The following is a 56,277-nucleotide window of genomic DNA, read 5'->3' as shown; positions in this document are numbered from 1 at the left end:
CGACATGCGCCCGCGCAGCCTGCGCGAACGCATGGATTCCTAGCAAAGGGCTTTGGCGATCATGACCCGTTCGAGGGCGTCGGTCACCCGGGGCTGGGTCAGCTCGCCGGTGCGCAGCGCCGTCTCCAGCCGGTCGAGTACCTCGGTCAGCCGGTCGGCGCCAGAGGACCAGAAGGGGATGTCGACACCCGCGCGCAGGGACTGCAGGACGGCCTCGGGCAGGTCGTAGCGGTCGGAGACGGCCTTCATCCCGCCCAGGTCGTCGGTGACGGTCAGGCCGTCGAAGGCAAGGCCCTCACGCAGCAGGCGGTAGGTGGCCGGGTGCAGCGTCGCGGGCACCCCGTCGGTGAGGCCCGGCACATCGAGGTGGCCGACCATCACCGCGACCGGGCCCGCCTTCGGCAGCTCGCGGTAGGGCAGCAGGTCGCCGTCGAGGTCGGCCAGCGTCGGGGTGCGGACGGTCGTCTTGTGCGAGTCGCCGGTCGCGTGGCCGTGGCCGGGGAAGTGCTTGAGCACCGGCAGCATCCCGCCGTCGCGCAGGCCTGCGGCGAAGGCGCCCGCGTACCGGGTGGCGGTATCCGGATCGGCGCTGAAGGAGCGGTCGCCGATCACGTGACCGGCGCCCGCGTCGGTGAGGTCGACGACGGGGGCGAAGTCGAGGGTGACCCCGCGCGCCCGCATCTTGTCGGCCCTGGTCCTGGCCAGCTCGCGGACCTGGCTCTCCGACATCGTCGCGGTCATCTCGCGCGCGCTGGGCAGGTCGCCGTCGAGGGCGTCGACGCGCTGCACCCGGCCGCCCTCGTCATCCACGGCGACGGTCAGCGGCAGCGTCGCCGCCGCGGTGACCTCGGTGAGCCGCTGGTCGACCAGCAGGGTCGTGGCGTTGCCGCCGAGGAACACGCCACCGATCTGCTCGGCGCGCACCGCGGCCAGCGCCTGCGCCGGGTCGGCCGGGTCGACGCCGATGACCAGCAGCTGCGCCAACCGGGCCCGCGTGGGCATGACCGCGATCCGACCGAGGCAGCGCCGGGGCCGCAGGGCTGAGAGCATCGACCCCGGATAGGCGGAGACGGCGGCGGGCACCTGCTGCTGCGCGACCGGCGAGCCGGTCACCCGGTCGGGCGGCGCCATGGTCGCGGCGACGGCGCCGACGGCGAACGCCGCCAGGACCAGCCTGATCCGCCGAGTCGTGGGCACGTGGCATTCTCGCACCATCACCTCCGAAGGAGCAGCCCGTGGATGAGGACGACGAGGACCTCGAGGTCCCGACCGAGGTGCACACGGTGTGCCAGTACTGCGGCGGCGGCGGGATGGTCGCCGACCCGAAGCTGGCGATCATCGCCGGGAGCCCCCGGACCGTCGACAACGGCCGCCCGTGCCCGCACTGTGAGACCGTCGGCCACTTCGCGGGAATCATCCCGCCGGTCTAGTAGCGCTTTCCCCCCGCGACCCCGTTCCAGCCCAAACCATAAACACCGACCACTAACTCCCCGTTCCCCGCACCGATCCTCCACACTTCCCCGCGACCATCGCGGATATGCCGTTCACCCTCGCCCACCCGGCCGCCGTCCTGCCGTTCTTCCGCACCCGCCTGCCCACCTCCGCGCTGGTGGCGGGCGCCCTGGCCCCGGATCTCCTGCAGTTCGCCGGGCTCAGCAGGCTCGACACCGGATTCACGCACACGATTCCCGGATTCATCCTCACCATTCCGCTCGCGTTGATCTTGACCGCTGTCTGGCACCACTGCGCCCAAGAGGCCGCGCTGGCGTTATCGCCCCGTCGATTCGCCCGAGCACCGCTGCCCAAACCGATTCCCGCCATCGCCGCCGCGGCGCTCGGGATAAGCACGCATCTGGTGTGGGACGCCTTCACCCACAGCCACGGGTTCGTCGTCGAGCGCATCCCGATGTTCCGGCGGTTCGTGTGGCCCGACATGCCCCTGTTCTTCTTCCTCCAGGTCGCGTTCAGCTTCGTCGGCGTCGGGGTCCTGCTCGTCCATGTCGTTCGGCGGTGTCGCAGGCTGCCGCGCAAGCGGCCGACGCTGTCGGTGGCCGCCGTTGTCCTGATCGCCGCCGGGGTTTTCGCCGTGATCGCCGCTGTCGACGCGATGGCGGTCGCCCGGCCGGACTTGCGGGCCGAGGTCGGGTTCGTGCGCGGCGCGGTGGGCGCGACCAGCGGTTTCGCGACCGGAATGATCGTCTGCGGGCTGTTGCTGCGGCGCGGGAGCTTCCGCTCGGTCCCCTAGGCACCTTAGCGTTGGTTCATGGAGCTGGAACTGCGCCACTTCCGGATCATCTGCGCGATCGACGAAGCGGGCAGCATCACCAAGGCCGCCGCGGCGCTGGGACTCGCCCAGCCCGCGCTCACCGCGCAGCTGCACCGCATCGAACGGGCACTGGGCGGCCCGCTGTTCGACCGCGACCGCAAGGGCGCCCGCGCGACCCCGCTGGGCGAATTGGTCCTCGCGCGCGCCCGATTGCTGCTTCCGGCCGTGTCCGGACTACGTGAAGAGGCGGCGCGGTTCGCGAACAACGAACGAATTCCCGGCGACACGCCGACCCGGCTGCGGCTGGCCTCGGCCACCGGCCCGCTCCTCGGCGCGCTGGTCCACCAGCTCACCACGACCTACCCGGACCTGGTGGTCACCACCTACGCGTCCTGGTCGTCGGAGGAACTGGGCACGATGGTGGCCGACGGGAAGGTCGACTACGCCGTGGTCGGCGTCTGCGGGGACGCCGCCCCACCCGCACAGCCGGGGGTGCTGTGGCGGACGCTGGCCACCGACCCGGTGTTCGTCCTGCTCGCCGAGGACCACCCGATGGCGAATCAGGACGCGGTCGACCTGGCCGACCTCGCCGACGTGCACTGGGGCGCCACCCCTGGGGACGGCTGCTTCGGCGAGTGCTTCGCCGCGGCGTGCGCCCGCGCCGGATTCACCCCTCGTGCACTGTACGAAACCGATTTCGCCAGCTGCGTCGACCTGGTCGAGTCCGGCGACGCCGTGGTGCTGTGCCAGCCGATGTTCCGCCGGTTCCCCGGTGTGGTGCCGGTGCCGATCCAGGGCAACCCGCTGCGCTGGCGCAATCTGATCGGCTGGCACCCCGACGGCCCCGCCGCGTCGTTCGCCGACCAGGTCCGCAAGCTCGCCTGCGCCGCCTACCAGGACGTGATCGCCCGCAGCCCGCGCTACACGGCGTTCCTCCGTGACTACCCGGCCTTCGGTGTGGAACAGACCGCCACCTGAGTAGACCGTGACGGCGGCCGCGCTCCCAGCTCTAGAGTTCCGGGGCGGCGGGCGAGTGGGCTTGGGCGGGGTCGGCCACTCGAACCTGGTTGCGACCGCCGTGCTTGGCCTCGTAGACCGCCGCGTCGGCCGAGCGGAGCAGGTCGTCGAGGTCGGAGGTGGCCCCCGGGCCCGACGCGATGCCGATCGAGGCGGTGCGGTGCGAGATCAGCACCGGCTGACCGCGCTTGTCGGTGGCCGCGACGTGCATCTCGGCGACGCCCATTCGCACGCGCTCGGCCACCCTGGCCGCCTGGTCGGCGTCGGTGTCGGGCAGCAGCAGCACGAACTCCTCGCCGCCGAACCGGCCGACCACGTCGCCCTGGCGGGTCGTCTCCCGCAGCACGGTGCCCACCGCGCGCAGCACGGCGTCGCCCGCCGGGTGTCCCCAGGTGTCGTTGACCTGCTTGAAGTGGTCGAGGTCGATCACCGCGACGGCGATCAGGCCCTGTTGCCTGCGGGCGCGGGCCATCTCACGACCGGTCTGCTCGTGCCAGCCTCGGCTGTTGAGTAGCTGGGTCTTGTGGTCGGTGCGGGCGTCGCCCTTGAGGTTCTCGATCTGCAGCAGGCCCCAGTCGACCGCGCCGAGCAGCGGAACCAGGAACAGCGGCGCGAGCCAGGAATGGGCGATGGCCAGCGCGGCCAGGGCACCGAGACTGACCGTCAGCGCCGCCATGGCGTTGTCGCGGCTGGAACCGACCACCGCGGTCCACGTCGGCTGCGGGGTCGACAGGGCGATGACACCACCGATGGCGATGGCGTTGACGACGAAGTACGCGGCACCCGCCAAAGCGAGAAGCAACGATTCCCGCGCGCCGAAGGTCTCAGTGACGTGGATGCCGGAAAATCTGATCACGAAGAGCGACGCCAAGGCCGCGAGCAGGATGCCCGCCGTGCCGAAGGTGTATCGGTAGAGCGGGCGGCGGGCGACCGGGTAGAGCTGCACGCGCAGCAGCAGCATCGACACCACGGCCATCCACGCGGGCAGCAGGACCATCGCGGGCAGGATCCACACGACGCTGGTGTCCATGTGCGGACCGGTGCCGCCGTCGCGGCGCGTCTCCTCAGTTCGGCGGGAGATCCACAGATGCGCGGCACCCGCCGCGATGAGCACCGCGAGGCGCCGCCAGTCCATCTCAAGTGCCGGCGGGTCGGTGACGACAGCGAAAACGACGGCCAAGATCGTGACGAGTTCGAACGCCAGGATGTAACGCAGAGCCGGGTGCGGAAGAGTCCAAAGGCCCCACCGTCGCACCGAAAGCAACGAATGGCCCGGAGGGTGTTCAGCGTGCATCCGGTCCGTCACACTTAGCCGTGAACGGAACCGGCCCACGTTCCGTTCACGACCGTCGCGAACGCGCGCTTCGGCCTGCCCCACCTGTTGAGCGCCGTCGCGAGGAGGTGTTGCAAGTGCATCGCTGCCGCAGCCCTCGACGCTCGTTAAGCCCGGAGGTGAGTCCGATCCGGAGCCGCGACTGGTGATCCCAGCTTCCGCCCCTGTTTCCGTCCCCGTAACCGAAGGAATGTCCGATGAGCCGCGACTGGTGATCTCGAACCCGGTGCTCCCGTCCCCACTAGCCAAAGGAAGCCCAGATGAGCCGCGACTGGTGACCTGCCCCTCCACCCCGTCCCCCCTAAATGATGGAGCCCCTGATGCGTAGCCGTGACTGGTGAGATCCGCCCCCGAGTCCCCGTCCCCACGAACCGAAGGAAGCTCCGATGAGCCGCGACTGGTGATCACATTTCCATTTGATCCGTCCACACCGACTGAAGGAAGCCCCAATGAGCCGCGACTGGTGACCCCACCCCTATCGCCCCCGTCCGCACTCGCAGAAGGAGAAAGCTCAGATGAGCCGCGACTGGTGAAACCCGCCCCGTCCATTTCCCCACGAACCGAAGGAAGCTCCGATGAGCCGCGACTGGTGATCACATTCCCGATTGATCCGTCCACACCGACTGAAGGAAGTTCCGATGAGCCGCGACTGGTGATCACATTCCCGATCGATCCGTCCACACCGACTGAAGGAAGTTCCGATGAGCCGCGACTGGTGACCCCCACCCCGTCCATTCCCCCACGAACCGAAGGAAGCTCCGATGAGCCGCGACTGGTGACACTCCGCTCCGCCGCCTGGTCCACATCTACCGAAGGAAGCTCCCATGAGCCGCGACTGGTGACACCCGAGTCAACCGTCATGTCCCCATCGACCCCAGGAGAACCCCATGCGCAGTCGTGACTGGTGACCGACTCGGACGCCGCGCCATCGGCGTCGGCCCGAGTGCTCAGCCCCTCGTGCGGGGGAGGCGTCTTCCGCCCGTTCCCACGACTGGTGAACCCCAACGGTGCGACCTCCCCTTCCTCACTCGCGACAGCCCGCGGACTTCCGCCGGATTACCGTCGTACCTAGAAGCGTATGCCTCTGTCCCGACACAGTTCCCCGTCTAACGGCTTATCGTCCGTAACATCGCCGACCTGTTGTTCGGCGTATCACCTGCTCCCGGCCACGCCATGTCGCCCGACGACTCCACGTTACGGCCTGCGCCGACAGTAGTGACCCCACTACGCCAAGCAGCGCCCAAATGGAGCAAGTACCTGCGGCGTTGTGGCCGAAGGCCCTTGACTTCCCGACGCCTGACCCCTCGATTCATGACACGGTGGGGCGCAACCGAAGTCACCCCTCCGGGGTCGCGTTCCCGCCGGCCGGACTTAAACTCTCTGTGATGGAACTCACTCACGCTGTGAGCGCGGCCGTCGGCCACTTGCGCAGCCGCGGCGGCAATCGCTTCTCCAACCCGTTGGGCTCCAAATGGGCCTGGAAGACCTCCGTGAACGCTTCGTCGACGCTGTCGAGGTCCCAAGTGTCCGCCGCAGGATCGGCGAACGAGGGCTGGCCGACGATGTGCACCCTCCCGGGTGCAGCGCACCAACTGGCCGGTGATCCCGGCGGAACGCTCGTCGAGCAGGAAGTGCACCACACCACCGCCGCGCCCGCCCTGGCCAGGTGCGCCGCGAACGCCGCGCCGAGTCCCCGTCCCGCTCCGGTCACCACGACCGCTGTGCCGTCCATGCCGCTCTTCCCCATTCCCCATTTCCCGCCCCGCTGGGCCCATCGCCGGGTGTGGGCCAGTGTTGGCGAACAAACAGCCGGTGATGACCCGTCGGCGCCGAACGGTCGGTCGCAGCGCACGGCGTTTGTAGTCCATTCAGCGCGTTGGTAGTTGGAAACAGATTGCCGAGATTGCGCCGGACGGCCCCATCGGTGCGATATCCGGACTCGAATGCTCGGGCGCCGCTGATCACGCAGCGATATGCCGGTACTCTGAGCGACGCGGCGGTGACCGAGTGGCAGGATGCCGCGAAATCCACCAGGGCCACACACCGGCCCCTGGAGGATGCCGCTCAGCCCGAGTGGGAACCACCCGCCGGACCGGGAGTTGATGTGAGCCGACCAGCGCCGAGCATGTTCGCGGTGTTAGCGAACCGAGAGTTCCGCGCGCTCTGGTTCACCGAGGCCATGTCCGTCGCAGGCGACCAGCTGACCAGAGTCGCGCTGGCGATACTGGTGTTCACCCGCACCGGGTCGGCGCTCTGGTCGGCCGGAATCTACGCGTTGACCTTCCTGCCCGCGCTGGCGGGCGGGCTCGGCCTGTCCCATTTCGCCGACCGCTACCGCAGGCGAACTCTGATGGTGGTGTGCTCGGCCGCCCAGGCGGTGCTGGTTGGCCTGATGGCCATCCCGAACATGCCACTGTGGGTGCTGTTCATCCTGGTCATCGGCGTCCCGTTGATCCAGTCACCGGCCGTCGCCGCCCAGAACGCCACCACCCGCGAGATCTTCGACGAGGACGACCTCTACTTCCGCAGCCAGGAGCTGCGCGGCATCACGACCAACACGATGCTCCTGATCGGCCTCGGCGGCGGCGGCCTGCTGGTGGCCTGGATCGGCACCTCTTGGGCCCTGGCCATCGACGCCGCCACCTTCGCCCTGGCCGCCCTCATCGTGCGCCGCTGGGTCGGCAACCGCCCACCCGCGGGCAGCAAACAGGACCACTGGCTCGCAGGCGCCCGCTTCGTCTTCGGCGACCGACGACTCCGCATCCTGATCACACTGTCCTGGCTGGTCGGCCTGGCCGTGATCCCCGAAGGACTCGCCGCCCCCCTGGCCGCCGAGATCGGCGCCCCATCCAAGGCGGTCGGCCTGCTCCTGGCCGCCGACCCCCTCGGCTTCATCGTCGGCACCTTCCTGATCTCCAGGTACGTGCCGGTGTCAGCCCGCCCCCGGGTCATCGGTGTCCTGGCAGCGGCCTCCGTGGCGGTCCTGACCTTGTTCGTACTCCAGCCGAACCTGATCTTCGCCCTCCTCCTGCTCTTCCTCGCGGGAGCCGTCGGCGCCTACCAGATCACCGTCATGAGCCTCTTCAACACCATCGTCCCCAACGAAATCCGCGGCGGCGCCTTCGGCGCGGCCCGCACCGGCCTTCGAGTAGCCCAAGGCCTAGGCGTCGGCCTAGGCGGTGCCGTGGCCCAATTGATCGGGTCCTCGGCCAACACCATCGCCTTGGCAGGGGCACTGGGCGTCGTCATAGCCATCCCCGCCACCATCGCCTGGTCCCGAGCCCAACGCGCGGCCAATACAGAATTAACAGCCAGAACCCCCCGCACCGGCGTCCCCGCCCCCCAGACAACCTGACACTCAAGGACCGCCAGCCAGGCGCGCTTTTGCTCTTGTCTAGCCTTGTCTTGGCGTGCGACGGTCTAGTGCTCCAACTGCCTTGCGGCAGACAGCAGAGCCCGGACGTGTGCTGCCTCCGGGACATTCAGTTCGTCAAAGACACCCAAAGCCGCTCGCCAGTCCTCCTGCGCCCCCAAGACATTCCCCGCCCGGTGCCTTATCAGCGCCCTGACGTGATGTGCCCTCGCCTGGGCCAACCGCTGCCCCGCACGCGTGGTCACCGACATCCCCAGTTCGATGTACTCCTCCGCGGCGGCCGGGTCACCCGCGTCAAGGTAGGCGTGGGCGATCTCGGTCAGTGTCCGCCCCTCCAGCAGTCGCATGCCGGTGTCCCGGATCAGGCCAAGCGCACGCAGGCCGAAGTCGACGGCGCCCGCCGGGTCGCCGGTGCGGCGGTTCAGCGCGCACAGTCCAGTCAGGACAGATGCCTCGCCGAAGCTGTAGCGGATGCTGCCCGCCAAGGCGAGTGCGTCCGCGTAATGCATGGCCGCCGCTGACCATTCGCCTGTTCGCAACTGGATGGTGGCCAGGATGTCGAGGCCGCTGACCTCGTGCCGCCGCTCCCCCAACGCCCTGGTCTGGTCGAGGGCCTGACGGACCAAGGCGTGGGCGTCGGCGAAGGTGCCCATGTCGCTTCCGGTCTCGGCCAGGCAGACCAGCATGCTGACCTCGCCCAGTCGGTATCCGTACTTTCGGCACACCGCGAGCGCGTCGCGGTAGCACTGGTCGGCTCGGGCGAGGTCGCCGAGTGCCCAGTAGGTCAGGCCGAGGCCCTGGGCGGCGGCGGCTTCGATTTGGCGGTGGCCGATGCGGGCGCTCAGTTCCAGTGCCTCGGTGTGTCGCTGGACGGCGGTTTCCGGGCGGCCCAGGAGAAGTAGGTTGATCCCCAGGTAGTTGAGCGCGGTGGCCTCGCCGCGGCGGTTGCCGATGGCGCGGTAGATATGCAGCGACTCCTCGCACACCGTCAAGGCCTGGGCGGGTCTGCCGCACACCGAGTGGGCGCGGGCCATGTTGTAGAGCGCCGAGGCCTCGATGACGCGGTTTCCGGTGCTGCGGCTGAGTTCCAGGGCCCACTGGAGGTGTTCGCCCGCGTTGTCGTAGTCGCTGAGGATGGCGTGGATCTGCCCGAGCAGCTCGTGCACCGACGCCTCGGCGTCGGTGTCGCCCGCGCCTCGGGCCGCGGCGAGGGCGGCGGTGCACACGGCGATGCCGTCGCTGCCGTGGCCGCGGTTGATGAAGTAGCCGCGCAGGGCCTCGGCGAAACGCCAGGCGTAGCTGGGCAGGCCGACGGCGCCCGCCTTGAGGGTGGCGGCGACGAGGTTGCCGCGTTCGGCGTCTAGCCAGGCGATCGCGGCCTGTTCGCCGCCGCCCGGGGCGGCGGTGGGCTCGACCTGCCACAGCATCGCGCTCTGCGCGCGGACCGACCGCAGGTAGTGGCCGAACAGCCGGGTGAGCGCGGCGGACCGGTCGTCGCCGTCGTCGGCGTGGCCTGCCCGGTTGGCCGCGTAGTCGCGCAGCAGGTCGTGGAAGGTGTAGCGGCCGGGGGCGTGCTCGCGGATCAGGTTGCCGTGGTCGAGCACGCGCAGCAGCCGCGCGGCCTCCTCCGGCGACGCGTCCACCAGCGCCGCGGCGCCGCGTGGGTCGATGTCGTTGCCGGGGACCAGGCCGAGCAGCCGGAACAGCCTGCGCGCGGCCGGGGCGAGGCGGGCGTAGGACAGGTCGAAGGCGACCCGGACGGCGGCCGACTCGTCGCCCGCCACGGTCAGGCCCGCCATCCGGCCGCGGTCGCGCAGCTCACCGGTGTAGTCGGCGATGGTGGTCAGCGGGCGGATGGCCAGGTTGGCGCCCGCGATGCGCAGCGCGAGCGGCAGATGTGCGCAGGTGTCGGCCATCTCGGCCGCGGCGCGCGCCTCCCGCCGGGTGCGGGCGACGCCGACGAGCCTGCCAAGCAGCTCGACGGACTCCTGCGGGGCCAGCACGTCGAGCGGGAGCTGGTGGGCGCCGTCGCGCGCGGTCAGGCCGGTGAGCCGGTCGCGGCTGGTCACCAGGACGAGACAGCCCGCCGACCCGGGCAGCAGCGGGCGGATCTGCTCGGCGGTGGCGGCGTTGTCGAGCAGGATCAGCACGCGCTTGCCGGTGAGCATCGTCCGGTACAGCCCGGCGGCCTCGTCGGCGTCGGCCGGGACCCGCTCCGGGGCCACGCCGAGCGCGTGCAGGAACCGGACCAGCACCACCTGCGTGGTCGGCGGGTTGGCCGAGGCGAATCCGTGCAGGTTGACGCTGAGCTGGCCGTCGGGGAAGCGCGAGCGGACCCGGTGGGCCCAGCGCACGGCCAGCGCGGTCTTGCCCACTCCGGCGCTGCCGGACACCGCGATGATCACCGCGTGCCCGTCGATGTCCTGCAGGAACCCGTCGAGCCGCTCCAGGGCGACCGCCCGGCCGACGAACCCGGGGGTCTCGGCGGGCAGCTGCGCGGGTGGGCGCGGGCTGAGGTGTTCGGTCTGGCCGCTGCGCAGCACCTTCAGGTGGGCGGCGCGGATCTCCGCGCCGGGCTCGACACCGAGGTCCTCGTCGAGCCGGGCCCGGATGTCGGCGAACACGCCGAGCGCGGCGGCCTGCTCGCCGGTCCCGGCCAGGCCGAGGATCAGCCGGGCGTGCAGTCCCTCGTGCAGCGGTTCGTCGTGGGTCAGGCCGCGGGTGCTGCTCACCACCTCGTCATAGCGGCCGAGCTGCAGGCCAAGGTCGGCGTGGGCGATCGCGGCGTCGCGGCGGCGCGCGGCCATCGCGACGGCGGCCGGGTGCTGGCGCAGGCGGGCGGGCAGGTCGGCCAGCAGCGGACCGCGCCAGCAGGCCAGGGCGTCCTCGTACTGGTCGGCGGCGCGCTCGGGCTGGCTCACCCGCAGCCCCTGCCCCTGGGTGACCAGGTCGTCGAATCGGACCAGGTCGAGCTGGTTGGTGCCGAGGTCGAGCCGGTAGCCGCCAGGAACGGAGGTGATGAGCTCCTGGGCGTCCTTGTCCGGGCCCGCGAGGGTGCGGCGGAGCCTGGAGACATAGGTGTGCACAAGGCTCAGGCAGCTGTCGGGCGGGTCGTCGCCCCACAGGACGTCGATGATCTCCGCGTGCCGCACCGCCGTGGCCGCGCGCAGCGCCAACAGCCCCAGGAGTGACCGCAGCTTGAGCGCGCCGACCTCGATCGGGCGGTCACCGAATTCCACGGTCAGCGGCCCCAGGATGCCGACCCGCACCCGCCGCGCGACCGCCTGCCGCACGGCCGCCTCGTGGAACTCGGTGTCGTCGGGGGACACCCCGACCGCGGCGGCCAGCCTGCGCACCGACTCCGGCCGGGGCCGGTCGACACCGCCGCGCTCGATGTAGCGAAGTGCCCGGACACTCAGCCCGGACCGCTCGGCGAGTTCCTGCTGGGTGAGCCTGGCGCGCAGCCGGTGGAAGCGGAGTACCTCGCCGAACGTGCCCGGCGAGTCCCCACCCATCACGCCGCCTCCCCGGTACCGAGTTGCCGCCTGCGTCCACGCGAATTGCCGGTTGCCAATCCTAGTGCATCCTCGCGGGACATTCTCGCTGGTGGGAACCCTAGACGGGAGGGGCGTACCCGGCACCTCCGGGTATAGATCGGGTGCCAGGACCGGCCCGTAGTGTTTTTCGTGCGGGGGGTGGCCTGGCGCCCTGGGGGTGCGCCATACCGCCCCCGCGCTGGGGGACAGCACGCGCACAGCGCGCGGCGGGTCGGAGCACACCGGTAACCTGCCACAGTGGGGGCACAGCGCAGGCAGTCGCGTCGAGCATGATCAACAAGCCGTCGCGACCCGACCCCGGCCCGCTTGGCCGGGCCCATCCCAGGCTGCCCGGGCGCCTGGCCTGGTTCGTGCTGGTCGTCCTCGCCGCGGGCGGTTTCGGCGTGATCGCCTCCCGCTCCCCCTCGCCCCCCAAGACCCAGCCGACGGGCCCCGCCGCCGAGGCCGCCGCCGCCATCGACGCGCTGCTCGACCCAGCCGCGGGCGATCCCCTCGACCACCTGCCCGCGGACTTCACCGACGTCACCGGCGTCGTCGCGGGCCACGCCCCCGCCCCGGAAGGCGGGACCCGCGCGGTCCACGTCGGCGGCGGCTGCTCGACCCCGTGGGGCGACGACGACACCCGCTGGGACTACGCGGTCGGCTGCCAGGCCCACGACCTCGGCTACGACCTGCTCCGCTACGCCGAGGCCAAGGGCCAGCCCCTCGGCGCGGCCCCCCGCGAGCGCCTCGACGACCGCCTGTCCGCCGACATGCACGCCCAGTGCGACCGCGACCCGCGCGGCGCGGCGGGCCCGTGCGAGGTCGTGGCCACGCTGTTCTCCGCCGGTCTGGTCGTCAACTCGTGGCACCAGCGCTGGGGCCCGCCCCGCACCGAGCCGATCGGCGCTTGGACGGCGGGCCTGCTGGTGGTGATCGCCCTGCTGGTCGTGCGGGTGCCCATCCTGCGCCGGACCAGGCGCGCACCGCACTCCACCCCGCCCGCCGTTCCCGACCGTGCCCCCGGCGACCCGGCGCATCCTGACGAAGACCTACCGGACGACCTGGTTGGCAGGCCCCGGCACCGAGACCGCGGCGGGCCGCACGATCCTGGCCACAGCCCCTACCTGGCGTTCCTGCGGATGGCGAGCCTGGCGGGAGTCGTCGTGGCCGAGTCCGTCCTGGCTATCGCACCGATGCTCGGTACCCCGGCGGCCGACCTCTGGCCGGTGACCTGGCTGCTGCAGCTGGCTCCCCTCTTCTTCTTCGCGGGCGGCCACGCCAACCTCGTCGCCTGGCGCGCGGCGGTCGCGAACGGGACCGGGTACGGCGGCTATCTGGCGGGCCGAATGTGCTGGCTGATCCGCCCGGTCCTGGCCTTCCTCACCGCGTGGCTCGTGCTCCCGCTCTCGCTCGACCTGCTGCGGGTGCCCTCGGAAGCGGTCGGCACGGTCGGCAGGCTCGTCGTCGGCCCACTGTTGCTCTTGGCCCTCTACCTGCTCGTCGTCGCCGTCACCCCGGCGATGCTGTGGCTGCACGAACAGGCCCCGATCGCCACCCCGGTCACCCAGGCGGGCCTTGTGGCCGCGCTGGACGCGGTGGGCGCGGGCCCGGCGGCGACCGTGGTCCTCGCGGTGTTCTTCGGCCAGCTCGCCCTCCACTACACCGAGGGCGGGCGGATCCACCCGCGTTTCCTGATCGGCGGCGCGGTGGCCGCGGTGGCGACCTTGATCTCGCTGACCACCGCGGGCGGCCTGTCGCCGCTGCTCATGGCCGATCCCGGCCTCATGCCCTGGGCGACCGGCGTGCTGCTGATCGGGATCACGCACGTGTGTCTGATCGCCATGCCGGGTCCCGCGGGCATCCGGGCGGTGGCCACGAGCGCGCCTGCCCGGGCGGCGCGCTTCGTCAGGGCGGCGCCGATGACGGTCTATCTCGTCTTCCTGTGCGCGGTGCTGATGCTGGCCGGGATCATCGGCGCCGCCCGGCACGCGGGCCTGCCGACCACCGCGGTCGACTGGCTGGCCCAGCCGCGCAGCCTGCTGGCGCTTGCCCTGCTCGGCGTGCCCACCGCGCTGGTGTTCGTGCTGTTCGAGTGGCGTTCGACACTGGACCCGGACGTCGTCGCCGACCGGACCCGGGCCACCGCGCGCCGGGACGCGCTCGCCGCCGCGCTCGGCACCGGGTACGGCGCCGCGGGCATCCTCGGGTTCGCCGTGACCGGGCTCACCGGCACCCACCAGACCCCGGTGCTGCTGGGCTTCCCGCTGGAGCCGATGGCGAGCATCATCCATCTGCTGCTGGGCTGGTACCTGCTGCACTCGGTGCGGATCGGCACGACGTCCACACCGTGGCCGTGGCTGATGACCGCCGTGGCGTGCGTACCGCCGGTGATCACCACGCCGGGCACCACCGGGGTCGTGGTCCACGTCACCACCACCGCTGTGGCACTCGGAGTGGCCGCATGCCGGATGGTCGCGCTTCCTCGCAGGTCAGCGGCGCGCGGCGACCAGTTGGCCGCCGCCGAGGCCGTGCCATGACCGGGCCCACCCGGCCGGTATGACACGCTAGAAACAACCTGGGGAGGCTTTACGGCGTCCTATAAGTGTCATCAGTGCGCCTGCGCGACCGGAGGGAGCAAGCGTGGAGTACCGGCCGCCGCCGAGGTCAGCGAGTCGCGCGGGCCAGGGCAGGCCCACTCCGGCGCGCACGTCGACCACGGAACGCCCGGCCCAGCCGAGGATCACCGGCAGGCCCCACCACTCCGCGCCGACCGAGCGCATCGCCGACAAGGCCGCGGCCCCGGTCCGCCGCCCCCGGCCCCAGACCCGCAGGCCCGCGGCCAAGGCGAAGCCCAAGCAGAAGATGGTCGGCGGGAAGGTCTTCCTCGCCCTGCTCTCGGTCTTGGTCCTGTTCGCCACGGGCTACTACTCCCAGCTCGTCGACGACTTCGCCGACGGACTCAACACCGGTGACTTCACCGAGGACACCGGCGAGAAGCCCGCTGACGGCGCGGTCGACATCCTCATGGTCGGCATGGACAGCCGGACCGACGCCCAGGGCAACCCGCTGTCGAAGGAGCAGCTCGCGATGCTCAACGCGGGCAAGGCCGAGGGCGTGATCAACACCGACACGCTGATCATGATCCGCATCCCGAACGACGGCGGGAAGGCGGTCGGTGTCTCGATCCCCCGCGACTCGTACGTCGACATCCCCGGCTTCGGCAAACACAAGATCAACTCGGCCTACGCGCGGGAGAAGCTGGACTCCCTCGAACGGTTGCGGAAGAGCGGCGTGCAGGGCCGTGACCTGGAGGTCCAGTCCAACGTCGAGGGCGGCAAGAAGCTGATCGCCACCGTCGAGAAACTGACCGGCGCCAAGATCGACCACTACGCCGAGGTCAACCTGCTCGGCTTCTACGACATCACCAACGCCATCGGCGGCATCGACGTGTGCCTGAACAAGGCCGTCAAGGACCCGTACTCCGGCGCCAACTTCCCCGCCGGCCAGCAAAACCTCTCCGGCGCGCCCGCGTTGGCCTTCGTCCGGCAGCGGCACGGGCTGGCCAACGGCGATATCGACCGCATCACGCGTCAGCAGACCTTCATGAACGGCATGGCCAAGAAGATCCTTTCCAAGGACCTGCTGGTCCCCGGGTCGGAGTCGCTGGGGAAGCTGCAGGAGGCGATCAAGAAGTCGGTCGTGCTGGACAAGAACTGGGACGTCATGCGCTTCGCCCAGCAGATGATGGGCTTCACCGGCGGCAACCTCTCGTTCCAGACCATCCCGCACGGCCGCATCGATCTGGAAACCCCCTCCGACGGCTCGGCGATCCAGGTCGACCCCACCGACGTGCGCAAGTTCGTCGGGGGCATCCTCACCGGCGGCGCGCAGCCGTCTTCCGGCGCGAGCAGCAGCGGCCAAAGTGAGCCAACCCAGGCGGCGAAGCCGACGGTGACCGTGCTCAACGGCTCCGGCCGCACCGGCCTGGCCGCCGAGGTCGCCGACTCGCTGACCGGCCAGGGCTTCAAGACCGGGGAAACCGGCAACGCCGCCGCCAGGGCCAAAACCGTCATCCGCTACGCCCGCGGCGACAAACCCGCGGGCGAGGCCGTCGCGGGCGCCCTCGACGGGACGTTCCTGATCGAGGAGGACGCGAACCTCGGGAAGGGGAAGGTCACCGTGCTCATCGGCAAGGACTTCCCCCAGGCAGGCCAGCGGCTGACCGGCGACCCCATGGTCCGCCTGAACGGTCTGGCCCAGCCCTCGCAGGTCGCCTGCGTCAACTAGTTCACCCATTCGGCCCAACTTCGAGAACGTTGGCGTCTTTTCGCGTCAGACAACCGACGTTCGTCCCTTCCACCTATGCGGAACCACGACCAAGGGGCGAACTGTGCGGATCGACGCGGTGACCTATCAGCGGGTACTCGGCGACGAGATCCGACGGCTGCGCAAGCAACGGGGATGGACCCGCAAGGATCTCAACGGCAGGCTCCAGAGCGAAATCTCCCTGCAAACCCTCGCCACCTACGAACTCGGCACCCGCCAGTGCTCGGTGGTGCGCTTCGTGGAGATCTGTTTAGCCCTGGAGGAACACCCGCACGACCTGATGGCGCGGGTCCACGACCGCGTGTTCGCGGGGAAGGCGCTCGGCGGGATCAAGGTCGACCTGCGAACCATCGTGCGCCACCAGGCCCAAGACCTGATGCCACTGCGCCGGTGGGCGGCTGAACGTCTGGCCGAGCACACCGGGCCCGCGCCCGCGGAGGTCCATCTGGACATCTCGGCGATCGAGCGGATGGCCGAACTGTGCGGCCTGGACACGATGACCCTGGTCGGCCGCCTGACCGCCCTGCGCAGCCCGCCTGGCCCCTGACCCGCGACTCGCCCGTACGACGTGGTCACATCGGCCCGCCACCCGAGGGGGGGTGACGGGCCGATGTCAGTCCTAACGCTGGCGGTCGACCCGGCCGAGTCCGCCCACCAGGTGCTTGCAGGCGTTGTCTAGCGGCCTGCCGCGACCGGGGTGCGCTTGCCCGCGACCTTGCCGCGGGTGATCAGCTCGAAGTGCGCCGGGTCCACCTGCCGGGTCCGCAGCCAGTAGCGCCACGTGAACCCGGGCCAAATGGTCCGGTTGACACCCTTCGCGTCGAGGTACCAGCTCTGGCAGCCGCCCTGGGTCCAGACGCCGTCGGCGAGTTTGCGCTGGATCTCCTGGTTGAACTCCTCCTGCGCGGTCTCGCGGACGTCGATGGCGTCGGCGTTGTGCCGCTTGACCAGCTTCATCGCGTCGGCGACGTAGCGGATCTGGGACTCGATCATGAACACGACCGAGTTGTGGCCGAGGCCGGTGTTCGGGCCGAGCAGGAAGAACAGGTTCGGGAAGCCGGTGACGTTGATGCCGTTGTGCGTGGCGATGCCGTTCTCCGACCACTGCTTGGCCAGGTCACGGCCGTCGACGCCGGTGATGTCGAGGTAGTCGAACGCGTCGGTGACGTGGAAGCCGGTGCCGTAGATGATCGCGTCGACCTCGTGTTCGCGGCCGTCGCGGCCCACGACGCTGTTCGCGCGGACCTCGGCGACGCCCTCGGTGTCGAGGCCGACGTTGGGGCGGTTGAACGTCGGGTAGTAGTTGTTGGACACCAGCACGCGCTTGCAGCCCATGACGTAGTCCGGGGTCAGCTTGCGCGCCAGGGCCGGGTCCTTGACCGCGCGGCGGATGTTCCAGGCCGCCAGCTTCGAGGCGTACTTGAGGATGCCCTGGTGGCCGTTGAAGCCGACCGCGCGGACCTCGTTGAGCCAGTACAAGAAGTTGCGGTAGCCGCGCTGCGCGCCCGGGACGCGGGCGAACATGGTCTGGGCCCACGGCGCGATGGCGTGGTCGGGTTTGGGCATGACCCACGGCGGCGTCCGCTGGAACAGGGTCAGTTCGGCGACCTGTGGGGCGATCTCCGGCACGAACTGGATCGCGCTGGCGCCGGTGCCGATGACGGCGACCTTCTTGCCAGTGAGGTCGTAGTCGTGGTCCCACTGCGCCGAGTGGAACGTCTTGCCCTCGAAGTCCTCGATGCCGGGCAGCTCGGGGATCGACGGCAGGTGCAGCGCGCCGATGCCCGCGACCAGGTACTGGCCGACGTAGGTGTCCCCACCCGCGGTGGTGACGTACCAGCGGCTCTCCTCGGCGTCCCAACGCGCGCCGGTGACCTCGACGCCGAAGGTGGTGTACCGGCGCAGGCCCCACTTCTGGGCGACGCCGCGCATGTACTCCCAGATCTCGGCCTGCGGGGCGAACGAGCGCGACCAGTCGGGCTTCTGCTCGAAGGAGAACGAGTACATGTGGGACTGGATGTCGCAGGCGCAGCCCGGGTAGGTGTTGTCACGCCAGGTGCCGCCGAAGTCGTGGGCCTTCTCCAGCACCACGAAGTCGTCCCGGCCGTCCTTGCGCAGCTGGATCGCCATGCCCATACCGGAGAAACCGGTCCCGACGATCACCACACCGGTGTGGATGAGCTTGCCCATCGGTCGATCCTCCATGCGCTCGTTGGTGTTACCGCGAGTCCAGCCTACTTGGAGTAGGTTACTTGCGGTAGAGTCAATCTGTGACTGTCACCGAGCGCAAGCGCAGAATGCCGCGAGCCGAACGCGAGCGGCAGATGATGTGCGTCGCCGAGGAGATCTTCGCCGAGCGCGGCTACGCGGCCGCCTCGATGGACGAGATCGCGGAGCGCTGCGGGGTCTCCAAGCCGATGATCTACGAGTACTTCGGTTCCAAGGACGGCCTGCTCGTGGCCTGCATCCGCGCGGCGCGGACCGAGCTGGCCGAGACCGCCACCCAGGCCGTCATCGGCGCCACCAGCGCGCAGGACGCGCTGCGCCGGGGCCTGGTCGCCTTCTTCCAGTTCGCCGACTCCCGCCGCCGGTCGTGGGCGATGATGGTGCGCAACGAGGTGGCGTTGGCGGGCACCGGCGCCATCGACGAGATCGAGGCCATCCGCCGCGAACAGGTCGAGCTCGACGCCGCCATGTTCGCCGCGTTCCTCCCGGACAAGTCCCCGACCGAGCTGGAGATGCTGGCCCAGATCGTCGTCGGCGCCTGCGAGCGCCTGTCGATCTGGTACGTCAGCCAGGACCAGGTCACCGCCGTCGAGGCCGCCGAACAACTGCTCACAGTGCTCTGGCGCGGCGTCAGCGACGCTGTTATGGAGCTATAAATACCCCATGTGGGGGCTGTCCGATGAAATTCTCGCTGCTAGCGGGTGCCATTCGGGCGTGAAATGACGTCCAATTGGGCGAACGCACAGGGCGAGCGAGGGGTGGATTCACCATGTTCGAGCCGATCCAGGCGAACTACACACCGGATGGCGACGACTGGAAGATCGAGGTGACCTGCCGAGGCAAGACCCTCAAGGCGACGGCCCCAGGTCTCATCGCCGCCCGGGACCGCGCGGACCAGCTCGCGGCGAAGATGGCCCCCAACGAGGAACCACTCACCATCGTCCACATGCTGGAAGGCGACGCGGTGAACTTCACCGCCGCCTACCTGACCGCCCGGCTGGGGACCGAGCCGAGGGAAATCCCGGTGGCGGACGCGGCGGAGAAACCCACCGCCCCGTCCGCCATGGCCTGACTAGCGGAACAGCCTGCGCACGACCAACAGGCCGACGAGCACACCAACCCCGATGAGCGCGTACTTCACCTTGGGCTCATCGAACTTCGAGCGCGCGCTGTTCTTGGCGTTGTCCACCAACCGCTTCGGGCTCGCCTTGGTGCCCAGCTGGTCCAACGTCGACGCCAGCGCGTCCCGCGCCTGCTCGATCTCGCGCTGGATGGTGTCAGGGTCGCGGGCCACGTGTCCTCCTCGATGCAGCCAACCTGCGCCACCACGTTAGATCACCGGCCACCCGCACCGCGCACGGGCCACGCCGATAGGCTGTCCCCACACTGTCCGTTGTGGTCGGCGGACAGCGGGGCCGTAGCCCAATTGGCAGAGGCACACGGTTTAGGTCCGTGCCAGTGAGAGTTCGAGTCTCTCCGGCCCCACACAACCCCACACCTGAGCAGCTCCCCGCGCAAGAGCTGGACCCCGCACCTGAGCAGCACCCCGCGCCTGAGCAGCATCGGGTGGAGCTGGGCGATCCGGCTTTGTCTGGGGGGACGACGGCCCTAAGCTGCCTGGCGTGTGGGGTGCCCTATCCGCCACGCTTGTTCCCCACAGGGCCGTCGTCGGGGCCCCAGACAAAGCCGGATCGCCCAGCTCCACCCGATGGTGCGGACACAAGCACCCACAACGCAGCGTGGTGCACGGCTAGGTCAGCAAAAGACCTCTCCGATCACGTCCACATACCCCTCCACCGGCCCAGGATCAGGCGCAGTGGTCAACGACATCTCCAGACGAGTGCGAGTGTCCCGGGTCGACAACATAAGGCTCGCGTAGCCGGGGATCCCGCCGGTATGGCCCCAAACCGTCCCCCCACAAGGCAACGGCATCTGAAACAGACCCAGGCCGAAACCGTTCGACAGTGGCGACGTGCGCAGCATCTCCGCGAGTTGAGCAGGCGGCAGGAGATTTCCGCCCAGCAGGGCGGCGATGAAGCGGTCCAGGTCCGCGGTGGTGGAGATCATCGCACCCGCCGCCCACGCGACCGTGGGGTTCAATTCGGTGATATCGGTAGGAGTCCCGTTCGCCCGGTGGTAACCGTGGGCATGGGGGCCTGGGATGGCGACAGTGTCGCCTGGGGCTGTGGTGCTGTGCAGGCGTAAGGGGCGGATGATCCGCCGGTCGACCGCCCGCTCATACGAGCCGCCGGTGGCCTTTTCGATCAGGAGGCCCGCGACGATGTAGTTGGTGTTCGAGTACGCGTGCCCGGTGCCCGGCTGGAAGTCCAGTGGACGGCTCGTGGCGATGGCGACCAGGTCGCGCGGGTCGTGGTGGTCGTAGCGGATGGATTCGAAGCCGTCCGGGTCCAGCGGTAAGGCGGCGGTGTAGTTGTAGAGGCCGCTTGTGTGTTGCAGGAGCATGCGGACGGTGATGCGGTCGCCATCCGGGAGCAGGCCGGGCAGGTAGGTCGACACGGGGGCGTCGAGGTCGAGTCGGCCCTCGGCCACCAGTTGAAGTACGACGGTGGCGGTGAACGCCTTGGTGATGCTGCCGATCCGGAACTGGCCGGACCGCGGGACGGGCCGTGGCTTGTCCAGTTCCGCCGTTCCCGAACGCGCCGCGTGGGTGCGGCCGTCGGTGGTGATGCGGACCTGGACGCCCTGGGCGCCGGTCTTGGTCATCTTGTCGAGCGCCACCTGGATGGCGTTGTCGGTTCTGGGCTGGGCTTGCACCGAGCCCGCGGTCAGTATCGCGATCGCGAGCACGATGACCGCGATCATCCACTTGCGCATTTGTTGGCCCCCGTCGGAAGTCGTTTGGTAGTAGCGATTCTTTCGATGTCGATCTGGGCGGAACACCCTCTGGAGGATGAGGTGGGTCCCTCTGCGGGGTGAGATTTGATCTACCTCTGCAGAGGGAGGCGGGCCTGGCGGATAACCGTTTGCCAAGGCAGGGCGGCCACCACATAGGCTCGACCGATGGGTGAGAAGCCAACCCGCAGGGTGATCGCCACCAACCGCCGCGCGCGACATCAGTACGCCGTTCTCGACACCATCGAAGCGGGCGTGATGCTGGTGGGCACCGAGGTCAAGAGCCTGCGCCTTGGCCGGGTCTCCGTGGTCGACGCGTTCGCCACGATCGACGACGGCGAGGTCTGGCTGCGGGGGCTGCACATCAACGAGTACGCGCTGGGCACCTGGACCAACCACGCCCCGCGCCGGGTGCGCAAGCTGCTGCTCAACCGGCGCGAGATCGACCGCTGGGACATCCGGATCCGGGAAAGCGGCCTGTCGATCGTCCCGCTGTCGATGTATTTCTCCGACGGCCGCGTCAAGGTCGAGCTCGCCCTGGTCCGCGGCAAGAAGACCTGGGACAAGCGCGCCGACATCGCCACCCGCGACGCGAACCGCGAGATCGAGCGAGCCTTCTCCCGGCACGTGAAGGGGCAACGCCGCTAACATCGGCGGCGTGCGCTCACCGCGACCGTGGTCGGCGCTCCTGCGGCTGGTCGACCGGTTCGAGGAGCGCGGCGTCTACGTGCCCGGTGAGGACAATCACGCGATCTCGCCGTGGCGCGACTTCGGCTGGCTCATCGCGGCCTGGCTCATCGTGATCGGCTTGTTCATCCTCTTCTTCGCGCTGGCGGCCTAGATTCGAGTGGTCCCGGTCACTCGTGGTGCTTCCCTGATCACGGGTCGGCCACAGCACGACACCAGGTGCGACTCAACGGCCGAACAGGGTCGGCATTCGGCCTCTCCGCCCGTCAAGGTGGACACCGACCCCGTCCCCAGGCAAGGAAGTGGCATCGAGCGTGAAAACCGTCGGCTTGGCGGCCATCGTCTGCGCGCTGCTGGTGTGGCTCACCGGCTGCGGCAGTGATCCCGCGTACTCCGAGCCGGTGGACACCCTCGCCACGTCGGCCACGCCCGCGCCCGCGGGCAGCCCGTCACGCTCCGGCGAGCGCAGACCGCTGGGCAACGGGCTCTCGATCACGGTGTCGGCGCCCAAGTCGTTCGTACCGACCGCGTCGGCCAGCCCGAAGTCGACCCGCGCGGTCGGGTTCGACGTGCTGGTGGAGAACAGCGGCACCACCGCGTTCCGGCCATCGCAGCTGCTCATCGCGGCCACCTCGGACGGCGTGGCGATGCGCCAGGTGGTCGACGCCACCCAGGGCTATACCGGCGTGGTGGGCGACTCGGAGGTCGACCCGGGCGGCAAGGTGCGGTTCTCGGTAGCCTTCGCGGTGCGCCCGGAGCCGACGCCGGTGCAGGTCAGCGCGCAGCCGGACCCGGCGACCCCGGCCATGGTGATGGTCTTCGACGGCGTGGCATAGCCGCGAATGCCCCCTGGCGCGGGACATGCCCTAGTGCAGCACCGCGCTAGTCCTTCGGGGTCTCGACGGCCCAGCTTCCCGCTGGCCGCGTTGCAGGAACAGCCGAGTACAACCCGGTACGCGCGCTGTCCCTGCGCCTTGCCAGCGGAAACCTGGATCCGCCGATACCCCGAAGGACTAACGCGGTGCTGCACTAGCGTCAATGTCATGACGCGTCTCTCCGCGGGCGACACAGCGCCCGACTTCACGCTCCTGGACAGCGAGGGCACCGAGGTGTCGCTGTCGGACTTCCGCGGCAAGTCCGTGGTCGTCTACTTCTACCCGGCCGCGGCCACCCCCGGCTGCACCAAGCAGGCGTGCGACTTCCGCGACAACCTCGGCGAGCTCAACGAAGCGGGCTTCACCGTCCTGGGCGTCTCCCCCGACAAGCCCGCCAAGCTGGCGAAGTTCGTCGCCGACGAGGGCCTGACCTTCCCGCTGCTCTCCGACCCCGACCGCGCCGTGCTGACCGCGTGGGGCGCCTACGGGGAGAAGCAGCTGTACGGCAAGACGGTCACCGGCGTGATCCGGTCGACCTTCATCATCGACCCCGACGGCGTCATCACCCACGCCCTCTACAACGTCCGGGCGACCGGGCACGTGGCGAAGCTGCGCAAGGACCTCAAGGTCTGATGTCCGAAAGCGAGGGCGACCTGTCCTCGCCGACACCGCAGACCTGCCAGAAGCCTGCCTGATGTCCGAAAGCGAGGGCAGCCTGTCCTTGCCGACATCGCGGACCTGCCAGAAGCTGGTCCCATGCACCACGTGGTCGTCCTCGTCTACCCCGGTATCCAGCTGATCGACGCCGTCGGCCCGGCTGAGGTGTTCGCGGGCGCGCGGTCGTTCGGCGCCGACTACGAGCTGACCGTCGCCTCCCTCGACGGCGCCCCGGTGCGCAGCGAGTCCGGGCTCAGCCTGTGCGCCGACCGCGCCGTCGCCGACGTCGATCGGGCCGACACGCTGCTGGTCGCGGGCGGTTTGGGGTTCCGCGCCGCCTGCGGCCCGGCGGCGGTCGCCGAGGTCCGGCGGCTGGCCGAGCGCGCCCAACGCGTCTGCTCGGTGTGCAGCGGCGCGTTCGTCCTGGCCGAGGCGGGCCTGCTCAACGGCCGCCGAGTCACCACCCACTGGGCCGCGGGCACCGAACTGGGCCGGGCGTATCCCGAGGTCACCGTCGAGCCCGACCGGATCTTCGTCCGGGACGGGGCGGTCTACACCTCGGCCGGGGTCACCGCCGGGATGGATCTGGCGCTGGCCCTGGTCGAGGCCGACCACGGCGTCAAGATCGCGCGGACGATCGCGCGCTGGCTGGTGATGTTCCTGCAGCGCCCCGGTGGCCAGTCCCAGTTCTCCACCCGGCTGGAGCACCCGGTTGGCGCCGGTTCGCCGCTGCGGCCCGTGCTCGACGAGATCGCCGCCGACCCGGCCGCCGACCACCGGGTCCCCAGCCTGGCCCGCCGCGTCGGGGTCTCCGAGCGGCACCTGGGCAGGCTGTTCGCCGACCAGCTCGGCACCACTCCCGCGCGCTTCGTCGAACGCGTCCGCGTCGAGGCCGCGCGCGGACTGCTGGAGGACAGCGTCATCACCGTCGCCGCTGTGTCCAAGCGCAGCGGTTTCGGCAGCCCGGAGACCTTGCGGCGGGCGTTCGTCCGCGTTCTCGGCGTGGGCCCGGACGACTACCGGGCCCGGTTTCGCACCACAGAGAGGAACTGACATGCAGGTGGCCGTCGTGCTCTATGACGGGGTGACCGCGCTCGACGCGGTCGGTCCGTACGAGGTGCTCAGGGCGATGCCCGGCACCGAGATCCGGATGGTCGCACACGCGCCCGGACCGGTGATGACCGACTCGGGTGTGCTGACGCTGGGCGCGAGCCACAGCTACGCCGACACGCCCGCGCCGGATGTGGTGCTCGTCCCCGGCTCCTCGCGGGGCACTCAGGCGGCGATGAACGACCAGGAGCTCACGGGCTGGCTGGTGTCGGTCCACAACACCACCCGCTGGACCACGTCGGTCTGCACGGGCTCGCTGATCCTGGGCGCTGCCGGGCTGCTCCAGGGCCTGCCCGCGACGACGCACTGGCTGGCGCAGGACCTTCTCCCGCTGGTCGGGGCCGTCCCGTCGCCGAGTTCGCGCATCGTGCACTCAGGCAGGATCGCCACCGCGGCCGGGGTGTCCGCGGGGATCGACCTGGCCCTCTGGCTCGCGGGGGAACTGTGTGGGCGGGAGGTGGCGGAGTCCATCCAGCTCGGCATCGAGTACGACCCCCAGCCGCCCTTCGACGCGGGACACCCGTCGAAGGCATCGGCGGCGGTCGTGGCGGCGACCCGCGCCGCGATGACGGCGAGCGCGTAGGCGGGATCAGCCGAGGTCGCGCAGGTGCGGCAGGAGCAGCGCCAGAGCGCGGCCGCGGTGGGACTGGGCGTCCTTCTCCGCGGGCTCCAGTTCGGCTGACGTCCGGGTGTCGCCGTCGGGGACGAAGATCGGGTCGTAGCCGAACCCGTTCTCGCCCCGGCCGGACCGGACCAGCCTCCCGCGCCACTCGCCGCGGACGACGGTCTCGGGCCCCGACGGCACCACGAGCGCCGCGGTGCACACGAACGCGGCACCGCGCCGCTCGTCGGGGACGTCGGTCAGCTGGGCCAGGACCAGGTCGAGGTTGGCCTGGTCCTGGCCGTGCTTGCCGGACCAGCGGGCCGACAGGACGCCCGGCATGCCGTTGAGCGCGTCGACCGCGATGCCGGAGTCGTCGGCGACCGCGGGCAGACCGGTGGCCGCCGCCGCGTCTCGGGCCTTGGCCAGCGCGTTCTCCTCGAACGTCGCACCGGTCTCGGGCGCGTCGGGGAACGGCTCGACGTCGTCGAGGCCGACGATCTCGATGCCCGTGTCGACCAGGATCCGGCGCAGCTCGGCGAGCTTCTTCGCGTTGCGCGAGGCCAGCAGGACCCGGGTCATGACGGGAGGGTGCCGGGGTAGGGCGCGGCGAGCGCCTCGGCCTGGATCCGGTTGAGCTCGACGCAGCCCTGCAGGGCGTAGTCGAGCATCTGGTCGAGGGTGGAGCGGGCGAAGGTCGCGCCCTCGCCGGTGCCCTGGACCTCGATGAGCGTGCCGACGTCGGTGGCCACGACGTTCATGTCGACCTCGGCGCGCACGTCCTCCTCGTAGGGCAGGTCCAGCCGGACCCGACCGCCGACGACGCCGACGCTGACCGCCGACACCGCGCACGACAGCGGCTGCGGGTCGGCCAGTTTGCCCGCGGCGGCCAACCAGGTGATCGCGTCGGCGAGGGCGACGTAGGCGCCGGTGATCGCCGCGGTGCGGGTGCCGCCGTCGGCCTGGATGACGTCGCAGTCGAGGTGGATCGTGTTCTCGCCGAGGGCCCCGAGGTCGATGCACGCGCGCAGCGAGCGACCGATGAGCCTGCTGATCTCGTGCGTGCGGCCGCCGACGCGGCCCTTCACCGACTCGCGGTCACTACGGGTGTTGGTCGCCGAGGGCAGCATCGCGTACTCGGCGGTGACCCAGCCGAGCCCGGAGCCCTTGCGCCAGCGCGGAACCCCGTCGCCGATGCTCGCCGCGCACAGCACCCTGGTCTTGCCGAACTCCACGAGCACCGAGCCCGCGGGCCAGTCCTGGTAGCCCCGGGTGAGCTTGATGTCCCGGAGCTGGTCGTCGTTCCTGCCATCGCTTCTCGCCACGACGCAGAGCCTAGATGTCGTACACACACCCCTGTTCGACCAGGATCACTTCGCCGTCGTACGCGGCGCGGACCTCGGCCATCACGGCGTCGGTGTCGGTCCATGGCGGGATGTGGGTGATCAGCACGCGGCCGACGCCGCCCGCGGTGCCCAACTGGCCCGCCTCGGTGCCGGAGAGGTGCAGGTCGACCGGCCGCTGCCCCGGCGCGTGGGTCCAGCACGCCTCGGCGAGCAGGACGTCGACGCCGTCGACCAGGTCGTCGAGGGCGTCGGTGACGCCGGTGTCGCCGGTGTAGGCCAGGGAGCGGCCGCCGTGGCTGATGCGGAAGCTGAAGGCCTCACAGGGATGCGCGGCGGCGGCCACCACGATCTCGAACGGTCCGATGTGGATCTTTCCGGGCCGCAGCGTCTGGAAGTCGTACACATCGGACAGGTCGGTGATCATCCGGTCGGCGTCGTCGGTCGCGTAGGCCGCGGCGAACCGCTCCGGCGCCGCCGATGGCGCGTGCACGGCGAGTTTGCGCTCCCGGGGATCATGCGGCGGATCCGGGTGATAACGCCGCAAAACCGACAGCGCGGAGAAATCCGCACAATGATCGGCGTGCAGATGTGAGAACAGCAGCGCGTCGAGTGCGAACGGGTCGGCGACGGCCTGCAGCGCGGCGAACGTGCCGTTGCCGAGTTCGATTCCGAGCAGGAATCCCTCAGCCGACAGCAGGTATCCGGACGCGGGGGCATTCGGGCCGGGGATGCTCCCCGAGCAGCCGAGGACGGTCAGCAGCACCTCGGCAGCCTGTCACAGCGAAGCGCCCGGCGCGATCACTGATGAGCCAATGGAGCAATAGCCGCCAATTCCGGCCCCAGGAATCTGCGTGCCAGACGATGAAATGGCTCGGCGGGGCCGGTCGCCATGAATTCGTGCACCGGCTCGCCCGCGTCCTCGGCGAACAGGTCGTGCTCGGCGAGCACGCGGAAGACGTCCTTGGCGCACTCCTCGGCGCTGGAGACCAGGGTGACGTCCTGGCCCATGACGACCTGCAGGACACCGGTCAGCAGCGGGTAGTGCGTGCAGCCGAGGACGACGGTGTCGACGTCGGCCTCCTGCAGCGGCTCCAGATAGGTCTGCGCGAGCCCGAGGATCTGGCGGCCGCTGGTGACGCCCCGCTCGACGAAGTCGACGAACCGGGGGCACGCGGAGCTGGTCACCTTGACGCTGGGGGCGGCGGCGAACGCGTCGTCATAGGCGCGCGAGCGGATCGTGCCCGCGGTGCCGATGACGCCGATCCGGCCGGTCTTCGACACCGACGCCGCCCGACGCACGGCGGGGACGACGACCTCGACCACCGGGATGCGGTAGCGCTCCCGCGCGTCGGCCAGACACGCGGCGGAGGCGGTGTTGCAGGCGATGACCAGCATCTTCACGCCGTCTTCGACCAGCCGGTCGGCGATCGCCAGCGCGTGCGCCCTGACCTCGGCGACGGGCAGTGGGCCGTAGGGGCCGTTGCCGGTGTCGCCGACGTAGCGCAGCCGCTCGTGCGGCAGCTGGTCGAGGATGGCGCGCGCGACGGTGAGCCCGCCGACGCCGGAGTCGAAGATGCCGATCGGGGCCTGGACGGTCACACCGTGAACGTACCGGGCGCGGGCTTCTCGGCGGCGGTCGACTTGGTCGCGACCGCGGCCAGCCAGGCGGCCAGGATGCCGCCGACGGCGCCGAACAGGTGGCCCTGCCAGGAGATGTGGGGGTCGCCGGGCAGGACGCCGAAGAGCATCGATCCCCAGTACAGGAACAGCAGGGCCGCGACGCCCAGCTGCAGCAGGCTGCGGTTGAAGATGCCGCGGACCAGGAGGAACGCCAGCCAGCCGAAGCACAGCCCGGACGCGCCGACGGTGACGGTGTCGCTGTTGCCGCTCAGCCAGACACCGACGCCGGAGACGACCCAGATGGTGGCGGTGACCGCGGCCCACTGGGCCAGGCCGTTGGCCATCGCGAGGAAGGCGAACACCAGCAGCGGGATCGTGTTGCCGATCAGGTGGCCCCAGTCGGCGTGCAGCAGCGGCGCCCACAGGATGCCGTCGAGGCCGCCGAGGCTGCGCGGGACGATGCCGTTCTGGTCGAGGTCGGCGGGGAGGATGACGTCGAGGAGCTCGATGAGGTAGAGCAGGACGGCGAACCCTGCGACCACGATGGCGGCCTGGGGCAGGTTCGCCGGGACGACGCGACCTTGGCTGCGGGCTGGCTGAGTGCTCACACCGTCGAGGTTACGGGCTGGAACGGGGTTGTGGATCGGGTGAAACCCTGAGGTCGTCCCCGAGCGCGATGTCCACGGCGAGTTCGGCGTGCAGGCGGGTGGTCGGGAAGACCGGAACCGGGCTGTCGGCCTGGCTGACCAGCAGTTCGATCTCGGTGCAGCCCAAGATCATCCCCGCCGCGCCGCGCTCGACCAGCCGAGTGATGACGTCACGGTAGGCCTGCCGCGACTCGTCCCGGACGACGCCTTGGACGAGTTCGTCGTAGATGACTCGGTGCACGGTCGCACGGTCGTCGGCGTCGGGGACCAGGACGTCGAGACCGTGGCTCGCGAGCCTGCCGGTGTAGAAGTCCTGCTCCATGGTGAAGGCGGTGCCGAGCAGCCCGACGCTCGTGATTCCCGTACGGCGTACGGCGGCTGCGGTCGTGTCGGCCAGGTGGAGCAGGGGGACATCGATGCGGTCGGCGACCTTGTGCATGGTGTTGGTGCAGAGAACGACGATCTCCGCGCCTGCCTCGACGAGCGTGGCGGCGGCGGAGTTGAGGACCTCGGCCGCGTCGTCCCAGCGGCCTTCGACCTGCATGCGCTCGATCTCGGCGAAGTCGACGGAGTAGAGGACGCAGTGCGCGGAGTGCAGCCCGCCGAGGCGTTCGCGGACTCGCTCGTTGACGATGCGGTAGTACTCGATCGAGGATTCCCAGCTCATGCCGCCGAGCAGGCCAATGACCTTCACGAGCCGTCCACGGCGCTTCGCAGGCGGTGCAGGGAGTCCTCCATGCGACGGGTGATGTCGCGGGTGCCGAAGAGTTTCATGGCGATCTTGCGGAGGGTGTCCGCGGGCTGCTGGAGGGTGCGGAGGCGGACGATGGTGGCGTCGCCGTCCGGCTCCAGCTCTATGCGGAAGACGGAGGAGGACGAGTAGACGGGGGCAGGCTTGCCGTTGAGGCGCTCGGCGGTGTGCTTCCAGGCGATGAGCTTGTCGGGGATGAACTCGATGATCTCCTGGTCGATCTCTGACCGCTTGCCGTCCCATCGCCCGTGCTGCGTCCGGCGCTGCCCGACGCCGGTGCCTTCGATGACGTCGGTGCGGTCGGCGAAGCTGAACCAGTCGGGTGCGCGGTTGGCGTCGGAGACGACGGTCCAGACGTCGGATATCGGGGCGTTGACGCGGCCGACTCGTTCGATCTCAATCACGGGGACAAACCTACGCCCACCGGTTGGACGACCTGAACCGTCGCGTGCATACTGGATGTATGCAGACGAGCATGCGAGTTTCGGCGAGCAATCGGGACGCGTTAGCCAGGATCGCCGAGAACGAACTGGGCGGCGTGAGTCTCGACGAGGCGCTGCGAATCGTTCTGTTCGAGCACGCGACGCGGGTGGCGTTGGCGCGGCTGGCCGCTGACCCGGATGCCGCGGGCGCATACGCGGCTGAGGCGGCGACAATGGCCGACACCGATGCGGTGGTCGAAGAGTGACCGCTCGCACCCTCGCTCCATGGCAAGTGTGGTGGGTCGACTTCGACCCACAAGTCGGCCGGGAGCAGGCCGGGCAGCGCCCGGCGATCGTGGTGGGCACGACCCTGGCTTGCGAGCTGCCGAATCGGCTGGCGATTGTCCTGCCATGCACGACCACCGACCGAGGCCTGCCGTTCCATCCTGCCGTCGACCTCGGTCGACCTTCGTTCGCGATGTGCGACCAGATCAAGTCCGTGAGCGTGAACCGACTTGTCCGCCGTCATCCCGCGCGGCTGCTGGACTCCGAGATCGAGAACGTCCGGTTCGTGCTGCGCCAGATGATCGACGTGGGCTGAGCTACGCCCAGAGGTGGCCGTCCAAGCGTTCCGCTGCCTCATCGAGAGTCCCGCTGTAGGCGCCGGTGGAGAGGTATTTCCAGCCCGCGTCGGCGACGATGAAGGCTACGTCCGCGGGTTCTCCTGTGCCCGCCGCCTTCTCCGCCACGGCGAGGGCCGCGTGGAGAATGGCGCCGGTCGAGATGCCCGCGAAGATGCCCTCGACCTCCAACAACTGCCGGGTCCGCCGCAGCGCGTCGTAGGAGCCGACGGAGTAGCGGCCGGTCAGGACGTCGGGGTCGTACAGCTCCGGCACGAAGCCCTCATCGAGGTTGCGCAGGCCGTAGACCAACTCCCCGTACCGCGGCTCGGCGGCGATGATCTGGACGTCCGGCTTGTGTTCCCGTAGGTACCGGCCGACGCCGACCAGGGTTCCCGTGGTGCCAAGGCCCGCGACGAAGTGGGTGATCGTGGGCAGGTCGCGCAGGATCTCCGGGCCGGTGCCCGCGTAGTGGGCGCCCGCGTTGTCCGGGTTTCCGTACTGGTAGAGCATCACCCACTCCGGGTTCTGCTCCGACAGTTCGCGCGCGCGGCGGACGGCCTCGTTCGAGCCGCCCGCTGCCGGGGAGTACACGATGCGGGCGCCGTAGGCCTGCAACAACAACTTGCGTTCTTCCGAGGTGTTCTCCGGCATGACGCAGACCAGGCCGTAGCCCTTGATCTTGGCGGCCATGGCCAGCGCGATGCCGGTGTTGCCCGAGGTGGGCTCCAGGATCGTGCTGCCATGGACCAGCCTGCCGTCGCGTTCGGCGGACTCGATCATGGCCAGCGCGGGGCGGTCCTTGATCGAGCCCGTCGGGTTGCGGTCCTCCAGTTTGGCCCAGAGCCGGACGTGCGGTGCGGGCGCCAGATTGGGCAGCCCCACCAGCGGTGTGTCACCGAGCGAATCGATGAGCGTGTCGTACCGGGCCATGACGGGGTCGCTCCCTAGCGCGCGCCGCCCGCGACCGCGGGCAGGATGGTGAGGTTGTCGCCGTCGGCGACCCTGGCCTCGAGGCCGCCCGCGAAGCGCACGTCCTCGTCGTTGACGTAGATGTTGACGAAGCGGTGCAGCACGCCGTCCTTCACCAGCCGTGACTTGAGGCCGCCGTGGTTGGCCTCGAGGTGGTCGATGACCTCGGCCACGGTCGCGCCCGCGGCCGGGACGGACTTCTCGCCGCCGGTGTGGGTGCGCAGGATGGTCGGGATGGAGACGGTGACAGCCACGTGGAACCTCCGGGTTTGCCTGATTCAGTGAGATAGAGCGCGCAGGAAGCCGGTGGCTATTCCGGGTTCCGCGTTAAGTCACAGAGCGCTGGGCTCAGTGAAGTCGTCCGGGCCCGTGTGGGCGAACCGGTAGGACTCGACGACCTCGACGGGCTCCTCGGTGATGAGGCCGTCGACGATGCGGAACGAGCGCAGCTCGTGTTCGTGCGGGTCGCGGGTCGAGATGAGCACGTAGTGTGCTTCGGGCTCGGCGGCGATCTTCGCGTCGGTGCGCGACGGATAGGCCTCGGTGGCGGTGTGCGAGTGGTAGATGACCACGGGCACCTCGTCTTTGGCAGCCATGTCGCGGTAGAGCTTGAGCAGGTCGGTCGAGTCGAACTCGTAGAACGTCGGCGACCGGGCCGCGTTGAGCATGGGAATGAACCGCTCGGGGCGGTCGGTTCCCTCAGGGCCCGCGATCACGCCGCACGCCTCGTCCGGGTGGTCGCGACGGGCGTGCGCCACCATCGCGTCCACTAGGTCTCGGCGGATCTGCAACACACCTCCATCCTACGTGGTGGATGACCCACTCCCAGTCTGTGAGAGTTCGCACGTCCGCCCGGTTCAGGCCCAGACGTCCTGGTAGGAGCGCAGATCCCCGACGGTCGTGGCCGCCAACACACCGTGCACCACCGCGCGGGCGAACACGTCGGCCGCGGCGGCGTAGAGCGCGTCCAGTTCCAGGGGCGACGCGACCGCGCGGGCACCGGTCGCCGCGGCGAAGACGGTGTCGCCGTCGAACAGCGAGTGCGACGGCCGGACCGCCCGGGCGATGCCGAGTTGCGCCGACATCGCCAGGCGGCGGCACTGGGCCTTGTCGAGGGCCGCGTCGGTGGCCACCACCCCGATGGTCGTGTTGAGGTCGGAGGCGACGACGCCCAGGTCAGCGGCCCGTCCGGGCGGCTCTGGAAACTCGCCGGGCAGCCCGAGGTCCTGCGCCCACGGGGTCCCGCTGGCCAGATCGATGACCTCACCACGGGCGTTGACCGCGGCCAGCGCGCCCACGGTGAACTCCCCCACCCGCGCGCTCGCCGTTCCGATGCCGCCCTTGAGCGACCCCGCCCGGGCGCCCGCGCCCGCGCCGACCGTGCCCTGCGCGACGGTGGTGGACGCCGCCGAGCACGCCGTGTAGCCGAAGTCGCTGGTCGGCCGGTTGCCCCAGTCGCCGCGCGGCAGGTCGAACAGGACCGCGGCGGGGACGATCGGCACCACCTCGTGCGCGTTGACTCCCACTCGGTAGCCCCGGTTGCGCTCCGACAGCCACCGCATGACGCCGTCGGCCGCGGCCAGGCCGTAGGCGCTGCCGCCGGACAGGCAGACCGCGTCGATCCGGTCGACCAGATTCTCCGGGGCGAGCAGGTCGGTCTCGCGGGTGCCCGGCGCTCCCCCGCGGCCGTCGACGCCGCCGACGGTGCCCTCGGGCAGCAGCACGACCGTCGTCCCGGTCGCCCAGCCGTCACCGACCCGGTGGTGGTGCCCGACTAGGACCCCGGGCACGTCGGTGATCGCGTTCATCCCTCGGCCAGCGCCTGGACCAGTGACTCCTGTACCCAGGTCAGCCAGTGGTAGACGGCCAGGTGCGGGCTGCGCGGGTCGTCGTCGGGCAGCTCGTCCGGCATGTCCTCGGAGATGTCGATGGCGGTGCCCAGGGCCAGCCGGACGTCGTTGAGCGCCGAGAGCCACGCGTCGGCCTGCTCCACCGACAGCTTGACCTGCCCGCCGTACATCGGGCAGGTGTCGAGGACGACGCCCGCGACCCCGGTCTTGAGGTCGAGCAGCGCGGGCTCGTGCAGCGAGCGCAGGACCGCGGCCGAGTCGAGGTCCTCCTTGCTCGGGTTGTCGTCGTCGAGCCGGTGGAAGTCGGGCAGCAGGCGGGAGAGCACCGGATCGTCCGGCGAGGTGGTCGGGCCGGTGCGCATGCCGGTCAGCTCGGCCAACTCGTCCTGCGGGGTCTCCTCGATACGCGCCTTGAGCATGTCGTCGATCTGGGAGACCAGGCCGCGCAGCACGGCGGCCTCCTGCTTGTCGAGGTCGCCGTAGACCTTGTCACCCTTGCGCTTCCACGGTTTCACGACTGGTGTTCCATGGTCGCCCAGAGCCCGGCGGCGTGCAGCCGTGCCACGTCACCCTCCATCGTCTCCTTGCTCCCCGCTGACACGATGGCCTTGCCCTCGTGGTGCACGTCGAGCATCAGCTTGGTCGCCTTGTCGCGGCTGTAGCCGAACAGCTTCTGGAAGACATAGGTGACGTAGGACATCAGGTTGACCGGGTCGTTCCAGACGACCGTCTGCCATGGTCTGTCCTCAGAGACCACTTCGGCACCGGCCGATGTGGCCTCGCTCTGCTCCATGTCGACGGGGGCGGTCATGGCGACAATGGTGGCATGTCCGCCGCGCGCGAGTGCGGCGGATCTTCATTCGATCGGAGTACTCGCGATCACACGGCCGGACACGCCCTAAGCTCACCGCCATGCCAGGGATCGCCCGCAGCAGCGCGCTGCTCACCGACCACTACGAGCTGACCATGCTGGCCGCGGCGCTGGCCGACGGCACGGGCGACCGGACCTGCGTGTTCGAGACCTTCGCCCGCAGGCTGCCCGACGGCAGGCGCTACGGCGTGGTGGGCGGCACGCGGCGGGTCGTCGACGAGATCGGCGCGTTCCGCTTCGGCGACGACGAGCTGCGCCACCTGCGCGAGACCGCCGTGGTCGACGCGAACACGCTGGACTGGCTGGCCGAGTACCGGTTCTCCGGCGACGTCGACGGCTACCCCGAGGGCGAGCTCTACTTCCCCGGGTCGCCCATCCTGACCGTGCGCGGCACGTTCGCCGACGCGGTGGTCCTGGAGACGCTGGTCCTGTCGATCCTCAACCACGACAGCGCGATCCTGTCGGCGGGCGCCCGGATGGCGGGCGCGGCCAACGGCAGGCCGATCATCGAGATGGGCTCGCGCCGCACCCACGAGCAGGCCGCGGTGTCCTCCGCCCGCGCCGCGTACATCGCTGGGTTCACCACCACGTCGAACCTGGAGGCAGGCCGCACGTTCGCGATCCCGACCAGCGGCACCTGCGCGCACGCGTTCACCCTGCTGCACGACTCGGAGAAGGCCGCCTTCGAGGCGCAGGTCGCCGCCCTCGGCGCGGGCACGACGCTGCTGGTCGACACCTACGACATCACCCAGGGCATCGCCACCGCGGTCGAGGTCGCGGGGACGGCGCTGGGCGCCGTCAGGATCGACTCCGGCGATGTCGGCATCCTGGCCAGGCAGGCCCGCGAGCAGCTCGACGCCCTCGGCGCCACACAGACCAGGATCGTGGTCTCCGGCGACCTCGACGAGTACGCCATCGCCGCGCTGCGCGCCGAGCCGGTCGACGCCTACGGCGTGGGCACCTCGCTGGTCACCGGCTCGGGCGCACCGACCGCGGGCATGGTCTACAAGCTCGTGGAGGTCGACGGCCGCCCGGTGGCCAAGCGCAGCTCGCACAAGGAGTCTCGCGGCGGCGCCAAGCTGGCGCTGCGCAGGCACAAGCCGACGGGCACGGCGCTGGAGGAGGTCGTCTACCTCGCCGCCGGTGACCAGCCGGAGATCGGCGAGCACGATCGGCCGCTCCAGATCCCTCTGATGCGCGGTGGACAACCGGTCGACGGGTTGCCCACGCTGGAGGACAGCAGGCAGCGGGTGCGCCATGGCCTGGTGAGCCTGCCGTGGGAGGGCCTCAAGCTCTCCGCGGGTGACCCCGCGATCCCGACCGTCTACGTCAACTAGGGGTGTCGAAATGGACCGGACCGCGCTGATCGTGGTGGACGTGCAGAACGACTTCTGCGAGGGCGGCTCCCTCCCGGTCGCGGGCGGCGCGGCGGTCGCGCGGGCGATCAGCGCGCATATCGCCGATTCGTCCTACGACCACGTGGTCGCCACCCGCGACTACCACCTCGACCCGGGCGCGCACTTCAGCGCGGAGCCCGACTTCGTGAACTCGTGGCCCGTGCACTGTGTGGCGGGCACGCCGGGCGCGTCGTTCCACCCGGAGTTGGACGTCTCGGGCATCGAGGCCGTCTTCTCCAAGGGCGCGCACGCCGCGGCGTACTCGGGCTTCGAGGGCGTCGGCCCGGGTGGGGTGGCGCTGGCGGACTGGCTGCGCGCGCACAGTGTCGGCAAGGTCGACGTGGTGGGGATCGCGACCGATCACTGCGTCCGGGCCACCGCGATGGACGCCGCGCGCGACGGGTTCAGCACGACCGTGCTCCTCGACCTGACCGCGGGCGTCGCCGCGGCCACCACCGAGTCGGCGCTGACCACGTTGCGCGAGGCCCAGGTCGGGCTCGTCGGGGAACCCAAGGTCGGCTGACCCAGCAGCCGCGCGACCGCGTCGCGGACCCTGGCGGCGGCGTGGCCGTCACCGAACGGGTTGCTGTCGGCGGGCACGCGCAGGCCGGTGCGCAGGATGTGGTCGGCGTGGGCCAGCAGTGTTGGACCGCTGGTGCCGACCAGCCACGCGCAGCCCGCGTCGACGGCCTCCCGGCGTTCGGTGACCTCGCGCGCGACCAGGACGGGCACGCCGAAGGTGGGCGCTTCCTCTTGGATGCCACCGGAATCAGTGATGACCAGCGCGGCCCGGCGCAGCGCGCGTACCAGGTCCGGGTAGTCCAGCGGCGGGGTCACTGCCACCCGGTCGGCGTCGCCGAGGACGGCGTGGACCTGGGCGCGGACCGCCGGGTTCGGGTGGGTGGGCAGCACCACATGGACGTCTGGGTGCCGCTCGACCAGGGTTCGCACGGCGCACAGCACCTCGTTGAGCGGCGGGCCCCACGACTCGCGGCGGTGGACCGTGACCAGCACCAGCCTCCCGGGCAGCGCCTCGACGGCGGCCAGGGTGGGGTTGGTGGCGGGCTGGTCGGCCGCGGCGATGTGGCGCACGGCGTCGACGACGGTGTTGCCGGTGATCACGATGTCGCGGTCGGGGACCGACTCGCGGCGCAGCGCGGCGGCGGCGTCCGGGGTCGGCGCCAGGTGCAGGGCCGCGACCCGGGCGACCATCTGCCGGTTGCCTTCCTCGGGGAACGGCGCGGCCAGGTCGCCGGTGCGCAGGCCCGCCTCCAGGTGCACCACCGGGATCCCCTGCCAGAACGCGCACAGCGCGCCCGCCAGGGTGGTGGTCGTGTCGCCCTGGACGATCACCGCGGCGGGGCGCCTGCGGGTGAGCACGGCTTCGAGTTCGGGCAGCACCTCGGCCATCAGCTCGGCCTGGCCGCCGCCGCCCCTGGTCACCGCCAGCGCCTCCGCCGGCGCCAAGCCGAACGGGGCCAGCGCCTGCTCGACCATGCCCACGTGCTGTCCGCTGTGGATAATGACCGGCCGCAGCACCGGGTGGTCGGCCAGCGCCAGCGCGACCGGCGCCGCCTTCACCGCCTCCGGCCTGGTGCCGACCAGGAGCAGGACCTCCACGCTCTCTCCTTGCGAATAAAGGGACTCCGGGCGGGATCACCCGCCCGGAGTCCACAGTGGATTCCACTGGGATACCGCTAGTGCCGTGTCCACGAACGTTGCCAGGCTCTCGACGGCCCAGCTTCCCGCCGGCCGCACCGCCGAAACGCCCAAGCACACCCGGTACGAGCGGCATTCCGGCGGCACGCCCAGCGGAAACCTGGATCCGCCGATAGCCCGACAACGCTCATGGACACAGCACTAATCGACTTCCGCGGTGTACTGACGCCTGCGGTACGCGTGCAGCAGCAGCGCACCCAGCACCAGCAGCACGATCCCCAAGGCGATCCACCAGCCGACGTTGGCACCGGTGGCCGCCAAGCCCGCGCCGCCGCCGACGATGGCGCCTCCGGTTGGAGCTCGGTACACGCTCTGGCCTCCCGCCGCTATCCGGCCGCGGTGAGCGCGCGCCTGCGGAGCACCGTGATCGTGACCGGGATCGCGGCCACGCCCAGCAGGCCGAGACCGATCCACAGACCAGCGCCCGAGGCCATCGGGATCGGCGGGGCCGCAGGCCCGCACCGGGCCTGGCCGAGGATCACGTCACCGGTGCCGAGGAGGGCGTTGAGCTTGATGTGCACCGCGTTGACCGTGAGGCTGCCGTCGGGGTTGTTGATCTGCTCGTTGAAGGTGATCGACACCAGCGGCGGCGGGATCGGGCCGGACGGCACCGAGATCGTGGTGTTCGGCGCCGGGCTCGCACCCACGGTCACCCCGGCCAGCTGCACGTTGGCCAGGGTGGTCGTGCCGGAGTTGCCCGCCTGGGTGGCGTCGCATACGGCTTCGATCGCACCGATGGAGCCCAGACCCGCCAGCGCGATCTGCACGTTGGCGAGGTCGGCCTCGGCGTGCACGGCGCCGGTCGCGTCGTCGCGCTCCGCCCGGCTGGTGACCACGCCCGCGGAGACCACGGTGGGGATGTTGAGACTGGCCAGCTGCGCCGTGGTCGGGCCGTCGGTGTTGCTCGGCGCCAGCGGCGCGACGTTGACCGCGGGCGATCCCAGCAGCGTCAGGTTCGCGGAGGCGACGTAAGCCGAACCGTCGCCTGGGGCGGCCGATGCGGGTAGCGCGCCGACCAGCAGCGCGGCGGCGGCCATCAGGCCGACCGCGCCACCCCGGCGCACCGAGAGCTTATGCATCAATTCCTCCGATTTCAGTTGGGACTCAATGTCCTATCGGTGACCTTGCCAATAATTCGACGGAATAAACACGCGAATACCCGATCGTGTGAACTGGCTAGTTAACCCACCCGCGATAAGCAGGCCTCTTAACTCCGCGTGAGCAGCGGTCTTCGGGTTCACCCGATCCAGCGATCGAGTTCTCCACCCGATCAACCGATGATGTGTCACGACAGTCGGGGCCAAGAACGCCGAAATCGGAGGTCATCCCTGGTGGCGATCGCAGGCTCACTGCCGTTGCCCAGCACACCTCGAACGACGACAGGCGGTCGTGTCCTCATCGCCGCCCTGGCCACCACCGCCGTGGCGCTGATCGTGCTCAATCGCGCGTACCGGACCGCGGAAATGGCGCTGGCCAGCGGAATTCTCAATGTCGTCACCTCATCGGGGGTATATCTCGCGGCGCAACGCCAAACGGTTTACTTCGGGCTCGGCACCGACCATCCATTCGGGCTGCAAATGAGCCCGGAATGCACCTCGGCGTTTCTCGTCCTGCCGCTTCTGGTGGTCGGCGCGATCATGATCGGGCTGCGGCCACGCATCGCCGGGCGCGTGCTCGGCGCGCTCGCGCTGGCCACGCTGGCCGTCGTCGTGGTCAACCAGCTGCGCATCCTCACCCTGGTCGGCCTGATCGAGTGGCTGGGCACCGACCGCGGCTACTACTGGGGCCACACGCTGCTGGGCTCGATGGTCAGCATCATCGGTGGCGCCGCCGCGCTGGTGATGTTCGTCTGGATGTCGACCCGCAAACCCAAGGCGGAGCGGTGAACCTGGCCCTGCTCCTGGGACTGACCCAGGCGCTCGCGCTCACCATGAGCGTGGCGTTCGTGACCTACGTGGCGCTCATCGTGGTCCCCTACCTGCGCCACCAGCGGCTGCCGGGCGGCGATCCCACGAAGCTGGAGTGGCACTTCTTCGTGCCGTGCCGCGACGAGGAGAGCGTCATCGGCGACACCATCGCCTACCTGCGCGAGACCTTCCGCGACGCCCACGTCTGGGTCATCGACGACGACTCGGAGGACCGGACCGCCGAGGTGGTGACCGGGCTGCGCGGCCCGCGGCACGGCGGCACCGGCGACCAGCGGCTGCACCTGGTGCGCAGGCGGCGCCCGTTCGCCCGCACCGGCAAGGGCGACGCGCTCAACTCCGCCTACCAGGAACTCAAGCGCTGGCTGGGCAAGCACGCCGACACCGACCGGGCGATCATCGTCGTGGTCGACGCCGACGGCAGGCCCGCGCCGGACTGCCTGGAGGTGTGCTCGGCCGAGCACCTGTTCGGCGACCCCAGGGTCGGCGCCGTACAGGTCGACGTGCGGATGAGCAACCGGGGCACGCCGCAGAGCGAGCGCGGCTACGTCAAGCGCAAGTTCGGCACCGCCCTGGTGCGCATGCAGGACCTGGAGTTCCGCAGCGCCATCGCCGCGATCCAGCTCTCCCGCGGCCACACCGGCACCATCTCCATGGGCGGCAACGGCCAGTTCACCCGGCTGTCGGCCCTGGACAGCATCGTCGAGGGCGCGGGACCGTGGCGCGGGGCGCTGCTGGAGGACTTCGAGCTGGGCGTGCACCTGCTGACCGCGGGCTGGCAGACCGGGTTCACCGTCGACACCCACGTCGACCAGGAAGCTCTCTACAGCCTGCGCCGGTTCCTCACCCAGCGCACCAGGTGGGGTCAGGGCACCATGCAATGCGCCCGCTACGTCCGCCGCATCTGGGACTCCCGCCACCTGTCCACCCTTGGCGCCGCGGAGATGCTCTACTACCTTGCCCAGCCATGGATGCAGTTGCTCGGCACACTCATCTACCCCATCCCGTTCGTACTGCTGGGAATCCGAGCGACCCAGCAGCCCACCGAGGTCTGGGAATGGTTCACCGGCGGCGCGTGGCTGCTGTTCGCCACCTACGGCTCGTTCGGGCTGCTGCCGTTCATCATCTGGGGCCCGATCTACCGCAAGAAATGCGAACCGGACAAGAGCTTCTTCCGCGGACTGGCCTACGGATTCGCGTACGCGATCTACATCTACACCTTCTACATCACCTCGTGGCGCGCCCTCATCCGGCTCATCCGCGGCCACAACGGGTGGACAAAAACCCGCCGCAACACCGAAACCAGCCACCCCGTCGTCGCGTTGGACCACTAGTGACGACAGGCAGATGGATCAGCCGGTTCGCGGGGGTGCTCAGTTCGGCGGGGCTGGCGTTGCTGCTGTGCGGCGGCGTCAACGCGGCCGCGGACCCGGACCGCGAGGACAAGGCCAACCGCACCGCCTCCCACGGCTCCGGCCCCGACAGCAAGGCGGACAAGAAATCCAAGGGCGAACCCGCGGCGCGCAGGTGCGACCACGTCAAGCGCGTGCGCCGCGGCTGCCCTGCTCCCCCGCCGGTTGTCGTGCCCGCGGAGCCACCGCGTTCCACTCCCCCGCCCACTCCCCGACTCCCGGTCCCCACCAGCGCGACGAGCGTTCACAGCCCGAACCCACCTCAGTCCACCCCATCGGCAGGCCCGCCGCCGCACACCATCGACTACCCGGGCGGGACCGGGCTCTCGGACGCGACGAACCTGTCCACGACACCCACGCCCACCCAGCCGGTGGCGCTGGCGGGCCTGGCCGCCCTCGGCCTGGGCACCGGCGTCCTGATCATGGCCCGGCGCCGCGCCACGCGCTGACCCACACCGGGTAGCCCCGTTGTCGACGAGATCTCGCCGACAGTCATCACGTCGACCCCGCCCGTGACCACGTCGCCGAGCACCTCGCCCGCGACCGTGGCGACCCCGGCCGCGGCTCAGGGCCGGTCGACCCCGTCGAGCCTGGGCCGCCACCGGCGTGAACGCCCTGCCGCTCGTGCTGGTCGGACTCGCCGCACTCGGCCTGGGCACCGGCGCCGTCCTCGCCACCCGCCGCCGCGCCGCGCGCTGATCGAGAGGATGGACGCCCGCGCAGGCGCGAGCCCAACCACGGACTGACACCCCACAGCGGTACGGTCTTCGCTGTGTCGGACACCCTGCCCCCTCTGCGCGACCTGCTCGCCACCGCGGTCGACGCGGTCGGTGGGGCCGAGCGCTCGGGACAGGTCGAGATGGCCGAGGCGGTGCACGCGTCCATCCGGACCGGTGACCACCTGGCCGTCCAGGCAGGCACGGGCACCGGCAAGTCCCTGGCCTACCTGGTTCCCGCCATCCGCCACGCCGTCGCCAACGGGTCCACCGTGGTCATCTCGACCGCGACGATCGCGCTGCAGCGACAGCTGGTCGACCGGGATCTGCCGAGGGTGGCCAAAGCGCTCAAGGACTCGCTCAAGCGCACGCCGACGTTCGCCATCCTCAAAGGACGCCGCAACTACCTGTGCCTACACCGCCTCGACGGGCCGGAGGACGAGCCGGACGACCAGGTGCTGTTCGACCCGTTCGCCATCTCCCGGCTCGGCCGCGAGGTCACCCGCCTGCGGGAATGGGTCAGCGACACCGAGACCGGCGACCGCGACGAACTGGTCCCCGGCGTGTCCGAACAGGCCTGGCGGCAGGTCTCGGTGTCGGCGCGGGAATGCCTGGGCGCCTCGCGGTGTCCGATGGGAACCGACTGCTTCGCCGAGAAGGCCAGGGCCGAGGCGGGCCGGGCCGACATCGTGGTCACCAACCACGCGCTGCTGGCCATCGACGCGCTGCAGGGCTACCAGGTGCTGCCCGAGCACGACGTGGTGATCGTGGACGAGGCGCACGACCTGGTCGACCGGGTCACCTCGGTGGCCACGGGCGAGCTGTCGGCTGCGATGGTGTCGATCGCGTCGCGGCGGGTCGGCAGGCTGGTCGAGGAGGACACCGCCGACCGGCTCGCCGAGTGCGGCGAGGGCCTGGCGATGCTGCTGGAGGACGCGCCGACCGGTCGGCTGGACACGTTCCCGGAGCCGCTGCGGGTGACGGTCACCGCGATCCGCGACAGCGCGCACAACTGCATCACCTCGCTCGGCCCGGACCGGCAGGCCGACCCCGATGTCGTCGCCACCCGCAAGCTGGCGATGTCCATACTCGAAGAGGTGCACGACAACGCGGTCCGCGTCCTGGAGGCCTTCGGTTCCGACGACGCCAACCGCCGCGACGTGGTGTGGGTGACCGGCGACTTCGGCTCCAGCACCCCGCGCCCGCCGACGTTGAAGGTCGCGCCGCTGGGCGTGGCCGGGCTGCTGCGGGAGAAGCTGTTCGGCGAGAACACCACGGTCCTGACCTCGGCCACCCTGACCCTGGGCGGCACGTTCGACGCGCTGGCCAACCAGTGGGGCCTGCCGGTGCGGCAGAGCTCCAGCACGAAGGTCGACGGGATGGCCACCGACAAGGAGGTCGACTCCGACCACATCCGGTGGACCGGCATCGACGTCGGCTCGCCGTTCGACCACGGCCGCAGCGGCATCCTCTACACCGCCCGCCACCTGCCCCCGCCGGGCCGCGACGGCCTGCCCGAGGCGTACCTGACCGAGCTGCAGTCGCTGGTGGAAGCCGCGGGCGGGCGCACCCTCGGCCTGTTCTCGTCGATGCGCGCGGCCAAGAACGCCGCCGCCGCCCTGCGGGAACGCACCGAGGTGGAGATCCTCTGCCAGGGCGACGACTCGACGTCGCTGCTGGTCAAGAAGTTCGCCGAGAACCCGGCGACCTGCCTGTTCGGCACCCTGTCGCTATGGCAGGGGGTGGACGTGCCGGGCCCGTCGCTGTCGCTGGTGGTGATGGACCGGATCCCGTTCCCCCGCCCCGACGACCCCCTGGCCTCCGCCCGCCAGCGCGCCGTCGAGGCCCGCGGCGGCAACGGTTTCCTCACCGTCGCGGCCACCCACGCCGCCCTGCTGCTGGCCCAGGGCGCGGGCAGGCTCCTGCGCTCGATGGACGACCGCGGCGTCGTCGCGATCCTTGACCCCCGCCTCGCCACCGCCCGCTACGGCGGCTTCCTGCGAGCGTCCCTGCCCCCATTCTGGCCGACGACCGATGCCGAGGTCGTCCGCGCCGCCCTGCGCCGCCTGGCCAGTGCGGCAGGCTGAGCAGCAGTTCGATTCCCCTACGGAGGACGCGTGTCAGGCATTCCCGGCGAAACAGGTATCACCGTCGATGACGACGGTGTGCGCAGGCACCTCGCCGACGGCACCGAAGAGTCCGTGTCGTGGGCCGAACTCGCTGAGGTCGCAATCCGAACCACCCCAGAAGGCCCCTGGAAGGAAGACGTCTTCTTCCTCCTGATGCGTGAGGGCGGCGGCGGCTGCGCCGTCCCAGCGGGCGACCCTGCGGCCGACGACCTGATGAACCGACTCCAGTCGCTCCCCGACTTCGACAACGACGCCTTCGTCGAGGCCATGACCACCATCGAGGACGGCCTCTTCGTCATCTGGCGTCGCTGAGGCACCAGCCCAGCGACTAGCTGCGGCTTTTGCTTTGGGCTTTTAGCTTTGGCTTGGCTTTCGGCTTTCGGCTTTGGCTTTGGCTTTGGGACCAAAGTCCCTGCTCTTCCCCCAGCACCCTCGTCCCGGCAATCCCTTGTCCGGAACCAGCGTTGTCCAGGGTCAGCTTGCTGATCGCGCAGCGACGCCGCAGGCGCCCCCTGTTGCCTCATGTCAAGATGCCCGGATTGGGGGGTTCGTTGCCTCATCGGGTTGTGCCCGGCGGGGTGGTCGTGCGGGGGCGAGGTTGGGGTGGCCTTTGGCCCTGGAGATGTCCCAGAGCTGGTCCTGGACGGCGGCGATGTCGCGGCGGAGTTGGGCGGGGTTGAGCTGGTCGTACCAGCCGGTCACGTTGTCCTTGACCGGGCGGTCGATCGCGGCATGGGCGAGCAGCCGCTGGAACGGGGTCCTCGCGGTGTCGTGCCTCTTGATCACCTTCGCCCCGACACGGGTCTTGGACACCAGTTTCTGCTGCGGGGTGAAGAAGTTCGTCATCAACCGCAGCGGCTGGTAGAGCTCGTTGAGCAACTCGACCTCCCGGTCGGTGTCATGGCGCAGATACCCGACGGCCTGGCGCACCACCGACCAGTTCTTCTGCTCCACGTGGGCGTTGTCGTTGCTATGCCCAGGCCGCGACCGGGTGAAGGTGATCTCCCGATCGACGCAGTAGCGCAACAGGTGGTTGTTGATGAACTCCTGCCCGTTGTCCGAATCGATCCCCAGAATCGGGAACGGCAACGCCGCGGCGATGTCATCCAACGCGGCCACCACCCGGATCCCGGCCTTGTTCCGCACCGCCATCGTCTCGGTCCACCCGGTGGCGATGTCGGTGACGGTCAACGTCTGACAGAACTCGCCCTTGGAATTGCCGCCCTCATGCCCGACCAGATCCACCTCCACGAACCCCGGCCGGTCCTCATCCCACTGAGACCACGTGCGCACCGGGATCTGCGTCTTCAACAACGACCCCGGCTTCGTCCCCGACCGACCCTTGACCCGCAACCGGTCCCGCGCCCCAGCCAACCGGCGATCGATCGTCGCCGCCGACATCCCCACCAACCGGTCCCGCGTGTCCTGGTCGATCCGCAACTCCCCAACCTCCCGCAACCGATCCACGATCTCGGGCAGAAACGGCGCCAACCGCTTCCCTGCCGGGCCACCCAACACCGCCCAACACACCTCCAACGCAACGATCACCTCCCGCCCATAGAGCACCCGCGCCGGCGCCTTCCGTCTCCTGCCAACACGTTTCGGGACCAACCCACGCCGCAACGCCTTCCGCGCGTGATCACGATGCCACCCCGTCACCGCACACAACTCATCCAGAATCAGCGTCTTCCCCGCCCGCGACGCATCCCGATACCGCACCGCCACCTGCCGAGACACCGCATCACGCTGACCCATCGTCAATCCCATCCACCACGATGAACCCCACCCCACCACCCCAACCGACACCACGCCGACCAAACCGGGCACTTTCACATGAGGCAACGACCCACCCAAGCGGGCATTTCCGATGAGTCAACGCGCGCCCTTGACAACGCTGGTTCCGGACAAGACGCTCAAAGACGAGGGAGCCCCCGCCTTACACCTCGACGAATCCGCTCAGCTTAAGGAAACTGGCCCAGCACCGTAACCGTCCCTGGCGCCACCTCGGTAAACCCCGCATCCCGAACCGCCAACACCCGCCGCGCCTTCCAAGCCAGGTCAGGCGCGTCCCCAGGATGCAGATCAGCCCACGCAGCCTCACTCGGCACCCGAACCGCGCAGCGATAGCCCACCGCCGACCACGCACGCAAATCTGAATCAGGGAGCAGGGCCGCCAACAGCATCGTCGCGTGCCCGACCTGAGCCGCCGCCTTACCCGCCGTCATCGGCACCGAAGGGTTGCACCACAACACCGGCACCCCAGCAGGCACCGGCCCAGGCGAGTCATCCGGCAGGTCACTACCAGAGATCTGCAGCTTCGCCACCTCACGCGGCGTCTCGCTCACCAACCCGGGAACCAGCGCCCGCGCCGAAGCGCCTGCCACAGTCACCGTCACACCCGGTAGCGCCTGCACCGCCTCCCACTGCGCCCCCCGAGCCCGCCGCGACACCTTCCGGATCCGCCCCCGAACCCAAGCGTCCACATCGGAATGCCACGGTCCGTCCGGCGACGCCAACGGGTCCAGACACACCGCCACCGCCGCCGAAGCCGCCGCCGCCAGCAGCGAAGAACGGGCAGGCAGCTCACGCTCGATCCGCAAGATCACCGCCATGGCGCGGACCAGCGCCGGGTCCTCGTCAGCGGTGTCCCGAGTCGCCGACGCGGGCAAGGACAGCCAGGACGCGTAGCGGGCGGCGAGGGGAGCCAGAGTCGTCACAGGCGTTCGAGATCCAGACCGTCAGCGGCGTCCGCGGCCTCGACCTCGGCCCGCGTGACCCCGAGTACAAACAGGACAACGTCAAGATACGGGTGCGACAGCGCCGTGTCCGCTATCTCCCGCAGAGCCGGCTTGGCGTTGAACGCGATCCCCAGGCCTGCCGTCGACAGCATGTCGATGTCGTTGGCCCCGTCCCCCACCGCGACACACTGCGCCAGCGGCACACCGAAACCGTCCGCGAACCGGCGCAGGGCGACCGCCTTGCCCTCTCGGTCGACGACGTCGCCGACGACGCGCCCGGTCAGGACGCCGTCCTCGATCTCCAGTTCGTTGGCGGCGGCGAAGTCCAGGTCGAGGTCGTCCACCAGCCGGTCGATGATCGCGGTGAACCCACCGGAGACGACCCCGCACCGGAAGCCCAGCCGCTTCAGCGTCCGGATCGTGGTGCGGGCACCAGGGGTGAGCTCGATGCTCCGCGCGACCTCGTCCAGCACCGATTCGGGCAGGCCCTTGAGGTGGGCGACGCGGTGGTGCAGTGACTCGGTGAAGTCCAGTTCGCCGCGCATGGCGGCCTCGGTGACCTGGCGAACCTGCTCCTCGGCGCCTGCCTTGGCCGCGAGCATCTCGATGACCTCGCCCTGGATGAGCGTCGAGTCGACGTCGAACACGATCAGCCGCTTGGCCCGCCGGGCGAGCTGGTCGCGTTCCACGGCGATGTCCAGGCCGACCCGCACGGACACGTCGGCCAGCGCCGCACGCAGGCGGGAGTCGGAGTCGGCGTCGTCCTTGGCCACCGAGACGTGCACTTCCAGGCCGGTCACCGGGTAGTCCGCCACCCGCCGGATCGCGTCGATGTTGACTTCCAGCGCCGCCAGCCGACGGGCGACCTCGGTGAACGCCCGGGCCGTCACCGGCCTGCCGAGGACCACCAGCACGTGCGAGGACCCGAGCCGGGCACCGGACTGCGGGTCGGCGCCGATCTCGACCTCGACCCGCATGGCCACCGTCGCCATGGCCTGCTCGACGGACTCCTGGAGCCCTTCGGCGTCGTCGACCGCGCCGACCAGCACGCCGAGCACGAGCTGGCCGCGGATGACGACCTGCTCGACGTCGATGATCTCGACCCCGTGCCGGGTGAGCACGGCGAACAGGACCGACGAGACACCCGGCTTGTCGGGGCCGGTCACCGTGATCAGGACGGGAGTGCTGGGGATAGCCACCAGGATCCTCGTATCTCCGCGCGAAGCGGACAGGAGCGAGTCGGCGGCGCCGTTGCCGCGGCCGGACAGCCCAAATGTTACCGACGCGTCACGCCCGGGACAGACGCGGCCTCGCTCGCCGGGGCGGGCGAGGCGCCGCCATACCGGGGCCGTCCGTCCGAGAGTAATGCCGGTTGATTTCCAAAGTGTCAACATCTTCGATACTTGAGCCGTGCGGGTAATCGCCGTGCAGCTGGATCACGTCGAGTCCCGCGGCGCGGAACGCAGGCCACACACCTTCACGTACATGCGACCAACCCCCAATCGGACAGTGACCGGTAGGGTGATCGCAGGGGGATTGTCTCCTCGCGTAAGCACTGTTGCGAGAGGATCGCGATGAGCGTCGAATTCTGGTTGACCACACTGGTCATCGTCATCACGCCGGGAACCGGCGTGGTCTACACAATGGCCGCGGGCCTTTCCCGCGGCGCGCGAGCGAGCGTGGTCGCCTCCTTGGGCTGCACACTGGGGATCGTGCCGCACATGGCCGCGGCGATCACCGGCCTCGCCGCGTTGCTGCACACCAGCCAACTCGCCTTCGAGATCCTGAAGTACGCGGGCGTGGCGTACCTGCTCTACATGGCCATCAGCACATTGCGCGACAAGAGCGCGCTGACTGTCGAGAACGCCGAACCCGAGCCGGTACGCAAGGTGATCGTGTCCGGAATCGTGCTCAACCTGCTCAATCCGAAACTCACGATCTTCTTCTTCGCGTTCCTGCCGCAGTTCGTCGCCGCGAACGAGTCCGGCGCGTTCATCAAAATGGTCGGACTGAGCGCGATCTTCATGGCGATGACATTCGTGGTGTTCATCGGATATGGCATGTTCGCCGCGTCGATCCGCAACCATGTGATCTCTCGGCCTAAGGTACTCACCTGGATTCGCCGGGTCTTCGCCGCCGCGTTCATCGCACTGGGCGCACGGTTGGCCTTGGCCGGAATGTAACCGTCCATTCATCGCTCGAAAACGCAATCTCCTTGGCGTACGCGATCCCGATCGCCGTGTTCGACACCGCGGCGATCGACACGTCGCTGGAGGTTCGGCACGCCACCGGCGGCGAGACGTACCTGGCGTTCAACGGCGACGAGGAGCACCCGGAGCCGAACGAGGTCGTCTTCGCTGACGCGGCGGGCAAGGCCCACGCCCGGCGGTGGACCAACCGGAAGAGCGCGTACTCCGCGGTGCGGGGCACCACATCGTCGCTGCTCATCGTCGCCGAGGCGCTGCACGAGTCGGCGGTCAACGATGTCCAGGATCTGCTGGCCGCCGTGACCGAGGAGATGGACGCCGTCTGGTCGGCCACCGCCAAGTCCACCGTCCTCAGCGCCGAGTCACCCCGCTTCGAGCTCTAACCCGCCTCCCCGGATTTCTAAGGTTGGTCGCCTTTGCTGGACCACGGTGCGGACAGGCGCCCACCGTGGTCCAGTGCCGATACGTTCCCCTAAGGCGGCGGTTGGTGGGGGTGCGGGCCCTACTACATGCGCCACTTTTGGTTGTTGCCGCCCCAGTAGGGCCACTGGATCAGTTGGGCGCCGTTGTTCGCCGAGATGCCGGAGACGTCGAGGCAGTGGCCGCTGTGCTTGGCCACCAGCTTCACCCAGCCGTTGCCGACGCCCTCTGGTCGCCACTTCTGGTTGTCACCGCCCCAATAGGGCCACTGGATGATCCGGGCGCCCTGGGCGGTGGAGATGCCCTCGACGTCCAGGCACATGCCGCTGTGCTCGACCATGATCCGGTAGTAGCCGCCGCCGACCGGGTCAAGGCGCAGGCGCTGGTTGCCGCCACCCCAGTACTGCCACTGGATCACCGGGGCGCCCGCGTTCAGCGAGATCCCGGAGACATCGATGACCTTGCCGCTGTGCAGCGACGTGATCGGCGCCGGGCCGACGCGCCAGCGCTGGTTGTCCCCGCCCCACCAGTCCCACTGGACGATCTTGGCGCCGGAGTTCTGCGAGATGCCGGAGACGTCGAGTGCCCGGCCGCTGTTCTTGGCCACGATCCGGTAGTAGCCGTGGCCGACCGGGTCGAGGCGGAACCGCTGGTTGTTGCCGCCCCACCAGTCCCACTGGTGCACCTGCGCGCCGTTGCCGGTGGCCTGGCCCTCGATGTCGACGACCTTGTTGCTGTGCTGGGCGATGAGCCGGTAGTGGCCCGTCTCGACCCATTCGATCTTGAAGATCTGGTTGTTGCCGCCCCAGTAGTCCCACTGGTGGGCGTCGGCGCCGTTGGCGGTGGACTGGCCCTCGATGTCGAGGCACTTGCCGCTGTGCTTGACGAAGATCGGGCCGGTCGGCGGGTACAGCTTGCGGACGCCCTCGATGTCGTCGGTGGTGAGGACCCGCTTGGTGGTGCCCGCGCTGGGGGCGAAGGCGTACATCACAGCGCTGGTGTCGCTGGAGTGCGCCAACCCCAGGAAGTGCCCGATCTCGTGCAGCGCGATGGACTCCACGTCGAACGCGCCCGCCCCGCCGAGCCCCCAGGCGTTCTCCTGGTCGTCGAAGTGCAGCGGCCGCGGGATGGCGTTGCCGTAGAAACCGCAGCCGGGCGGGTAGTCACAGTGGGCGAGGGTGCTGCCGGTCATGTCGGTGTCACCGCAGTTCGCATTGCCCCAGCGGATCAGCAGGTCAGGGCTCTGGTTCGTGGCGACCTCGCGGAAGGCCAGGGGGGCGGCGGCCGACCAGGTGATGAACGCCCTGCGCACGGCTTGACGCTCGTCGTCGCCCGCGATGTCGGCGGTGCCCGCGTCGAATGCGTAGGTCAGCGCGGTCTTGTTCCACGCGCACGTGGTGGTGAACGCCAGCGGCGACGGGGCGGGCGGGTCGGGCAGCAGACACCGCGTCCGCGTCATCAGCGCACGGGTGGCCTCGTCGAAGACACCGGTCGCGGGCAGACTGTTGACGGCCTGGAACTGGGCGAGCGCTGTCGATGTGTCCGAGTCCAGCGTTCCGGTGACCTTCGCGTCGGCGTCCTTGGCACCCAGCTCCTCGGCCTGTTCGACCTTGGTGTCGTCGGTCAGGTAGCCGAAGCGGCGCAGGTATTCCTGAACCTGGTCGAAGCCCTCCGGGGCCTCGTCGAGCTTGGCTTCCGCCACGGCGGCGACCGCGGAGTACGGCGGTTCCTTCGGCGGGTCGGTCGGTGCTGACATCGTGTCCCCTTTTCGTGATGCGTACCGGCGCCCCCCACGCCGCTGCCACCTACTAAGAGCACCTCACCGCCATTGTGATACATGCCACACACGACAAAGCCCCGGCGCGCTGGCGCCGGGGCTTTGAATTTGTCAGCTTCAGGGCTTCGGGTCGTCCTTGTGCGCTTCCACGGTGTGGACCACCGCTTCGTGCGCCTTCTCATCGAGGTGGGAGACGTGCCCGATGTTCCGCTCGGCCTCTATCCGCTCAAGCATGTGCGGATAGTGCAGGTCGAACGCGGGACGCTCGGACCGGATGCGCGGCAGCTCGGTGAAGTTGTGCCGCGGCGGCGGGGAGCTGGTGGCCCACTCCAGGGAGTTGCCGTAGCCCCACGGGTCATCGACGGTCACGATCTCACCGAAGCGGTAGCTCTTGAAGACGTTCCAGATGAACGGCAGCGTCGAGGCACCGAGGATGTACGCGCCGATGGTCGAGATCATGTTCAGCGTGGTGAAGCCGTCGCTGGCCAGATAGTCGGCGTACCGGCGCGGCATGCCCTCGTTGCCCAGCCAGTGCTGGACGAGGAACGTGCCGTGGAAGCCGAGGAACGTGGTCCAGAAGTGCAGCTTGCCCAGCGGCTCATCGAGGAACCGGCCCGTGATCTTCGGGAACCAGAAGTAGATCCCGGCGAAGGTCGCGAACACGATCGTGCCGTAGAGCACATAGTGGAAGTGGGCGACGACGAAGTACGTGTCGGACACGTGGAAGTCGATCGCCGGGGCGGCCAGCAGGACACCCGTCAGACCACCGAAGAGGAACGTCACCAGGAAGCCGACGCTGAACAGCATCGGTGTCTCGAAGGTGAGTTGCCCCTTCCACATCGTGCCGATCCAGTTGAAGAACTTCACCCCGGTCGGGACCGCGATGAGGAACGTCATGAACGAGAAGAACGGCAGCAGGACCGCGCCGGTCGCGTACATGTGGTGCGCCCACACCGTCATCGACAGCGCCGCGATACCCAGGGTCGCGTAAATAAGGGTGCGGTAGCCGAACAGCGGCTTGCGGCTGAACACCGGGAAGATCTCGGACACGATGCCGAAGAACGGCAGCGCGACGATGTAGACCTCGGGGTGGCCGAAGAACCAGAACAGGTGCTGCCAGAGGATCACGCCGCCGTTGGCCGGGTCGAACACGTGCGCGCCGATCTGCCGGTCGGCCAGCAGGCCGAGCAGCGCGGCGGTCAGGATCGGGAAGGCCAGCAGCACGAGGATGCTGGTGATCAGGATGTTCCACACGAAAATGGGCATCCGGAACATCGTCATGCCGGGCGCGCGCAGGCAGACCACGGTGGTCAGCATGTTGACCGCGCCGAGGATGGTGCCGAGACCGGCGACCACCAGGCCGGTGATCCAGAGGTCCGCGCCGACACCCGGAGAGTGGATCTTGTCCGACAGCGGGGTGTAGGCGAACCAGCCGAAGTCGGCGGCGCCACCCGGGGTCAGGAAGCCCGCCATCACGATCAGGCCGCCGAACAGGTACAGCCAGTACGAGAACGCGTTGAGCCTCGGGAACGCCACGTCGGGCGAGCCGATCTGCAGCGGCAGGATGAAGTTCGCGAAGCCGAAGAGGATCGGGGTCGCGTACAGCAGCAGCATGATCGTGCCGTGCATGGTGAACAGCTGGTTGTACTGCTCCTGCGACAGGAACTGCTGTCCCGGCACGGCGAGCTCACTGCGGATCAGCATGGCCATCGCGCCGCCCACCATGAAGAAGGCGAACGAGGTGACCAAGTACATGATGCCGATTTGCTTGTGGTCCGTCGTGCTGAACAACCGCAGCAGGTACGAACCCTTGAGCGTCTCGCGCGCCGGATACGGCCGCGTCGCGATCGGCTGCGGGGCTACTGCAGTCACTCCTGCCTCCTGCATATGCCTGGTGGTGGACATGGTCGAGCCGCTGGCTCACTGGCTCGGGGGAATCCTAGCCCCGTCTGGTGGGGGTGGCTCGGCTGGGTTGACACCGTTTGACGTGGGCCTCGCCACGGGTGGCGGCCGTCACAGGGCCTACTGGCACCGTGGGCGCCTGCGGGCTGATCCGTGGGTGCCTGATTGGGTGGTTCGCCTTGATTTGGGGCCCCTCGAATGGGCCTGTGCGGGTCAAAAGGCGAGGTCAAGGAGCCTCACCCGCACCGCGAGTTTAGGCCCATTCACCCCAAATCAAGGCGAACCACCCAATCAGGCCGTTGGTCTTGGCCTGTTGCGCTGCTTAGGCGGGCAGCACTGCGTACTGGCGTAGTGACAGGTCGGTGAAGGTGACCGGGCCTCGGGGGCCGGGGACTCGGTCGAGGTTGATGCCTGTCTCGGGGACTCCGCGCAGCTTGAAGCCGTCCAGTAGGCGGGTGGGGGCGTTCCAGAAGACGCCGGTGCCGGTGTAGGTGGTGATGAAGCGGTTGGCGGCGGTCTTGTCTTCGGTGACGATGGCTGCGGCCAGGCCGGAGGTGTCCTGGTTGGCGATGCGGACTGCCTGGTCCAGGCCGTCGACCGGGGCGATGGTGACGGTGGCCTCGTGGTCTCCGTCTAGTGCCCACTCGTAGCCGAGGGGGTGCTCGTGGGGCGGCAATGACGGGGTGACCCCTGCCTTGGCCAGGGCTTCTTGGATGCCCGGCAGCGCCGCGTCGTAGATGTCGCGGTGGACCAATAGGAGGTTGAGGCGGTTGCAGACCCCTAGGCGGTCGAGGCTGCGGGTGATGAGGTCCTCGGCGCGGGCGGGGTCGGCCTTGGCGTCGTAGTAGAGGACGCCGCCGCCGTCGGCGTGGGCCAGGGTGCGTACGCCGTGCTTGGCGGCGCGGCGGTCCAGGTCGCGGGTGGTCTGGCCGCTGCCGCGCACGATGACCAGGGGGATCAGGTCGGGAAGTTCGACCAGCGCGCCTGCTGCGGCGCGGTCGGGGGTGGGCACGAGTTGGATGACGTCGGGGTCGATGCCCGCGTCGGACAGGCTGGGGGCGATGACCTGGTCGACCAGCGCGGTGGCCGACTTGAGCGCGGCCGAGCCGGTGCGCAGGACGCCCGCGTTGCGGGATTTGACCAGTTGGGAGGCCACGTCGACGGTCACGTTGGGGCGGGCCTCGTAGTTGGCCCCGATGACCCCTACCGGCTTGCGCAGCTCGACCAGGCGCAGGCCGCCGTCGAGGTCACGGACGGGAGTCTGGGCGGGCGGGTGCGGGACGGAGGCCAACAGGCGCAGCTGTTCGGCCATCTCCTCCAGGCGCTGCTCGGTGATGCGCAGGCGGTCGAGTAGGCCGCCGCTCATCCCGGCGGCCTCGGCGGCGGCGACGTCCTCGGCGTTGGCGGCGAGGATCTTGGCCCGGCTGGAGTGCAGGCGGGCGGCCATCTCGCCGATCGCGGCGTCGACGGCCTCGTCGGAGGCGCCCGCGAGGTCCGGCGCGGCGAGCTTGGCCTTCGACGCGCACGCGGCGACGATCTCGCCGATGGCTTCGGGGGTCTGCTCGTCGCTCACGGTGTGTCCCTTCCTCGGGGTGATCTGGAAGACCGGCCCGTCCTCGACATCCCTGCGACCGGTTCGTGGTTGTCGAGTCTGCCTTATGCCTTGACCAGCGCGCGAAGCGTGTCGGCCAGGACGCGGACCGGAATGTCGGGGTCGATGACGCGCTGGATGCCGAGGCCGATGCCCAGGCTGAGCAGCGCGACGGCCAGGTCGGCGGCGGGCAGCGCGCTGTCCCACGGCTCGGCGACCATGGCGATGGCGTCCCGGACGGCGCGGTCACGCAGGGCGAGCTGCTCGCGGAGCGCGGGGTCGCGGCGGGCGTGCGCGGCGAACTCGACCTCCAGCATCGTCCAGCCCTCGTCGCCGACCATTCGTTCGGCCCACTCGGCGAACCCGGTGAGGGCGTCGTCGAAGGACTTGCCCGCGATCAGGCCCGCGACGGTGACCAGGTGCTCGGCGTGGATCTCGTCGAGCACGGCCAGGCACAGCTCGTCCTTGTTGCGGAAGTTGGAGTACACCGCCCCCTTGGAGAACCCGGCGGCCTCGGCCACCTTCTCCAGCGAGGTCGGGTGGTACCCGTCGCGCAGGAACAGCTCCCGCGCGGTGGCGAGGAGCTGCTCGCGGGTGCGCGCCTGGCTCTCCGCCCTGGTCAGTCTCGGCATGCCGTCAGCCTAGGAGCAGCCATCCAGCGGCGATGACCAGCGCCCCGAGGTTGACGAGCCCGAACGAGCCGACCCAGAAGAATCCGGGCGCGCCGGTCAGCCGGGCCAGCTGGTCGGCGTCGGAGTCGCGGGCCTGTCCGCGCCTGCGCTTGGTCTGCAGCTCGCCGACCGGGCGGAGGCCGCCGAGCAGGAGGAACCAGGTGATGAGGTAGGCGAAGGCGGCCTGGACGGTGTCGGTGGCGAACCAGGACACCGCGAACAGGACCGCGCCGGTGGCGATCAGGGTCAGCGCGCCGTAGAGGTTGCGGATCATGATCAGGACGCCGAACAGCAGCACCGCGCAGCTCATCAGCAGGGCCGACACCCGCTCGGTCTGGAGGAACGCGGCGAAGCCGAGCCCGAGCAGCGACGGCGCGACGTAGCCCGCCAGGGCCGTGCAGACCATCCCCGGGCCGTCGGGCCTGCCGCGCGAGACGGTGACGCCGGAGGTGTCGGAGTGCAGCCGGATGCCCGAGAGTCTGCGGCCGACCAGCACCGCGACCAGCGCGTGGCCCGCCTCGTGGACGATCGTGATCACGTTGCGGGCGGGCCGCCACAGGGCGTTGACCACCACCACGACGGCCGCCACGGCCAGGGTCACCAGGATGACCGGCTCGGGCGGGCGGGACTGGTCGCCGAAGAGCTGCTGCCAAAGATCCGGAACTGACTGCACCCGTCGATCTTCCCGCAGCCACCTGTGAGGGAGCTATGGGGTGGGCGGCGTCCAGTCCAGCATGCCGGTCACGGACCGCCGCAGGACCGCGGCCGGGATCATCCGCAGACCGGCGTTCCGGACCACCGCGGCGGGCTTGTACGGCAGGTGCACCATCTTCACCACCGCCAAGGACCGCTTGACGATCTTCTGCGCGCGCGGCCTGCGGATTCGGTCGTATTCACGCAGGCCCGCGGCCAAGTCGTCGCGGGAGGCCAGGATCGCCAGGCTCACGGCGTCCTCGATCGCCTGGCAGCCGCCTTGCCCCAGGTAGGGGGCCATGGCGTGGGCGGCGTCGCCGACCAAGACGACGTTGTCGCGGACAAAGGTGTCCAGGGGCGGTTGGGAGTAGACGTCGTGGCGCATGACCGCGGCTGGGTCCGCGGCGGCGAGGATCGACGGGATGGGCTCCGGCCAGCCCGCGAAGCGGCGGCGCAGCTCAGGAAGTTCGTCGGCGCGCTCGCCCTCCGGGGCCCGCGCACCCGCGTAGCAGTAGAGCCGGTCGCCCATCGGGAACGCGCCGAAGACGGCGCCGTCGCCCCAGGTCTCGTTGCCGTCGAAGGCCGGGATGCCCGCGGCGGGCACGGTCATGCGCCACGCGGTGCTGCCGATGAAGCGCGGACCCGGGGCGTCAGACCAGTAGGTCCGCCGCACCGCGCTGCGGGCTCCGTCGGCGCCGACGAGCAGGTCGACCGTCGTCGGGTCGAACCGGTCCACCCGCTGCCCCGGCCGCAGGGCACCGGCGGGAACGGCGTCGACCAGGATCTTGAGCAGATCGGCGCGGCGCAGCATCAGCAGTTCGCCCGGCTCGCCGGTGCCGCGCATGATCCAGCGGCCCCGCTTGTCCCGGAATCCGCCGCGGCCGGGGTGCGCGCCCGCCGCGCGCACCGCGTCCCCGATGCCGAGGGCGTCCAGTGCACGCAAAGCGTTGCCCCAGATCGAGATACCGGCCCCGACCTCGTCGAATGCCGGGGCCTGCTCGTGCACCCGGACATCCCA

58 protein-coding genes, 1 tRNA gene and 1 pseudogene (2 of these 60 only partly in view) are annotated in these 56,277 nt (G+C 69.9%); 28 read left to right on the top strand and 32 right to left on the bottom strand.

Annotated elements, in window-relative coordinates; genetic code table 11:
• Positions 1-43: the 3' portion of an MbtH family NRPS accessory protein gene (locus BN1701_RS33670; RefSeq protein ID WP_054055471.1), read on the top strand. The gene continues 140 nt to the left of window position 1, outside the view; 43 of the gene's 183 nt are visible here — the last part of the coding sequence; its start codon lies off the left edge, out of view; its stop codon occupies positions 41-43.
• Here the strand turns inward: BN1701_RS33670 and BN1701_RS33665 are convergent.
• Complete coding sequence (locus tag BN1701_RS33665) at positions 40-1,131, bottom strand: glycoside hydrolase family 3 N-terminal domain-containing protein (protein ID WP_157368513.1); 1,092 nt, start codon at positions 1,129-1,131, stop codon at positions 40-42. The two genes, BN1701_RS33670 and BN1701_RS33665, sit on opposite strands and share 4 nt — an antisense overlap.
• Before the next feature lie 104 nt (positions 1,132-1,235).
• Between BN1701_RS33665 and BN1701_RS33660 the strand changes: the two genes are divergently transcribed.
• The 3 genes from BN1701_RS33660 (at position 1,236) to BN1701_RS33650 (ending at position 3,244) form a co-directional block, all read left to right on the top strand.
• Positions 1,236-1,430, top strand: a complete 195-nt coding sequence (locus BN1701_RS33660) for a hypothetical protein (protein ID WP_054055469.1) — start codon at positions 1,236-1,238, stop codon at positions 1,428-1,430.
• Between the two features lie 107 nt (positions 1,431-1,537).
• Positions 1,538-2,245 carry a DUF4184 family protein gene (locus BN1701_RS33655; RefSeq protein ID WP_054055468.1) on the top strand — a complete coding sequence of 236 codons (708 nt, stop codon included), beginning with the start codon at positions 1,538-1,540 and terminating at the stop codon, positions 2,243-2,245.
• Positions 2,246-2,263: 18 nt separating this feature from the next.
• A complete protein-coding gene (locus BN1701_RS33650; protein WP_054055467.1) occupies positions 2,264-3,244 on the top strand; it encodes a LysR family transcriptional regulator in 981 nt (326 codons plus the stop codon).
• Between the two features lie 31 nt (positions 3,245-3,275).
• On the opposite strand, the gene BN1701_RS36675 is transcribed toward BN1701_RS33650, so the two are convergent.
• Positions 3,276-4,418, bottom strand: coding sequence for a diguanylate cyclase (locus BN1701_RS36675; protein WP_172803379.1), 1,143 nt, complete (start codon positions 4,416-4,418; stop codon positions 3,276-3,278).
• 1,594 nt (positions 4,419-6,012) lie between these two features.
• Entirely contained in the window at positions 6,013-6,348 is a 336-nt protein-coding gene (locus BN1701_RS36250) for a hypothetical protein (RefSeq protein ID WP_157368357.1), read from the bottom strand.
• Between the two features lie 393 nt (positions 6,349-6,741).
• Here BN1701_RS36250 and BN1701_RS33640 point away from each other — a divergent pair, with 393 nt between their 5' ends.
• Positions 6,742-7,971 carry an MFS transporter gene (locus BN1701_RS33640; protein ID WP_054055465.1) on the top strand — a complete coding sequence of 410 codons (1,230 nt, stop codon included), beginning with the start codon at positions 6,742-6,744 and terminating at the stop codon, positions 7,969-7,971.
• A gap of 65 nt (positions 7,972-8,036) precedes the next feature.
• Here the strand turns inward: BN1701_RS33640 and BN1701_RS33635 are convergent, their stop codons facing one another.
• Positions 8,037-11,504, bottom strand: a complete 3,468-nt coding sequence (locus BN1701_RS33635; protein ID WP_054055464.1) for a BTAD domain-containing putative transcriptional regulator — start codon at positions 11,502-11,504, stop codon at positions 8,037-8,039.
• Positions 11,505-11,815: 311 nt separating this feature from the next.
• Between BN1701_RS33635 and BN1701_RS33630 the strand changes: the two genes are divergently transcribed.
• The 3 genes from BN1701_RS33630 to BN1701_RS33620 all read left to right on the top strand — a co-directional run bounded on the left by BN1701_RS33630 (position 11,816) and on the right by BN1701_RS33620 (position 16,401).
• Positions 11,816-14,065, top strand: coding sequence for a hypothetical protein (locus BN1701_RS33630; RefSeq protein ID WP_054055463.1), 2,250 nt, complete (start codon positions 11,816-11,818; stop codon positions 14,063-14,065).
• Positions 14,066-14,168: 103 nt separating this feature from the next.
• On the top strand, positions 14,169-15,815 hold the full coding sequence (locus tag BN1701_RS33625; RefSeq protein ID WP_054055462.1) for an LCP family protein: 1,647 nt from the start codon (positions 14,169-14,171) through the stop codon (positions 15,813-15,815).
• A gap of 103 nt (positions 15,816-15,918) precedes the next feature.
• On the top strand, positions 15,919-16,401 hold the full coding sequence (locus tag BN1701_RS33620) for a helix-turn-helix domain-containing protein (RefSeq protein ID WP_054055461.1): 483 nt from the start codon (positions 15,919-15,921) through the stop codon (positions 16,399-16,401).
• A 128-nt stretch (positions 16,402-16,529) separates the two neighbouring features.
• On the opposite strand, the gene BN1701_RS33615 is transcribed toward BN1701_RS33620, so the two are convergent.
• Positions 16,530-18,044: an NAD(P)/FAD-dependent oxidoreductase gene (locus BN1701_RS33615; protein ID WP_054055460.1), complete on the bottom strand. Its 1,515-nt coding sequence runs from the start codon at positions 18,042-18,044 to the stop codon at positions 16,530-16,532.
• 80 nt (positions 18,045-18,124) lie between these two features.
• Between BN1701_RS33615 and BN1701_RS33610 the strand changes: the two genes are divergently transcribed.
• Together BN1701_RS33610 and BN1701_RS33605 are read left to right on the top strand one after the other, a co-directional pair.
• A complete protein-coding gene (locus BN1701_RS33610) occupies positions 18,125-18,736 on the top strand; it encodes a TetR/AcrR family transcriptional regulator (RefSeq protein ID WP_231949794.1) in 612 nt (203 codons plus the stop codon).
• 113 nt (positions 18,737-18,849) lie between these two features.
• On the top strand, positions 18,850-19,152 hold the full coding sequence (locus tag BN1701_RS33605) for a hypothetical protein (protein WP_067521011.1): 303 nt from the start codon (positions 18,850-18,852) through the stop codon (positions 19,150-19,152).
• Here the strand turns inward: BN1701_RS33605 and BN1701_RS33600 are convergent, their stop codons facing one another.
• Entirely contained in the window at positions 19,153-19,374 is a 222-nt protein-coding gene (locus tag BN1701_RS33600) for a DUF3618 domain-containing protein (RefSeq protein WP_054055459.1), read from the bottom strand. It abuts the gene before it with no gap.
• A gap of 117 nt (positions 19,375-19,491) precedes the next feature.
• On the opposite strand from BN1701_RS33600, the gene BN1701_RS33595 reads away from it, so the two are divergent.
• Positions 19,492-19,565: transfer RNA gene (locus BN1701_RS33595), tRNA-Leu, on the top strand.
• Positions 19,566-19,835: 270 nt separating this feature from the next.
• Here the strand turns inward: BN1701_RS33595 and BN1701_RS33590 are convergent.
• On the bottom strand, positions 19,836-20,915 hold the full coding sequence (locus BN1701_RS33590) for a serine hydrolase (RefSeq protein ID WP_054055458.1): 1,080 nt from the start codon (positions 20,913-20,915) through the stop codon (positions 19,836-19,838).
• Between the two features lie 186 nt (positions 20,916-21,101).
• Here BN1701_RS33590 and smpB point away from each other — a divergent pair, with 186 nt between their 5' ends.
• The 6 genes from smpB to BN1701_RS33560 all read left to right on the top strand — a co-directional run bounded on the left by smpB (position 21,102) and on the right by BN1701_RS33560 (position 24,845).
• Entirely contained in the window at positions 21,102-21,581 is a 480-nt protein-coding gene (gene smpB, locus BN1701_RS33585; RefSeq protein WP_054055457.1) for an SsrA-binding protein SmpB, read from the top strand.
• Positions 21,582-21,591: 10 nt separating this feature from the next.
• Positions 21,592-21,774, top strand: coding sequence for a hypothetical protein (locus tag BN1701_RS33580; RefSeq protein WP_054055456.1), 183 nt, complete (start codon positions 21,592-21,594; stop codon positions 21,772-21,774).
• Positions 21,775-21,934: 160 nt separating this feature from the next.
• Positions 21,935-22,456, top strand: coding sequence for a hypothetical protein (locus tag BN1701_RS33575; protein WP_054055455.1), 522 nt, complete (start codon positions 21,935-21,937; stop codon positions 22,454-22,456).
• Positions 22,457-22,663: 207 nt separating this feature from the next.
• The gene (gene bcp, locus BN1701_RS33570; protein ID WP_054055454.1) at positions 22,664-23,128 is read left to right on the top strand and encodes a thioredoxin-dependent thiol peroxidase; all 465 of its coding nucleotides are present in this window, start codon (positions 22,664-22,666) and stop codon (positions 23,126-23,128) included.
• Between the two features lie 123 nt (positions 23,129-23,251).
• A complete protein-coding gene (locus tag BN1701_RS33565; protein WP_054055453.1) occupies positions 23,252-24,205 on the top strand; it encodes a GlxA family transcriptional regulator in 954 nt (317 codons plus the stop codon).
• A gap of 1 nt (position 24,206) precedes the next feature.
• On the top strand, positions 24,207-24,845 hold the full coding sequence (locus BN1701_RS33560; RefSeq protein WP_054055452.1) for a DJ-1/PfpI family protein: 639 nt from the start codon (positions 24,207-24,209) through the stop codon (positions 24,843-24,845).
• A 6-nt stretch (positions 24,846-24,851) separates the two neighbouring features.
• Here the strand turns inward: BN1701_RS33560 and rdgB are convergent, their stop codons facing one another.
• Genes rdgB through BN1701_RS33525 form a run of 7 tightly spaced genes read right to left on the bottom strand, consistent with a single transcriptional unit; the run spans position 24,852 to position 29,631 of the window.
• Positions 24,852-25,445 (bottom strand): RdgB/HAM1 family non-canonical purine NTP pyrophosphatase, encoded by a 594-nt coding sequence (gene rdgB / locus BN1701_RS33555; protein WP_054055451.1) that lies wholly within the window; start codon positions 25,443-25,445, stop codon positions 24,852-24,854.
• Entirely contained in the window at positions 25,442-26,188 is a 747-nt protein-coding gene (gene rph, locus BN1701_RS33550; protein WP_054055450.1) for a ribonuclease PH, read from the bottom strand. The genes rdgB and rph overlap by 4 nt, the downstream gene beginning before the upstream one ends.
• Positions 26,189-26,198: 10 nt before the next feature.
• Positions 26,199-26,972, bottom strand: coding sequence for an MBL fold metallo-hydrolase (locus BN1701_RS33545; RefSeq protein WP_054055449.1), 774 nt, complete (start codon positions 26,970-26,972; stop codon positions 26,199-26,201).
• Positions 26,973-27,007: 35 nt separating this feature from the next.
• On the bottom strand, positions 27,008-27,808 hold the full coding sequence (murI, locus tag BN1701_RS33540) for a glutamate racemase (RefSeq protein WP_054055448.1): 801 nt from the start codon (positions 27,806-27,808) through the stop codon (positions 27,008-27,010).
• Positions 27,805-28,437: a rhomboid family intramembrane serine protease gene (locus BN1701_RS33535; RefSeq protein WP_054055447.1), complete on the bottom strand. Its 633-nt coding sequence runs from the start codon at positions 28,435-28,437 to the stop codon at positions 27,805-27,807. Before BN1701_RS33535 ends, murI begins: the two co-directional genes overlap by 4 nt.
• Before the next feature lie 10 nt (positions 28,438-28,447).
• Positions 28,448-29,170 (bottom strand): aspartate/glutamate racemase family protein, encoded by a 723-nt coding sequence (locus BN1701_RS33530; protein ID WP_054055446.1) that lies wholly within the window; start codon positions 29,168-29,170, stop codon positions 28,448-28,450.
• Positions 29,167-29,631, bottom strand: a complete 465-nt coding sequence (locus BN1701_RS33525) for an SRPBCC family protein (protein WP_054055445.1) — start codon at positions 29,629-29,631, stop codon at positions 29,167-29,169. Before BN1701_RS33525 ends, BN1701_RS33530 begins: the two co-directional genes overlap by 4 nt.
• A 59-nt stretch (positions 29,632-29,690) precedes the next feature.
• Here BN1701_RS33525 and BN1701_RS36670 point away from each other — a divergent pair, with 59 nt between their 5' ends.
• On the top strand, positions 29,691-29,915 hold the full coding sequence (locus BN1701_RS36670; protein ID WP_054055444.1) for a hypothetical protein: 225 nt from the start codon (positions 29,691-29,693) through the stop codon (positions 29,913-29,915).
• Positions 29,912-30,250 (top strand): type II toxin-antitoxin system PemK/MazF family toxin, encoded by a 339-nt coding sequence (locus BN1701_RS33515; RefSeq protein WP_082860224.1) that lies wholly within the window; start codon positions 29,912-29,914, stop codon positions 30,248-30,250. Before BN1701_RS36670 ends, BN1701_RS33515 begins: the two co-directional genes overlap by 4 nt.
• 1 nt (position 30,251) lies before the next feature.
• Here BN1701_RS33515 and BN1701_RS33510 read toward each other — a convergent pair whose 3' ends face one another.
• The 6 genes from BN1701_RS33510 to clpS form a co-directional block, all read right to left on the bottom strand.
• A complete protein-coding gene (locus BN1701_RS33510) occupies positions 30,252-31,202 on the bottom strand; it encodes a PLP-dependent cysteine synthase family protein (protein WP_054055442.1) in 951 nt (316 codons plus the stop codon).
• 14 nt (positions 31,203-31,216) lie between these two features.
• On the bottom strand, positions 31,217-31,495 hold the full coding sequence (locus BN1701_RS33505; protein WP_054055441.1) for a MoaD/ThiS family protein: 279 nt from the start codon (positions 31,493-31,495) through the stop codon (positions 31,217-31,219).
• Between the two features lie 78 nt (positions 31,496-31,573).
• Positions 31,574-32,035, bottom strand: a complete 462-nt coding sequence (locus BN1701_RS33500; RefSeq protein WP_255364670.1) for a Mov34/MPN/PAD-1 family protein — start codon at positions 32,033-32,035, stop codon at positions 31,574-31,576.
• 63 nt (positions 32,036-32,098) lie between these two features.
• Positions 32,099-33,049 carry a P1 family peptidase gene (locus BN1701_RS33495; RefSeq protein ID WP_054055440.1) on the bottom strand — a complete coding sequence of 317 codons (951 nt, stop codon included), beginning with the start codon at positions 33,047-33,049 and terminating at the stop codon, positions 32,099-32,101.
• Positions 33,046-33,606 carry a DUF2017 domain-containing protein gene (locus tag BN1701_RS33490; protein WP_054055439.1) on the bottom strand — a complete coding sequence of 187 codons (561 nt, stop codon included), beginning with the start codon at positions 33,604-33,606 and terminating at the stop codon, positions 33,046-33,048. The genes BN1701_RS33495 and BN1701_RS33490 overlap by 4 nt, the downstream gene beginning before the upstream one ends.
• The gene (gene clpS / locus BN1701_RS33485; RefSeq protein WP_054055438.1) at positions 33,603-33,902 is read right to left on the bottom strand and encodes an ATP-dependent Clp protease adapter ClpS; all 300 of its coding nucleotides are present in this window, start codon (positions 33,900-33,902) and stop codon (positions 33,603-33,605) included. Before clpS ends, BN1701_RS33490 begins: the two co-directional genes overlap by 4 nt.
• A gap of 101 nt (positions 33,903-34,003) precedes the next feature.
• On the opposite strand from clpS, the gene BN1701_RS33480 reads away from it, so the two are divergent.
• Both BN1701_RS33480 and BN1701_RS35090 read left to right on the top strand, forming a co-directional pair.
• Positions 34,004-35,299, top strand: a complete 1,296-nt coding sequence (locus BN1701_RS33480) for a nicotinate phosphoribosyltransferase (protein WP_054055437.1) — start codon at positions 34,004-34,006, stop codon at positions 35,297-35,299.
• Between the two features lie 10 nt (positions 35,300-35,309).
• On the top strand, positions 35,310-35,882 hold the full coding sequence (locus BN1701_RS35090; protein ID WP_231949793.1) for an isochorismatase family protein: 573 nt from the start codon (positions 35,310-35,312) through the stop codon (positions 35,880-35,882).
• Here the strand turns inward: BN1701_RS35090 and wecB are convergent.
• From wecB to BN1701_RS33470, 3 genes and pseudogenes are all read right to left on the bottom strand, one after another.
• Positions 35,882-36,979: pseudogene (gene wecB, locus BN1701_RS33475) on the bottom strand (non-hydrolyzing UDP-N-acetylglucosamine 2-epimerase); the annotation flags it as partial. The gene BN1701_RS35090 and the pseudogene wecB sit on opposite strands and share 1 nt — an antisense overlap.
• Before the next feature lie 240 nt (positions 36,980-37,219).
• Entirely contained in the window at positions 37,220-37,387 is a 168-nt protein-coding gene (locus BN1701_RS35085) for an LPXTG cell wall anchor domain-containing protein (protein WP_082860223.1), read from the bottom strand.
• A 17-nt stretch (positions 37,388-37,404) separates the two neighbouring features.
• Positions 37,405-38,157 carry a choice-of-anchor P family protein gene (locus tag BN1701_RS33470; protein WP_054055436.1) on the bottom strand — a complete coding sequence of 251 codons (753 nt, stop codon included), beginning with the start codon at positions 38,155-38,157 and terminating at the stop codon, positions 37,405-37,407.
• Positions 38,158-38,409: 252 nt separating this feature from the next.
• Here BN1701_RS33470 and xrtP point away from each other — a divergent pair, with 252 nt between their 5' ends.
• The 5 genes from xrtP (at position 38,410) to BN1701_RS33445 (ending at position 43,572) form a co-directional block, all read left to right on the top strand.
• Complete coding sequence (xrtP, locus tag BN1701_RS33465) at positions 38,410-38,964, top strand: exosortase P (protein ID WP_369800662.1); 555 nt, start codon at positions 38,410-38,412, stop codon at positions 38,962-38,964.
• Positions 38,965-39,008: 44 nt separating this feature from the next.
• Positions 39,009-40,337, top strand: coding sequence for a glycosyltransferase (locus BN1701_RS33460; RefSeq protein WP_054056344.1), 1,329 nt, complete (start codon positions 39,009-39,011; stop codon positions 40,335-40,337).
• Positions 40,337-40,864, top strand: a complete 528-nt coding sequence (locus tag BN1701_RS33455; RefSeq protein ID WP_054055435.1) for a hypothetical protein — start codon at positions 40,337-40,339, stop codon at positions 40,862-40,864. Before BN1701_RS33460 ends, BN1701_RS33455 begins: the two co-directional genes overlap by 1 nt.
• Before the next feature lie 323 nt (positions 40,865-41,187).
• Complete coding sequence (locus BN1701_RS33450; protein WP_054055434.1) at positions 41,188-43,218, top strand: ATP-dependent DNA helicase; 2,031 nt, start codon at positions 41,188-41,190, stop codon at positions 43,216-43,218.
• A gap of 39 nt (positions 43,219-43,257) precedes the next feature.
• A complete protein-coding gene (locus BN1701_RS33445; protein ID WP_082860482.1) occupies positions 43,258-43,572 on the top strand; it encodes a hypothetical protein in 315 nt (104 codons plus the stop codon).
• A gap of 213 nt (positions 43,573-43,785) precedes the next feature.
• Here the strand turns inward: BN1701_RS33445 and BN1701_RS33440 are convergent, their stop codons facing one another.
• From BN1701_RS33440 to serB, 3 genes are all read right to left on the bottom strand, one after another.
• Positions 43,786-44,718: a DDE-type integrase/transposase/recombinase gene (locus BN1701_RS33440; RefSeq protein ID WP_197672169.1), complete on the bottom strand. Its 933-nt coding sequence runs from the start codon at positions 44,716-44,718 to the stop codon at positions 43,786-43,788.
• Between the two features lie 503 nt (positions 44,719-45,221).
• Positions 45,222-45,977, bottom strand: coding sequence for a peptidyl-tRNA hydrolase (locus BN1701_RS33435; protein ID WP_054055431.1), 756 nt, complete (start codon positions 45,975-45,977; stop codon positions 45,222-45,224).
• Complete coding sequence (serB, locus tag BN1701_RS33430; RefSeq protein ID WP_054056343.1) at positions 45,974-47,191, bottom strand: phosphoserine phosphatase SerB; 1,218 nt, start codon at positions 47,189-47,191, stop codon at positions 45,974-45,976. The genes BN1701_RS33435 and serB overlap by 4 nt, the downstream gene beginning before the upstream one ends.
• A 381-nt stretch (positions 47,192-47,572) precedes the next feature.
• Here serB and BN1701_RS33425 point away from each other — a divergent pair, with 381 nt between their 5' ends.
• Both BN1701_RS33425 and BN1701_RS33420 read left to right on the top strand, forming a co-directional pair.
• Entirely contained in the window at positions 47,573-48,181 is a 609-nt protein-coding gene (locus BN1701_RS33425; protein WP_054055430.1) for a LysE family translocator, read from the top strand.
• A complete protein-coding gene (locus tag BN1701_RS33420) occupies positions 48,112-48,588 on the top strand; it encodes a phenylalanine--tRNA ligase beta subunit-related protein (protein ID WP_082860221.1) in 477 nt (158 codons plus the stop codon). The genes BN1701_RS33425 and BN1701_RS33420 overlap by 70 nt, the downstream gene beginning before the upstream one ends.
• Before the next feature lie 122 nt (positions 48,589-48,710).
• On the opposite strand, the gene BN1701_RS33415 is transcribed toward BN1701_RS33420, so the two are convergent.
• From BN1701_RS33415 to BN1701_RS33390, 6 genes are all read right to left on the bottom strand, one after another.
• The gene (locus tag BN1701_RS33415; RefSeq protein ID WP_054055428.1) at positions 48,711-50,381 is read right to left on the bottom strand and encodes an RICIN domain-containing protein; all 1,671 of its coding nucleotides are present in this window, start codon (positions 50,379-50,381) and stop codon (positions 48,711-48,713) included.
• Between the two features lie 138 nt (positions 50,382-50,519).
• The gene (gene ctaD / locus BN1701_RS33410; RefSeq protein WP_054055427.1) at positions 50,520-52,274 is read right to left on the bottom strand and encodes a cytochrome c oxidase subunit I; all 1,755 of its coding nucleotides are present in this window, start codon (positions 52,272-52,274) and stop codon (positions 50,520-50,522) included.
• Between the two features lie 352 nt (positions 52,275-52,626).
• Positions 52,627-53,877 carry an aldehyde dehydrogenase family protein gene (locus BN1701_RS33405; RefSeq protein ID WP_054055426.1) on the bottom strand — a complete coding sequence of 417 codons (1,251 nt, stop codon included), beginning with the start codon at positions 53,875-53,877 and terminating at the stop codon, positions 52,627-52,629.
• A gap of 83 nt (positions 53,878-53,960) precedes the next feature.
• A complete protein-coding gene (locus BN1701_RS33400) occupies positions 53,961-54,527 on the bottom strand; it encodes a TetR/AcrR family transcriptional regulator (protein ID WP_054055425.1) in 567 nt (188 codons plus the stop codon).
• Positions 54,528-54,531: 4 nt separating this feature from the next.
• A complete protein-coding gene (locus BN1701_RS33395; RefSeq protein WP_054055424.1) occupies positions 54,532-55,239 on the bottom strand; it encodes a M50 family metallopeptidase in 708 nt (235 codons plus the stop codon).
• A gap of 33 nt (positions 55,240-55,272) precedes the next feature.
• On the bottom strand, positions 55,273-56,277 hold the 3' portion of the coding sequence (locus tag BN1701_RS33390; protein WP_054055423.1) for an FAD-dependent monooxygenase. 72 nt of this gene lie beyond the right edge of the window; the window shows 1,005 of its 1,077 coding nt (coding positions 73-1,077); its start codon lies off the right edge, out of view; its stop codon occupies positions 55,273-55,275.

It is taken from the genome of Alloactinosynnema sp. L-07, assembly GCF_900070365.1.
Taxonomy (GTDB): Bacteria; Actinomycetota; Actinomycetes; order Mycobacteriales; family Pseudonocardiaceae; genus Actinokineospora.
Note: the sequence above shows the minus strand (reverse complement) of the source record. Positions and strands in the feature narration are given on the sequence as shown.

What these genes read in the sequence shown, in the direction of transcription:
- BN1701_RS33665 (WP_157368513.1), bottom strand. Translation starts at nt 1,131, where the DNA reads ATGGCGCCGCCCGACCGGGTGACCGGCTCGCCGGTCGCGCAGCAGCAG.
- BN1701_RS33655 (WP_054055468.1), top strand. Translation starts at nt 1,538, where the DNA reads ATGCCGTTCACCCTCGCCCACCCGGCCGCCGTCCTGCCGTTCTTCCGC.
- BN1701_RS33650 (WP_054055467.1), top strand. Translation starts at nt 2,264, where the DNA reads ATGGAGCTGGAACTGCGCCACTTCCGGATCATCTGCGCGATCGACGAA.
- BN1701_RS36675 (WP_172803379.1), bottom strand. Translation starts at nt 4,418, where the DNA reads ATGGACTGGCGGCGCCTCGCGGTGCTCATCGCGGCGGGTGCCGCGCAT.
- BN1701_RS36250 (WP_157368357.1), bottom strand. Translation starts at nt 6,348, where the DNA reads ATGGACGGCACAGCGGTCGTGGTGACCGGAGCGGGACGGGGACTCGGC.
- BN1701_RS33640 (WP_054055465.1), top strand. Translation starts at nt 6,742, where the DNA reads ATGTTCGCGGTGTTAGCGAACCGAGAGTTCCGCGCGCTCTGGTTCACC.
- BN1701_RS33635 (WP_054055464.1), bottom strand. Translation starts at nt 11,504, where the DNA reads ATGGGTGGGGACTCGCCGGGCACGTTCGGCGAGGTACTCCGCTTCCAC.
- BN1701_RS33630 (WP_054055463.1), top strand. Translation starts at nt 11,816, where the DNA reads ATGATCAACAAGCCGTCGCGACCCGACCCCGGCCCGCTTGGCCGGGCC.
- BN1701_RS33615 (WP_054055460.1), bottom strand. Translation starts at nt 18,044, where the DNA reads ATGGGCAAGCTCATCCACACCGGTGTGGTGATCGTCGGGACCGGTTTC.
- BN1701_RS33605 (WP_067521011.1), top strand. Translation starts at nt 18,850, where the DNA reads ATGTTCGAGCCGATCCAGGCGAACTACACACCGGATGGCGACGACTGG.
- BN1701_RS33590 (WP_054055458.1), bottom strand. Translation starts at nt 20,915, where the DNA reads ATGCGCAAGTGGATGATCGCGGTCATCGTGCTCGCGATCGCGATACTG.
- smpB (WP_054055457.1), top strand. Translation starts at nt 21,102, where the DNA reads ATGGGTGAGAAGCCAACCCGCAGGGTGATCGCCACCAACCGCCGCGCG.
- bcp (WP_054055454.1), top strand. Translation starts at nt 22,664, where the DNA reads ATGACGCGTCTCTCCGCGGGCGACACAGCGCCCGACTTCACGCTCCTG.
- BN1701_RS33565 (WP_054055453.1), top strand. Translation starts at nt 23,252, where the DNA reads ATGCACCACGTGGTCGTCCTCGTCTACCCCGGTATCCAGCTGATCGAC.
- BN1701_RS33560 (WP_054055452.1), top strand. Translation starts at nt 24,207, where the DNA reads ATGCAGGTGGCCGTCGTGCTCTATGACGGGGTGACCGCGCTCGACGCG.
- rdgB (WP_054055451.1), bottom strand. Translation starts at nt 25,445, where the DNA reads ATGACCCGGGTCCTGCTGGCCTCGCGCAACGCGAAGAAGCTCGCCGAG.
- BN1701_RS36670 (WP_054055444.1), top strand. Translation starts at nt 29,691, where the DNA reads ATGCAGACGAGCATGCGAGTTTCGGCGAGCAATCGGGACGCGTTAGCC.
- BN1701_RS33510 (WP_054055442.1), bottom strand. Translation starts at nt 31,202, where the DNA reads ATGGCCCGGTACGACACGCTCATCGATTCGCTCGGTGACACACCGCTG.
- BN1701_RS33495 (WP_054055440.1), bottom strand. Translation starts at nt 33,049, where the DNA reads ATGAACGCGATCACCGACGTGCCCGGGGTCCTAGTCGGGCACCACCAC.
- clpS (WP_054055438.1), bottom strand. Translation starts at nt 33,902, where the DNA reads ATGACCGCCCCCGTCGACATGGAGCAGAGCGAGGCCACATCGGCCGGT.
- BN1701_RS33480 (WP_054055437.1), top strand. Translation starts at nt 34,004, where the DNA reads ATGCCAGGGATCGCCCGCAGCAGCGCGCTGCTCACCGACCACTACGAG.
- BN1701_RS35090 (WP_231949793.1), top strand. Translation starts at nt 35,310, where the DNA reads ATGGACCGGACCGCGCTGATCGTGGTGGACGTGCAGAACGACTTCTGC.
- BN1701_RS33470 (WP_054055436.1), bottom strand. Translation starts at nt 38,157, where the DNA reads ATGCATAAGCTCTCGGTGCGCCGGGGTGGCGCGGTCGGCCTGATGGCC.
- BN1701_RS33460 (WP_054056344.1), top strand. Translation starts at nt 39,009, where the DNA reads ATGAGCGTGGCGTTCGTGACCTACGTGGCGCTCATCGTGGTCCCCTAC.
- BN1701_RS33425 (WP_054055430.1), top strand. Translation starts at nt 47,573, where the DNA reads ATGAGCGTCGAATTCTGGTTGACCACACTGGTCATCGTCATCACGCCG.
- BN1701_RS33415 (WP_054055428.1), bottom strand. Translation starts at nt 50,381, where the DNA reads ATGTCAGCACCGACCGACCCGCCGAAGGAACCGCCGTACTCCGCGGTC.
- BN1701_RS33400 (WP_054055425.1), bottom strand. Translation starts at nt 54,527, where the DNA reads ATGCCGAGACTGACCAGGGCGGAGAGCCAGGCGCGCACCCGCGAGCAG.